This is a genomic window from Halomonas dongshanensis, from assembly GCF_024790395.1.
In the GTDB taxonomy this organism is placed as follows: Bacteria; Pseudomonadota; Gammaproteobacteria; order Pseudomonadales; family Halomonadaceae; genus Vreelandella; species Vreelandella dongshanensis.
The window spans coordinates 56,292-113,962 of sequence record NZ_JAJISC010000005.1 but is presented as its reverse complement, the minus strand read 5'-3'; the positions used below and the strand labels follow the sequence as shown (position 1 = coordinate 113,962).

The 57,671-nt window shown below is 60.7% G+C and carries 50 protein-coding genes (2 of these 50 cut by a window edge); 25 read left to right on the top strand and 25 right to left on the bottom strand.

Annotated elements, in window-relative coordinates; translation table 11 throughout:
* From pepN to orn, 14 genes are all read right to left on the bottom strand, one after another.
* A protein-coding gene (pepN, locus tag LLY24_RS11700; protein WP_259036479.1) for an aminopeptidase N crosses the window boundary here: on the bottom strand, positions 1-567 show its beginning. 2,064 nt of this gene lie to the left of the window's left edge; the window shows 567 of its 2,631 coding nt (coding positions 1-567); it begins with the start codon at positions 565-567; its stop codon lies off the left edge, out of view.
* Between the two features lie 126 nt (positions 568-693).
* Positions 694-1,179 (bottom strand): YajQ family cyclic di-GMP-binding protein, encoded by a 486-nt coding sequence (locus LLY24_RS11695; protein ID WP_259036478.1) that lies wholly within the window; start codon positions 1,177-1,179, stop codon positions 694-696.
* A gap of 149 nt (positions 1,180-1,328) precedes the next feature.
* Entirely contained in the window at positions 1,329-2,624 is a 1,296-nt protein-coding gene (locus LLY24_RS11690) for an adenylosuccinate synthase (RefSeq protein WP_259036477.1), read from the bottom strand.
* Positions 2,624-3,817, bottom strand: a complete 1,194-nt coding sequence (locus tag LLY24_RS11685) for an ATP phosphoribosyltransferase regulatory subunit (protein ID WP_259036476.1) — start codon at positions 3,815-3,817, stop codon at positions 2,624-2,626. The genes LLY24_RS11690 and LLY24_RS11685 overlap by 1 nt, the downstream gene beginning before the upstream one ends.
* A gap of 252 nt (positions 3,818-4,069) precedes the next feature.
* Complete coding sequence (hflC, locus tag LLY24_RS11680; RefSeq protein WP_259036475.1) at positions 4,070-4,969, bottom strand: protease modulator HflC; 900 nt, start codon at positions 4,967-4,969, stop codon at positions 4,070-4,072.
* Positions 4,970-6,283, bottom strand: a complete 1,314-nt coding sequence (gene hflK / locus LLY24_RS11675) for an FtsH protease activity modulator HflK (RefSeq protein WP_259036474.1) — start codon at positions 6,281-6,283, stop codon at positions 4,970-4,972.
* A gap of 155 nt (positions 6,284-6,438) precedes the next feature.
* The gene (hflX, locus tag LLY24_RS11670; RefSeq protein WP_259036473.1) at positions 6,439-7,749 is read right to left on the bottom strand and encodes a ribosome rescue GTPase HflX; all 1,311 of its coding nucleotides are present in this window, start codon (positions 7,747-7,749) and stop codon (positions 6,439-6,441) included.
* A gap of 34 nt (positions 7,750-7,783) precedes the next feature.
* Entirely contained in the window at positions 7,784-8,032 is a 249-nt protein-coding gene (gene hfq / locus LLY24_RS11665; protein ID WP_259036472.1) for an RNA chaperone Hfq, read from the bottom strand.
* 134 nt (positions 8,033-8,166) lie between these two features.
* Positions 8,167-9,105, bottom strand: coding sequence for a tRNA (adenosine(37)-N6)-dimethylallyltransferase MiaA (gene miaA, locus LLY24_RS11660; RefSeq protein ID WP_259036471.1), 939 nt, complete (start codon positions 9,103-9,105; stop codon positions 8,167-8,169).
* A gap of 139 nt (positions 9,106-9,244) precedes the next feature.
* A complete protein-coding gene (gene mutL / locus LLY24_RS11655; protein ID WP_259036470.1) occupies positions 9,245-11,200 on the bottom strand; it encodes a DNA mismatch repair endonuclease MutL in 1,956 nt (651 codons plus the stop codon).
* Between the two features lie 9 nt (positions 11,201-11,209).
* Positions 11,210-12,655 carry an N-acetylmuramoyl-L-alanine amidase gene (locus tag LLY24_RS11650; RefSeq protein ID WP_259036722.1) on the bottom strand — a complete coding sequence of 482 codons (1,446 nt, stop codon included), beginning with the start codon at positions 12,653-12,655 and terminating at the stop codon, positions 11,210-11,212.
* Between the two features lie 112 nt (positions 12,656-12,767).
* On the bottom strand, positions 12,768-13,238 hold the full coding sequence (gene tsaE / locus LLY24_RS11645; RefSeq protein ID WP_259036469.1) for a tRNA (adenosine(37)-N6)-threonylcarbamoyltransferase complex ATPase subunit type 1 TsaE: 471 nt from the start codon (positions 13,236-13,238) through the stop codon (positions 12,768-12,770).
* Positions 13,239-13,250: 12 nt separating this feature from the next.
* Positions 13,251-14,744, bottom strand: coding sequence for an NAD(P)H-hydrate dehydratase (locus tag LLY24_RS11640; protein WP_259036468.1), 1,494 nt, complete (start codon positions 14,742-14,744; stop codon positions 13,251-13,253).
* Positions 14,745-14,790: 46 nt separating this feature from the next.
* Entirely contained in the window at positions 14,791-15,360 is a 570-nt protein-coding gene (orn, locus tag LLY24_RS11635; RefSeq protein ID WP_259036467.1) for an oligoribonuclease, read from the bottom strand.
* Positions 15,361-15,545: 185 nt separating this feature from the next.
* On the opposite strand from orn, the gene rsgA reads away from it, so the two are divergent.
* Genes rsgA through asd form a run of 3 tightly spaced genes read left to right on the top strand, consistent with a single transcriptional unit; the run spans position 15,546 to position 18,337 of the window.
* Positions 15,546-16,565: a small ribosomal subunit biogenesis GTPase RsgA gene (gene rsgA / locus LLY24_RS11630; RefSeq protein WP_259036466.1), complete on the top strand. Its 1,020-nt coding sequence runs from the start codon at positions 15,546-15,548 to the stop codon at positions 16,563-16,565.
* 17 nt (positions 16,566-16,582) lie between these two features.
* Positions 16,583-17,425 (top strand): sulfurtransferase, encoded by an 843-nt coding sequence (locus tag LLY24_RS11625; protein WP_259036465.1) that lies wholly within the window; start codon positions 16,583-16,585, stop codon positions 17,423-17,425.
* A 48-nt stretch (positions 17,426-17,473) separates the two neighbouring features.
* The gene (asd, locus tag LLY24_RS11620; RefSeq protein WP_259036464.1) at positions 17,474-18,337 is read left to right on the top strand and encodes an archaetidylserine decarboxylase; all 864 of its coding nucleotides are present in this window, start codon (positions 17,474-17,476) and stop codon (positions 18,335-18,337) included.
* A 77-nt stretch (positions 18,338-18,414) separates the two neighbouring features.
* On the opposite strand, the gene LLY24_RS11615 is transcribed toward asd, so the two are convergent.
* Complete coding sequence (locus LLY24_RS11615) at positions 18,415-19,041, bottom strand: TetR/AcrR family transcriptional regulator (protein ID WP_259036463.1); 627 nt, start codon at positions 19,039-19,041, stop codon at positions 18,415-18,417.
* 177 nt (positions 19,042-19,218) lie between these two features.
* Here LLY24_RS11615 and LLY24_RS11610 point away from each other — a divergent pair, with 177 nt between their 5' ends.
* Positions 19,219-20,406 carry an HlyD family secretion protein gene (locus LLY24_RS11610; RefSeq protein ID WP_259036462.1) on the top strand — a complete coding sequence of 396 codons (1,188 nt, stop codon included), beginning with the start codon at positions 19,219-19,221 and terminating at the stop codon, positions 20,404-20,406.
* A 38-nt stretch (positions 20,407-20,444) separates the two neighbouring features.
* Positions 20,445-21,953 carry a DHA2 family efflux MFS transporter permease subunit gene (locus LLY24_RS11605; RefSeq protein WP_259036461.1) on the top strand — a complete coding sequence of 503 codons (1,509 nt, stop codon included), beginning with the start codon at positions 20,445-20,447 and terminating at the stop codon, positions 21,951-21,953.
* A 15-nt stretch (positions 21,954-21,968) separates the two neighbouring features.
* Here LLY24_RS11605 and epmA read toward each other — a convergent pair whose 3' ends face one another.
* Together epmA and efp are read right to left on the bottom strand one after the other, a co-directional pair.
* Entirely contained in the window at positions 21,969-22,949 is a 981-nt protein-coding gene (gene epmA / locus LLY24_RS11600) for an EF-P lysine aminoacylase EpmA (protein WP_259036460.1), read from the bottom strand.
* Positions 22,950-23,114: 165 nt separating this feature from the next.
* Complete coding sequence (gene efp, locus LLY24_RS11595; RefSeq protein WP_259036459.1) at positions 23,115-23,681, bottom strand: elongation factor P; 567 nt, start codon at positions 23,679-23,681, stop codon at positions 23,115-23,117.
* A gap of 100 nt (positions 23,682-23,781) precedes the next feature.
* Here efp and epmB point away from each other — a divergent pair, with 100 nt between their 5' ends.
* Complete coding sequence (gene epmB / locus LLY24_RS11590) at positions 23,782-24,801, top strand: EF-P beta-lysylation protein EpmB (RefSeq protein WP_259036721.1); 1,020 nt, start codon at positions 23,782-23,784, stop codon at positions 24,799-24,801.
* Here the strand turns inward: epmB and LLY24_RS11585 are convergent.
* Complete coding sequence (locus LLY24_RS11585) at positions 24,733-25,905, bottom strand: hypothetical protein (protein WP_259036458.1); 1,173 nt, start codon at positions 25,903-25,905, stop codon at positions 24,733-24,735. The genes epmB and LLY24_RS11585 overlap by 69 nt on opposite strands.
* A gap of 35 nt (positions 25,906-25,940) precedes the next feature.
* Positions 25,941-27,026: a LacI family DNA-binding transcriptional regulator gene (locus LLY24_RS11580; protein WP_259036457.1), complete on the bottom strand. Its 1,086-nt coding sequence runs from the start codon at positions 27,024-27,026 to the stop codon at positions 25,941-25,943.
* 124 nt (positions 27,027-27,150) lie between these two features.
* On the opposite strand from LLY24_RS11580, the gene LLY24_RS11575 reads away from it, so the two are divergent.
* From LLY24_RS11575 to LLY24_RS11535, 9 genes are all read left to right on the top strand, one after another.
* Positions 27,151-28,155 (top strand): TRAP transporter substrate-binding protein, encoded by a 1,005-nt coding sequence (locus tag LLY24_RS11575; RefSeq protein WP_259036456.1) that lies wholly within the window; start codon positions 27,151-27,153, stop codon positions 28,153-28,155.
* A gap of 3 nt (positions 28,156-28,158) precedes the next feature.
* Positions 28,159-28,653 (top strand): TRAP transporter small permease, encoded by a 495-nt coding sequence (locus tag LLY24_RS11570; RefSeq protein WP_259036455.1) that lies wholly within the window; start codon positions 28,159-28,161, stop codon positions 28,651-28,653.
* Positions 28,650-29,924 carry a TRAP transporter large permease gene (locus LLY24_RS11565; protein WP_259036454.1) on the top strand — a complete coding sequence of 425 codons (1,275 nt, stop codon included), beginning with the start codon at positions 28,650-28,652 and terminating at the stop codon, positions 29,922-29,924. The genes LLY24_RS11570 and LLY24_RS11565 overlap by 4 nt, the downstream gene beginning before the upstream one ends.
* An 8-nt stretch (positions 29,925-29,932) precedes the next feature.
* Complete coding sequence (locus LLY24_RS11560; protein WP_259036453.1) at positions 29,933-30,478, top strand: VOC family protein; 546 nt, start codon at positions 29,933-29,935, stop codon at positions 30,476-30,478.
* On the top strand, positions 30,475-31,722 hold the full coding sequence (locus LLY24_RS11555; protein WP_259036452.1) for a ribulose-bisphosphate carboxylase large subunit family protein: 1,248 nt from the start codon (positions 30,475-30,477) through the stop codon (positions 31,720-31,722). The genes LLY24_RS11560 and LLY24_RS11555 overlap by 4 nt, the downstream gene beginning before the upstream one ends.
* Before the next feature lie 2 nt (positions 31,723-31,724).
* Complete coding sequence (locus LLY24_RS11550; RefSeq protein WP_259036451.1) at positions 31,725-32,936, top strand: four-carbon acid sugar kinase family protein; 1,212 nt, start codon at positions 31,725-31,727, stop codon at positions 32,934-32,936.
* Positions 32,937-33,593: 657 nt separating this feature from the next.
* The gene (locus LLY24_RS11545) at positions 33,594-34,592 is read left to right on the top strand and encodes a TAXI family TRAP transporter solute-binding subunit (protein ID WP_259036450.1); all 999 of its coding nucleotides are present in this window, start codon (positions 33,594-33,596) and stop codon (positions 34,590-34,592) included.
* A gap of 100 nt (positions 34,593-34,692) precedes the next feature.
* A complete protein-coding gene (locus LLY24_RS11540) occupies positions 34,693-36,582 on the top strand; it encodes a TRAP transporter permease (RefSeq protein WP_259036449.1) in 1,890 nt (629 codons plus the stop codon).
* 46 nt (positions 36,583-36,628) lie between these two features.
* Positions 36,629-37,402 (top strand): HpcH/HpaI aldolase family protein, encoded by a 774-nt coding sequence (locus LLY24_RS11535; protein ID WP_259036448.1) that lies wholly within the window; start codon positions 36,629-36,631, stop codon positions 37,400-37,402.
* 118 nt (positions 37,403-37,520) lie between these two features.
* Here the strand turns inward: LLY24_RS11535 and LLY24_RS11530 are convergent, their stop codons facing one another.
* Positions 37,521-38,189 (bottom strand): SDR family oxidoreductase, encoded by a 669-nt coding sequence (locus LLY24_RS11530; RefSeq protein WP_259036447.1) that lies wholly within the window; start codon positions 38,187-38,189, stop codon positions 37,521-37,523.
* A 415-nt stretch (positions 38,190-38,604) separates the two neighbouring features.
* Between LLY24_RS11530 and LLY24_RS11525 the strand changes: the two genes are divergently transcribed.
* The 4 genes from LLY24_RS11525 (at position 38,605) to LLY24_RS11510 (ending at position 43,586) form a co-directional block, all read left to right on the top strand.
* Positions 38,605-39,549 (top strand): Bug family tripartite tricarboxylate transporter substrate binding protein, encoded by a 945-nt coding sequence (locus tag LLY24_RS11525; RefSeq protein WP_259036446.1) that lies wholly within the window; start codon positions 38,605-38,607, stop codon positions 39,547-39,549.
* Positions 39,550-39,616: 67 nt separating this feature from the next.
* Complete coding sequence (locus LLY24_RS11520) at positions 39,617-40,879, top strand: tripartite tricarboxylate transporter TctB family protein (protein WP_259036445.1); 1,263 nt, start codon at positions 39,617-39,619, stop codon at positions 40,877-40,879.
* Between the two features lie 10 nt (positions 40,880-40,889).
* The gene (locus LLY24_RS11515; RefSeq protein ID WP_259036444.1) at positions 40,890-42,404 is read left to right on the top strand and encodes a tripartite tricarboxylate transporter permease; all 1,515 of its coding nucleotides are present in this window, start codon (positions 40,890-40,892) and stop codon (positions 42,402-42,404) included.
* Positions 42,405-42,413: 9 nt separating this feature from the next.
* Positions 42,414-43,586, top strand: a complete 1,173-nt coding sequence (locus LLY24_RS11510) for a sialidase family protein (RefSeq protein WP_259036443.1) — start codon at positions 42,414-42,416, stop codon at positions 43,584-43,586.
* A 181-nt stretch (positions 43,587-43,767) separates the two neighbouring features.
* Here the strand turns inward: LLY24_RS11510 and LLY24_RS11505 are convergent, their stop codons facing one another.
* Positions 43,768-44,655 carry an ion transporter gene (locus tag LLY24_RS11505; RefSeq protein WP_259036442.1) on the bottom strand — a complete coding sequence of 296 codons (888 nt, stop codon included), beginning with the start codon at positions 44,653-44,655 and terminating at the stop codon, positions 43,768-43,770.
* Positions 44,656-44,884: 229 nt separating this feature from the next.
* On the opposite strand from LLY24_RS11505, the gene LLY24_RS11500 reads away from it, so the two are divergent.
* The 6 genes from LLY24_RS11500 to LLY24_RS11475 are packed head-to-tail and all read left to right on the top strand — an operon-like array spanning position 44,885 to position 50,770.
* Positions 44,885-47,722 (top strand): monovalent cation/H+ antiporter subunit A, encoded by a 2,838-nt coding sequence (locus tag LLY24_RS11500; RefSeq protein WP_259036441.1) that lies wholly within the window; start codon positions 44,885-44,887, stop codon positions 47,720-47,722.
* The gene (locus tag LLY24_RS11495) at positions 47,722-48,060 is read left to right on the top strand and encodes a Na+/H+ antiporter subunit C (protein WP_259036440.1); all 339 of its coding nucleotides are present in this window, start codon (positions 47,722-47,724) and stop codon (positions 48,058-48,060) included. Before LLY24_RS11500 ends, LLY24_RS11495 begins: the two co-directional genes overlap by 1 nt.
* On the top strand, positions 48,057-49,568 hold the full coding sequence (locus LLY24_RS11490; protein ID WP_259036439.1) for a monovalent cation/H+ antiporter subunit D: 1,512 nt from the start codon (positions 48,057-48,059) through the stop codon (positions 49,566-49,568). The genes LLY24_RS11495 and LLY24_RS11490 overlap by 4 nt, the downstream gene beginning before the upstream one ends.
* Positions 49,565-50,062: a Na+/H+ antiporter subunit E gene (locus LLY24_RS11485; protein WP_259036438.1), complete on the top strand. Its 498-nt coding sequence runs from the start codon at positions 49,565-49,567 to the stop codon at positions 50,060-50,062. The genes LLY24_RS11490 and LLY24_RS11485 overlap by 4 nt, the downstream gene beginning before the upstream one ends.
* Positions 50,056-50,325: a K+/H+ antiporter subunit F gene (locus LLY24_RS11480; RefSeq protein ID WP_259036437.1), complete on the top strand. Its 270-nt coding sequence runs from the start codon at positions 50,056-50,058 to the stop codon at positions 50,323-50,325. Before LLY24_RS11485 ends, LLY24_RS11480 begins: the two co-directional genes overlap by 7 nt.
* Before the next feature lie 58 nt (positions 50,326-50,383).
* Positions 50,384-50,770 carry a Na+/H+ antiporter subunit G gene (locus LLY24_RS11475; protein ID WP_259036436.1) on the top strand — a complete coding sequence of 129 codons (387 nt, stop codon included), beginning with the start codon at positions 50,384-50,386 and terminating at the stop codon, positions 50,768-50,770.
* Between the two features lie 122 nt (positions 50,771-50,892).
* Here the strand turns inward: LLY24_RS11475 and serB are convergent, their stop codons facing one another.
* The 4 genes from serB to pgi all read right to left on the bottom strand — a co-directional run.
* The gene (gene serB, locus LLY24_RS11470) at positions 50,893-51,807 is read right to left on the bottom strand and encodes a phosphoserine phosphatase SerB (RefSeq protein WP_259036435.1); all 915 of its coding nucleotides are present in this window, start codon (positions 51,805-51,807) and stop codon (positions 50,893-50,895) included.
* Positions 51,808-51,809: 2 nt separating this feature from the next.
* Positions 51,810-54,071 carry a DNA topoisomerase IV subunit A gene (parC, locus tag LLY24_RS11465; protein WP_259036434.1) on the bottom strand — a complete coding sequence of 754 codons (2,262 nt, stop codon included), beginning with the start codon at positions 54,069-54,071 and terminating at the stop codon, positions 51,810-51,812.
* A gap of 6 nt (positions 54,072-54,077) precedes the next feature.
* Positions 54,078-55,973, bottom strand: a complete 1,896-nt coding sequence (parE, locus tag LLY24_RS11460; RefSeq protein ID WP_259036433.1) for a DNA topoisomerase IV subunit B — start codon at positions 55,971-55,973, stop codon at positions 54,078-54,080.
* A gap of 142 nt (positions 55,974-56,115) precedes the next feature.
* Positions 56,116-57,671, bottom strand: partial view of a glucose-6-phosphate isomerase gene (gene pgi, locus LLY24_RS11455; RefSeq protein ID WP_259036432.1) — the 3' portion only. The gene runs 151 nt beyond the window's last position; 1,556 of the gene's 1,707 nt are visible here — the last part of the coding sequence; the start codon falls outside the window, past its right edge; its stop codon occupies positions 56,116-56,118.

Sequence of the window (57,671 nt, the reverse complement as noted above, 5' to 3'; positions counted from 1 at the left end):
CAGATAGCTCGGCTTGGGATGCGGGTCTTCCCAGGTAACGAAATGGCGGCCGCCGTCGAGCTCGCCGCGCTCGACCGGATTACCGTTGGCCAAGAGCACGGGCGATTTAGCCTTGTCGCCAATCACGGTCACCTTGAACGTTGCCATCACATCGGGGCGATCGGGGTAGTAGGTGATACGACGAAAGCCCTCGGCCTCGCACTGGGTGCAGTACATACCGCTGGACTGATAGAGCCCTTCCAGCGCGGTATTCTCGCAGGGCGCGATCTCGACCACGCTTTCGAGCACGAAGCGCTCGGGCACGCGGGCGATCTCGAGCCCGCCCTCGACCAGGCGATAGTCCCCTTCGTCCAAGACGGTACCGTCTAGCGCAAGCGAATGCAGGGTGAGGTATTCGCCGTGCAGAAAGAGCGGCGCATCGCTGGCCGCCTCGGGGTGACGCGTCATATCGAGGCGGGCAGAGACGCGGGTGGCGGCGGGGTCAAGATCGAATGTCAGCTCGGTATGGCTCACCTGGTAGGCGGGTGGCTGATACTCCTGCAAATGAACCGGCTGATGATCGGACATACGACATGACTCCTGTAAGTCGAAACGAATGGGGCGAAACGAATGGGGCGAAACAAATTAGTCGACGCGAACGGTGCGTACCGCACGCGTGACAACGCACGCTAAGAAATGACTAGCGACGCAGGCTCAATCGCGGAAGTTGTTGAACTGCAGCGGCAGCTCAGGCCCCTCCTCACCGCGCAGCAGCGCCATAACGCTCTGCAGGTCGTCGCGCTTCTTGCCGGTGACGCGCACCTTGTCGCCTTGGATCTGCGCCTGCACCTTGAGCTTGCTGGCCTTGATGCGCTTGACGATATCCTTGGCTTCGGCTTGATCGAGCCCCTGCTTGAGCACGACATCCTGACGCGCTTTTACCCCAGAAAGCACGGGATCTTTGACGTCCATGCAGCGGGCATCGATATCGCGGGCAATCAGGCGGCTGCGCAGCACGTCAAGCATCTGCTTGAGCTGAAAATCGACTTCGGCTTCGAGCTTCACGGTCTCGCCGTCGAGCTCGAAGCTGGCATCGACGCCCTTGAAGTCGAAGCGCGACTGCACTTCACGGTTGGCCTGATCCACCGCGTTGGTGGCTTCGTGCTGATCGAACTCGGAAACGATATCGAAAGAGGGCATGGCATACTTCCTGACAAGACATGACCCACCATTTTAGAGCAGCTACCCCCCTTCGGGCCAACCCTAACGCGACTTTGCTTGCCGGAAGCACCCATCAACGCAAACGGCGCCCACCAGGGGCGCCGTTTCAAGGCCTTGAAGGCGTGGCATCACTCGCCGAAAGGATTACGCAACACGATGGTCTCGTTGCGATCCGGACCGGTAGAGATGATATCGATGCTGGTGCCGACCTTCTCTTCGAGAAAGCGAATGTAGGCACGGGCATTGGCCGGAAGCGCCTCGACGCTCTTGGCGCCCAGGGTCGATTCGCTCCAACCCGGCAGATCCTCGTAGACCGGCTCGACGGCTTCGTAGCCTTCGGAATCGACCGGGTTGTCGAGCACGTCGCCATCCTTGCTGCGATAGCCCACGCAAACGCGGATGTTCTCCAGGCCATCGAGCACGTCGAGCTTGGTCAGACAGATACCCGAGACCGAGTTGATCTGCACCGCGTGGCGCAGCGCCACGGCGTCAAACCAGCCACAGCGGCGCGGACGACCGGTGGTGGCACCAAACTCATGCCCACGCTCGGCTAGGTGGCGGCCGTGGTCATCGAAGAGTTCGGTGGGGAACGGTCCAGAGCCGACGCGGGTGGTATACGCCTTGGTGATGCCCAGCACGTAGTCGAGATAGAGCGGACCGACGCCGGAACCCGTGGCGGTACCGCCAGCAGTGGTGTTGGAGCTGGTCACGAACGGATAGGTGCCGTGGTCGATATCCAGAAGCGAGCCCTGGGCACCTTCGAACAGAATGTTTTCGTCGGCTTTACGCAGATCGTGCACCAGGGTCACGGTGTCGCTGACCATCGGGCGCAGCTCTTCGGCCATCTGCATGGCGCTATCGAGCACCTCCTGGAAGTCGACAGGCTGCTCGCCGTGATAATTGACCAGCACGAAGTTGTGGTAGTCGAGCACTTCGCCGAGCTTGGAGGCAAACCGCTCACGGTGGAGCATATCGCCCAGACGCAGACCGCGGCGCGCAACCTTGTCTTCGTAGGCGGGGCCAATGCCGCGACCGGTGGTACCGATCTTGGCCACGCCACGCGCTTTCTCGCGGGCCTGATCCAGACGCACGTGGTACGGCAGGATCAAGGGGCACGCCGGTGAAAGGCGCAGACGCTCGCGCACCGGTACGCCTTTCTCCTCGAGCTCGCGGATCTCCTTGATCAGCGCTTCCGGCGACAGCACAACGCCGTTGCCGATCACGCAGGTCTTGTTAGGGCGCAGAATGCCCGACGGAATCAGGTGCAGCACCGTCTTCTCGCCGTCGATGACCAGCGTATGGCCTGCGTTATGGCCGCCCTGGAAACGAACCACCGCCGCGGCGGACTCCGTCAGCAGGTCCACGATCTTGCCCTTGCCTTCGTCACCCCACTGGGTGCCCAGGACTACGACGTTCTTACCCATTATGCACTCGTCTCTTGTGTCAAGGCCGTTGCCTGCCAACGACCGTCGATGAACTCAAGACGGCGGTCGCATGCGTGCTCCGCCGGCCCAGTACGCTGCCCCGGCAGCGCTTGAATAACGCGTTCTCCCTGCTCACGCAGCCGAGATACGGCGTGCTTGAGCGCTTCATCCTGCTCGGCGGGCGCCCAGATGCCACCCGGCGTCGCCGAGGCCGCCGCCAGCGAGGCCAACTGCTTCAGATCCATCGAGAAGCCGGTGGCCGGGCGGGCGCGGCCAAAGGCGCGACCGCTGTCGTCGTAGCGGCCGCCCTTGGCCAGCGCCTGACCATAGCCGGGCACGTAGGCGGCAAACATCATAGCGGTGTGATACTGATAGCCGCGCAGCTCGGCCAAATCGACGTAGAGCGACACGTCAAAGCGTGCCGAGACCTCGCGATAAAGCGCATCGAGCTGGTCCAGCGCCGTCATCACCGAGGCGGGCGCAGAGGCGAAGCGCTCGCGAGCCAGGCTCAGCACGCTAGCGTCGCCGTGAAGCTCGCCAAGGGCGACGAACATAGCCCTGAGCCCCGGGTCACTGACGCTCGCTTCGACCTCCAGCGCGAGTTGGCCGGGCGATTTCAACGCCAGCGCCGCAAATAGCGCGCTCTCTTGGGCAGCGCTCAGCTCGGCGGCCTCGACCAAGGCGCGGTAGATGCCGATATGGCCCAGCGCCAGGTGGATCTCCTGGGCACCGGCGGCTTCGAGGCTTGCCAGTGCAAGATGAATGATTTCGCTGTCGGCTTCGAGCCCGGCATGACCAAAGAGCTCGACGCCGACCTGCACGGGGCTGCGCCCGCCCTGATGCTGGTCGGCCTTGGCTCGCAGCACGTTGGTGCAGTAGCACAGGCGCACCGGCCCCTGCCGACGCAGGGAGTGCGCATCCATACGCGCCACCTGGGGGGTGACATCGGCGGAGGCGCCCATCATACGGCCGGTCAGCTGGTCAGTGAGTTTGAAGGTTTGCAGATCGAGATCGGTACCGGTGCCGGTGAGCAGGGAATCGAGAAACTCCACCGGGGGCGGCATGACTTGCTCGTAGCCCCAGCGGTAATAAAGGTCCAGGAGCCCACGGCGTAGTTCTTCCATGCGGCTTGCTTGAGGCGGCAGCACCTCGTCCATGCCGTCGGGCAGCAGCCAGCGGTCAGCAATGGTCATGTGAACAATCCTACGAGACGACGGTAAGGCCCGATGGAGCGAAGTGCCTAGACGCGGTATGCCCAAAGGGGCAAGAGCGCAGCCGACACAGATCGATAACGTACTGCGGCGCGCCAGGTCGTTGCAACTTCAGGCCACAAATTCAGGCCACAAAAAAACCGGGCGAACGCCCGGTTCAACTTAGTCTACCACGTTTGCACGGAGGGTGAACCCTGAACGCTGAGATTCAGGGCAATTCATCCTCAGTGCGTGTCACTCGCCGCTAGGCTGGCCTGCCGAATTAGGCAGCGCGCCACGCAGATAGCGGAAGAAGTCGCTATCGGGCTCCAGCACCAGCAGATTATCGTCACCGGCAAAGCTTGCACGGTAGGCGTTCAGGCTACGCCAGAAGGAGAAGAACTCCTGATCCTGGTCGTACGCTGCCGAGTAGATCGCCGCGGCCTGGGCATCGCCCTCACCGCGCAGCGTCTCGGAGCGCTCGTTGGCCTGAGCCAGCAGTACTTGGCGGCGACGGTCGGCGTTGGCGCGAATACGTTCGGCCTCTTCCTGCCCCTGGGCCCGCCACTCGCGCGCTTCGCGCTCACGCTCGGAGCGCATACGCTCGAATACCGCCGTCGAGACGTCATCGGGCAGGTCGATACGCTTGATGCGTACATCACGAATCGCCACGCCAAGCTCGTCCTGCAGCAGGGCGTCGAGCTCCTGGGTCGGGCCGGTCATTAGATCGTCGCGACGCTCGGCGATAATCTCTTGCAGATTCAAGCGACCGAACTCGTTACGCAGGCTCTCGTCGACACGCGGCTGAATCAGGCGTGCCGCCATCATCTCATCGCCCGATGTCGCCTCGTAGTAGCGCGTCGGATCGATGACCTGCCATTTGACGTAGGAGTCGACGATCACCGCTTTCTGCTCGAGGGTGAGATAGCGGCTCGTTTCGGTATCCAGCGTCAGCAGGCGTGCGTCGAACTTACGCACGGTCTGAGCGATCGGCATCTTGACGTGCAGGCCGGGCGGAATGTCGTCTTCGATGACCTCACCAAAGCGCAGTTTTACCGCGCGCTCGGTTTCATCGACGACGTACAGGCTGTTGCTGGCAATCCAGGCGATGACCGCCAGGACGATGATGATCAGCAGGGATCGATTATTGAACACTTAGCGGCCCTCCCTGCGGATGGAGCTGTTGTTGCTGGATGAGGAAGAGCTGGACGCCCCCTGGGTCGCGCGTAAGCGGTCGATGACCTGTGGGTCGAGCTCTTCGCCCGAGTTGCTATCGCTACCGCTAGCCGACTGACCGGCACTCTGGCGATTACCATTTGAACCAGAGCGCAGCTGATCGAGCGGCAAATACATCAGCGGCGCGTTGTCGCTAACGTCGAGAAGCACCTTAGGCGTATTGCCAAAGACCTCTTCGATGGCGTCTAGGTACATGCGCTCACGCATGACCAGCGGTGAGTTCTGGTACTCGCCCAGCAACGCATTGAAGCGGTTGGCCTGGCCCTGCGCTTCGGCGACGACCGACTCGCGGTAGCCCTGGCCCTGCTCGACGATACGCTGTGCCTGACCCTGGGCCGCCGGAATGATGGCGTTGGCGTAGGCCATGCCTTCGTTGATGGTCCGCTGGCGATCTTCACGCGCGCGGATAACGTCATCGAAGGCATCGATGACCGGTGCCGGTGCCGAAGTAGACTCGATGTTGATGGTTTGCAGACGAATACCGGCGCCGTAGGCGTCGAGGTAGGTCTGCAAGCGGCTTGCGACCGAGCTACCGAGAATCTCACGACCCGAGGTCAGAATGTCGATCATGTCGGTACCGCCGACCACGTGGCGCAAAGAGGAGTCTAGAGCATTTTCGATCGAGAGCCCCGGGTCACGCACGTTGAGGACGAAATCTCGCGGGTTGGCTACTTGATACTGGGCCGAAATCTCGACTTCGACGATGTTCTCGTCGCGGGTCAGCATCGATTGAGTCTGGGTCAGAGAACGTACGCGGGTAACGTTGACCATGCGCACGTCGTCGATCAGCGGCGGGTTCCAGTGCAGGCCCGGGTTTACGGTATCCTGATATTCACCAAAGCGCAGCACCACGCCCCGCTCGGACTGATCGACTAGATAGAAACCGGTGGCTGCCCAGATCGCTAATGCCACGACCACGACAAGCCCCGGAAGCGCCAGCGCGTTACGCGGCTTTCCGCCGCCGCTGCGACCACCGCCACCGCGCTTGCCGCCACCGTTGCGACGACCGCCGCCACCCAGCATGTTATTGAGCTTGTCCTGAAATTTCTTCAGCGCTTCATCAAGATCTGGAGGGCCCTGGTTGTTACCGTTCTGGTTATTACCGCTTGGGTTCTTATTCCCGTTACCACCGTCGTTACCACTGTTGCGGTTGCCGCCGTCATTGTTGCCACGTCGCCCCCCGCTGCTCCATGGGTCGTGCTGGTTGCCACCACCGGGCTCATTCCAGGCCATACATCGTCTCCACTAAGGTATTCGCCTACGCCCGGCCCCTGCTACATGGTTCCCGTTGGGTGGCCCCGGAGGCACCGAGCGTCAATATTGTCGCTATCGCTATTTTTCAGTTATATGCCGCTTTATTCCGTTATACGCAGCGCAAGGCGAGCTGGCTACCACTCCTCGCGCTCGTAAAGCGCCTTGGGCAAGTAATTCTCGGCGCGCTCGCCCAGCTGTGCCATGAGCTGATTGAAGTCACGCCGCGGCAGGCGCACATCTAGCACCGAATGCCCCTGCTCGTCGAAGGACTCTGCGCGCACGGCGTTCAAGTCATGAAGCCCTGCCCGGAGCCTACCCTGTTCGGGCGCAAGCGTCAGCGAAAACCCGATGACATCCTCGGCCAAGCGCTCGGAAATAGCCTGATTGAGCAACTCGAGCCCCTGCCTCGTTTGGGCAGAGAGCCATACTACCTGAGGCTCACCGCTGCCGTTGCGCTCGATGCGTGGGGCGCTGTCGAGCTTATCGATCTTGTTCATGACCTTGAGCACCGGCACCTCATCGGCACCGATCTCTTCGAGCACGCGCTCGACCTGCTCGACGTTGAGCTCACGATCAGGGTCGGCGGCATCTATCACGTGGACGAGCAGCGTGGCTTCGGCAGCCTCCTGCAGCGTGGCCCGAAACGCTTCGACCAGCTTGTGCGGCAGGTGGCGAATGAAGCCTACCGTGTCGGCGAGCACCACCGGGCCTACGTCTTCGATCTCCAAGCGCCTGAGCGTGGGGTCGAGCGTAGCAAAAAGCTGGTCGGCGGCGTAGACCTCGGCGTTGGTCAAGGCGTTGAATAACGTGGATTTACCTGCGTTGGTATAGCCCACCAGCGATACGCTGTGAATTTCGGCCCGTGCACGTGCGCGACGGTTCTGTTCGCGCTGGCTGCGAACCTTTTCCAAACGCTTTTGGATCGACTTGATACGCGCACGTAAAAGGCGCCGGTCGGTTTCGAGCTGGGTTTCACCCGGCCCGCGTAAACCGATACCGCCCTTTTGGCGCTCTAGGTGGGTCCACCCGCGAATGAGGCGCGTGGACATGTATTCGAGCTGAGCGAGCTCGACTTGGAGCTTGCCCTCGTGCGTCCTTGCGCGCTGAGCGAAGATATCGAGAATCAAACCGGTACGATCAAGCACCCGGCAAGATAGCTCGCGTTCGAGGTTGCGCTGTTGGGAAGGACTAAGAGAGTGATTAAAAATCACCAGTTCGGCTTGGTGAGCCGCGAGCATGGCTCGCAGCTCCTCCAGCTTGCCGGACCCGATGAAACTACGCGGATCGGGGCGGCTGCGGCTGGCGGTGAGCAGCGTCGCGGGCTCGGCACCAGCCGAGCGCACGAGCTCGAGAAACTCACCTGGATCTTCACGCGCCTGTTCATCATGAAAGTCGACGTGAACGAGAACTGCCGTCTCACCGGCATCTGGGCGTTCAAAAAACAATCAATACCTCGTGGAATCAGTGCTCCAAGGGGTGTCAGGCGTCGGCGTCTTGCCCTGCCGCGTCCTGGGCCGGCAAACGCACGTTGCGCGACGGCACCACAGTGGAGATCGCATGTTTGTAAACCATCTGACTGACGGTGTTGCGCAGCAGGATCACGAACTGGTCAAACGACTCGATCTGGCCCTGCAGCTTGATGCCGTTGACCAAGAAGATGGAGACCGGAATGCGCTCCTTGCGCAGAATGTTCAGGTACGGGTCTTGGAGGGACTGCCCTTTGGACATTGTTGCTCTCCCTAAACTGTCTAGAGGGTTGGTATCAAATGGCGCGACGTCTTACGTCTTGCCCTAATCTTGTTGCCCGAAAGGCCTGGTCACCCGGCCGCTCGAAAACATACACATGGAACCACTATCTTACGCTAAGGACCGCTTTCGCGCACGAGTTTCAGTAGCTTATCCCATGCATCGCTGCGCTGCGTATCGATCCACTCAAGTCCTGTCCAGCTCCTGAGCCAAGTTAACTGGCGTTTGGCGAGCTGACGCGAGGCAATGATGCCGCGTTCGACCATCTGATCGCGGTCATAATCACCGTCGAGATACTCCCATACTTGGCGATAACCTACGCTCTTGAGCGCGGGCAGGTCACGATGAAGCTCGCTACGCTTTCTGAGGGCGACGACCTCATCAATCAACCCCTGATCGAGCATCATATGGAAACGCTTGGCGATACGCGCGTGCAGCACGGCGCGGTCGGCGGGTGCCAGGGCTATCGACACCACGCGCCAGGGAAAGTTTTCCGGCGCCTGCTCGGCCCAGAGCGCGCTCATGGGCCGCTTAGTGAGTCGATAGACCTCGAGCGCTCGCATCAGCCGTTGCGGGTCGTTGGGATGAATGCGCGCCGCCGACACCGGATCGACCTCGGCAAGCTCGCGATGCAGCGCGCCAAGGCCCTGCTCGCGCCAGAGCGCTTCGAGCTCGGCGCGCACGTTCGCATCAGCAGCGGGCAGATTGGCCACGCCCTCGACCAAACGTTTGTAGTAGAGCATGGTGCCGCCCACCAGCAGCGGCACCTTGCCCGTCGCGCTGATGCGGCGCATCTCGGCCATCGCATCGGCGCGAAAATCCGCCGCCGAATAGGGCTCAGAAGGGTCACGAATGTCGATCAGCCGGTGCGGCGCACGGGCAAGCTCGTCGGCGCTGGGTTTGGCACTGCCGATATCCATGCCGCGATAGACCATTGCCGAATCGACGCTGATCAACTCGCAGCCCAGGCGCTCGTGCAGAGCGATCGCCATGTCGGTTTTACCGGCCGCCGTGGGCCCCATCAAAAAGATCGCCCGGGGGCGTATATCCGCCATGCGCGGCCTAGCTCCTACTGCGAGAAATATGCTGGGAATAACTATGTTGAGAGTAGCTATGTTGGGAGTAACGATGCTGAGATTAACTATGCTGAGAGCAACGATGCTGGGATATAGAACAGTGCAAAAACCCCGAGCCCTACTGACCACGCAGAAAGAGCTTATCCAACGCTTTCATGCTCATCTGGGTCCAGGTTGGCCGCCCGTGGTTGCACTGGTCACTGCGCTCGGTGCGCTCCATGTCACGCAGCAGCGCGTTCATTTCATCGAGGGTCAAACGCCGGTTGGCACGCACGCTGCCATGGCAGGCCATGGTGGAGAGCAGCGCGTGAATACGCGTCTCGACCTGATAACTGCGCCCAAAGCGCGCAAGCTCCTCAAGTAGCTCGCGCACCAGCGCTTCGGGATCGGCATGGGCGAGAAGCGCGGGCAGTTGACGCACCAGCAGCGTCTCCGGCCCGGCTACGTCGAGCTCGAGCCCAAGCTGGGTGATCGCCTCCTGCTCGCTTTCGACCGTAGCCACCTCGGCCCGGCTAGCTGCCAGCGACACCGGCACCAGCAGCGGCTGGGCCGCCACCCCCGTAGCACCGCTCCACTGCGTTTTCATGCGCTCGTAGACGATACGCTCGTGGGCCGCGTGCATATCCACCAGCACGAGGCCCTCGGCGTTTTGCGCCAAAATGTAGATGCCGTGGAGCTGGCCCAGCGCATAGCCCAGCGGCGGCGCCTGGGTGGCATCCTCGGCGGCCATACGCGGTGCAAAGGCGGCCGGCGCCTCGCTAACGCCGCTTGCAGCGTTTGGTATCGCCGTGGCCGCCACGCCTCCCGCAGATGCCGCGGGCTGTGGCGTTAGCAGCGTGGCCTCGTGATCCGGATGTAGCGCCTGATACCCCTGCATGAAGCGTCGCACGCGCTCGGCGCCGGGGTGCCTGGGGGCGCTATCATGCAGCGCCATGCCCTGCTGCTGCCAGCGTGGCTGCTCGGCGGCCATTGAGGTAGCATCGGGCGCGGCGATATCTCTCCCTTCGCCTGCTCCTGGCTCATCGGCGCTCTCAGACGCCGCATTGGGGCGCGAGGTCGCCAGGCAGTGGTGCAGGCTCGAATAGAGGAAGTCGTGCACGGTGCGGCCGTCGCGAAAGCGCACTTCGTGCTTGGTTGGGTGCACGTTGACGTCGACGACGTCCGGATCGAGGGATAAATAGAGCACGAAAACCGGATGGCGACCGTTATATAGCACGTCCTTATAGGCCTGGCGCACCGCATGAGCTACCAAGCGGTCGCGTACCACGCGGCCGTTGACGAAAAAGTACTGCTGGTCGGCCTGGGCGCGCGAGTGCGTAGGCAGCCCCACCCAGCCGCTCAGGCGCAGCGGCCCCACTTCACGCTCGATATAGCGGGCGTGCTCGATGAAATTTTTGCCCAGAAGCGAGGCAATGCGCCGTTCGCGAGCGCTGGGCGAGTCACCCGGCGGTAGCTGATGAACCACTTTCTGGTTGTGCTTGAGCACCCAGGCGATGTCGTAGCGCGACAGCGCTTGGCGTCGAAAGGTCTCTTCGAGATGGGCGAACTCGGTCTTCTCGGTGCGTAAGAACTTACGCCGCGCCGGGGTATTGAAGAATAAATCGCGCACCGAAACGCTGGTACCACGGGGATGCGGCGCGGGCGATACGCGCGCCTCCATGCCCCGACCTTCGGCAACTACGCGCCAGCCTTCGCGCGGGTCGCTCTCGGCGTTGGAAACGAGCTCGAGACGCGAAACCGAACTGACCGAGGCCAGCGCCTCGCCGCGAAAGCCCAAGGAGCTTACGCCTTCGAGATCCTCGAGCGAGGCGATCTTACTGGTGGCGTGACGCGCCAGCGCTAGCGGCAAGTCCTCCTTGCCGATGCCAATCCCGTCGTCGCGTACCTTGATTAGCCTCGTACCGCCCTGCTCGACCTCCACCTCGATGCGTGCTCCTCCGGCATCGATGGCGTTTTCGATCAGCTCCTTGGCTACCGAGGCCGGGCGCTCGACCACCTCGCCAGCGGCAATCTGGTTGGCTAGGCGCGGGTCGAGTACCTGAATACGGCTCGGCGAAAGAAGGGTCTGGGTCACGCACTCACCTCATGAACTCGGGATCCGCAGCACCTGACCGACGCGAATGACGTCACCACTCAGGTCGTTCGCCTGACGCAAGCGGCCTACCGGCACACCGTGGCGCGCCGCGATGGTCGAGAGCGTATCGCCGGTCTGGATGCGGTATTCGTTGCTGTTGGGACTGCGGTTGTTGTCGCGCTGCCAAGCAAGCAGGCTGGCAGGCGGCGGATGGCGCTGGAAGTGCGAGCGCACCCCACTGAAGATTGCATCGGCCAGCCCCTGCTGATGGGAGGCATCACGCAGGCGGCGCTCCTCGTCGGGGTTGGAGATGAATCCGGTCTCCACCAAGAGCGAAGGAATATCCGGTGATTTCAACACCATGAACCCGGCTTGCTCGACCTGCGACTTGTGCAGACGGTTGATACGCCCGAGCTGATCGAGCACCTGACCGCCGATCGACAGCGAGTCGTTGAGCGTGGCGGTCATGGTCAAATCCAACAGTACACCGCGCAAAACCTGATCCTTGTCGCGCAGCGATAGCGCACCGTCCACCCCGCCGATGAGATCGGCGCGGTTTTCGCTATCGGCAAGCCACTGCGCCGTCTCCGATGTCGCCCCGCGCTGGGAAAGCGCATAGACCGAACTGCCCTGAGGCCGGGGGCTGTTAAAGGCGTCGGCGTGAATCGAGACGAAGAAATCTGCCTTCTGCTCCCGCGCAAGCTCGGTGCGCTGACGCAGGCCGACATAGTAGTCGCCATCGCGAATCATCACCGCGCGGAAGCCTTCGGTGGCATTGACCAACCGCTCCAGGCGCCGCCCGATCTCCAACACCACATCCTTCTCGCGCGTGCCGGTGGGGCCGATGGCACCGGGGTCCTCGCCGCCGTGACCGGGGTCGATGGCAATGATGATGTCGCGACGCGGGTGCGGCTGGGCCTCCTCGACCTCGCTCACCGCGCTCTCGGCGGCGGCTTCGGCGGAGGGATCGCCGGTGGCGCGGGCTTCGGCCACGGCGCGCTGGGCCTGAATCTCCTGCTCGCGAATCATCGCCTCGATGGGATCGATGGGGTTCTCCACCGCGCTCTCACCAGGATACTCCAAGTCTACCACCAAGCGGTGGCCGTACTGATCGTTGGGCGCCAGAGTGAAGTGGCGTGGCTCGACCGCGCGGTCGAGTTCGAGGACCACGCGCAGGCCGCCGCCGTCGCGTACGCCGGTACGCACCGACGTGATGGCGCTGCCTTCGAGCGGCAGCGTACTGGGGTCGGTCTCCATCTCGCTCTCATCGAGATCGATGACCAAGCGCGAGGGGTTATCCAGCGAAAAGACGTTGGCGGTGGTCGCCGCTTCGAGATCGAACACCAGCCGGGCGTGATCGGGCGCAGCCCACAGCCGCATACCCTCGACGTTCGCCGCCTGCGCCGTTGAAGCGACGCTTAAAAGCCCCACCACTCCGGTGCAGAGCACTGCCATGAGCGCTACGCGCAAGCCGCGCACTGATGATCGAACACTGCTTGCGGTGCCTGTCGTCCTGCTGGGGGTCGTCATATCCATCGGCGTATTCATCGAATCGTGATCACCTTTCTTACTCATCCTTGATGTTTTCGGCGCCAAGACGCTCGAGCACTGCCCTGCCCCAGTCGCTTTCAGCGTTTAGCCGCACCTGCCGTCCTGGCAGTACGACCGAGAGCGTCACGCGCACGTCAGGCGGCGGCAGCCAGCCTTCACCACGGCTAGGCCACTCGATCAGGCAAAGAGCGTCGTCGGCAAGAATGTCACGCCCGCCGATGAATTCGAGTTCCTCGGGGTCTGCCAAACGGTAGAGATCGAGATGATAAAGGCGCTGACCGTCGAGCTCGTACGGCTCGACGAGGGTGTAGGTCGGGCTTTTCACGGCCCCCTGGTGCCCATAGGCGCGCAGTATGCCGCGGGTCATGGTGGTCTTGCCCGCGCCCAAATCGCCTTCGAGGTAGACTCGGCCCCGCCCTTGCAGCGCGCGGCCGAGCGCTTCGCCGAACGCGACCTGAGCGATGTCGTTGTCTAGTTGCAGCTGCATGTGGCCTTGCCTTCAGGGGTTGATCAATTCGCGCGCATAGAATGCCAGATCGCTTGCCAACAGACCACGTTCGCCCCGCGCTTTTGCCCCTCGATCGGCGGCCAGCGCATGGGTCAGCGTCCCCAGCCAGGTGGCCTGTTCGATGTCGTGGCGCTGAGCGATCAAGGCACCGAGCATACCGCTAAGCACGTCCCCCATGCCGCCGCTGGCCATGCCAGGATTACCAAAGGGGCAGACCATCAACCCCTGCGGCCCGGCGATCAACGTGCCCGACCCCTTGAGCACGACGATGCCGCCACGCTGCTGCTGTAGCGCGCGCGCCGCCGCCGGGCGATCTGCCTGCACGGCGTGAGTCGAGCAGCCAAGAAGCCTTGCGGCCTCGCCGGGGTGCGGGGTCAGCACCCAGTCGTCGCGGCGCAGGTTAGGCCACCGGCTTGCCAGCAGGTTCAATCCATCGGCATCCACGACCAGCGGCGCTTTGGCGGCGAGAGCACTTTGCATCATCGCCTGCCCCCAGGCGTCCTGGCCGATTCCCGGCCCTACCACCAGAACGTCGGCCTGGGCGATTAGCGCCTCGACATCGGCCGCGCCACGCACGCCCCGGGCCATGGTTTCGGGGCAGCGTACCAGCGCTGGGGCCACATGCTCGGCGGCCGTGGCCAGGCTCACCTTCCCCGCCCCCAGACGCAGCGCCGCCTCGCTGGCTAAAAGCCCGGCACCGCCGAAGCCCGGCGCACCGGCCATCACCAGCACATGCCCCATATCGCCCTTGTGCGCGGTGCGCCGCCGGGGAGGCAGTGCCTCTGGTAGCAGCGCCTCCTCCAAACGCCAGGCACTGGGAATGATATCGGTGTAGCCCAACGCCTTGACGCCGAGCGGGCGAAAATCGATCTCACCGGTGTAGGCCGGTGCCTCGCCGGTGTAAAGCCCCAGCTTGTCGCCAATGAAGGTCACCGTGCAGTCGGCATGGACCGCAAGGCCCAGTACCGCACCGCTGTCGGCGGCGAGCCCCGACGGAATGTCGATAGAGAGCACTGGCTGCGACCCGGCGTTGATGCACTCGATGGCGCCAACATAATCGCCCCGCACCGCGTCGCGAAGCCCGGTACCCAAGAGCGCATCGACGATGACGTCACCTTCGAGCACGCTCTCAGGCATCCATGTCGTGCAGCCCACCCCTGCCGCCGTGGCCAGTTCTGCGGCGCGCGCGGCGTCGCCGGTTAGCGCGTCGAGCGGCTTGAGCGAGATGCGCTGCACCTTCATGCCCGACTGCATCGCCAGCGCCGCAAGGACGTGGCCGTCACCGCCGTTGTTGCCGCTGCCGCAGAGCACGGTCATGCTGCGCGCCTGCGGCCAGTGGGCACGGAAGCTGTGCCAGGCGCTGGACGCGGCGCGCTGCATCAGGGCAAAGCCCTCCATGCCAGCGGCGATGGTGCGCTGGTCCAGCTCGCGAACTTGGGCAGCGGTATAAAGCGGGCGCAGAGCGGCCGAAGTGGGCGTGATCACGTTCTCTCCTCGCGCATTGGCTAAGCGGATTTTTCCAGGCAGACGTTTACTGCTCGTCGGGCAGTTTCAAAAAGGTCTTACGGTAGTGGGCAAGCTCGGCGATCGACTCTTTGATGTCATCCAGCGCAAGATGAACGTTACGTTTGGAGAAGCCCTCAAGCGCCTTGGGATTCCAGCGCTTGGCCAACTCCTTGATGCTCGACACATCGAGGTTGCGATAGTGAAAAAACTCCCATAGAAAAGGCATTTCGCGCTCGAGAAAGCGGCGATCCTGGTGAATGCTGTTGCCACACATGGGCGAGGTGCCGGGCACCACGTAGCGGCTAAGAAAGTCGAGCGTCTCACGCTCGGCCGTTTTGGTATCGGTAGTGCTCGCTTTCACCCGTGCGACCAAGCCCGATTCGCCATGGGTCTTCTGATTCCAGTCATCCATCTGCTCGAGCTGAGCGTCCGGCTGTTTGACCGCAATCACCGGCCCTTGGGCGACGATATTCAAATCGGCATCGGTGATGAGCGTTGCCACTTCGATGATGCGCTCTTTGACCGGGTCCAGGCCGGTCATTTCCAGGTCGATCCAAACCAGCAGGTCGTTTCTGGGTTCGACGTTCTCGCTCATGCGGCCCTCCCAAGGCGTGACGGGTAAAACGGTTTCAAAAAGCGCTGCTAGAAAGCGCGCTTAACGTTAGACGCTAGTTTAAAACGCCTTGGCGCCGCGCGCGAAGTGAAGTTGCGCTTGCGCGGTTAACCGTTAGCCGCGTTTAGCGGGTACAATCGCGCCATTGTACCGATCATCGGGTGGTCATGAGCAAACGTAAACTGAGTCGACAGCAGCGCTGGCGCATCGAAAAGATCCAGGCCGAACGCGCCCAGCGCGCGGAGAAGCGCGACGCCCAGGATACCGAGAAGCTTGCCGCAGGCGAGTACGGCGCCGAGCAGCCCGGCCGGGTGGTCGCTCATTTTGGGCGCACGCTCGAAGTTCGCGACGCCGCCCATCAGGCGGTACGCTGCCATTTGCGCGCCAACCTCGACGGCCTGGTCACCGGCGACCGAGTGATCTGGCGGGCAGGCCAGGAGGGCTCGGGGGTAGTGGTCGCGCGTGAAGAGCGTGACAGCGTACTCACGCGCCCCGACGCCCGTGGCCAGCTCAAGCCGGTGGCCGCCAACATCGACCAGATCCTGATCGTCTTCGCCGTCGAACCGGCGCCTTACGCCAACCTCATCGACCGCTATCTGGTAGCCGCCGAAGCCACCGGCATTACGCCAGTGCTGGTGCTCAACAAGACCGACCTTCTGCCCGAAGACGGCGGTGAGTTAGGCGCGCTGCTGGAGCGCTATCGCGCCATTGGCTACGACGTGGTGCGTACCACCACGGCAAACGAGGCTGGCCTCGTGGCGCTGCGCCAGCAGCTTGCCGGGCGCACCTCGGTCTTCGTGGGTCAAAGTGGGGTGGGCAAGTCGTCGCTGATCGATCTGCTGCTGCCCGATGAGAACCTGCGCATCGGCGCGCTCTCCGAGGATTCGCGCAAGGGCACCCATACCACGACGACGGCACGGCTATACGCCATGCGCCAGCAGGAGGTCGCGGATGGCGAGCTGATCGACTCGCCCGGCATCCGCGAATTCGGCCTTACCCACTTGAGCGAGGCCGAGGTCACCGAGGGCTTCGTCGAATTTCGTCCTTATTTGGGTCGCTGCCGCTTTCGCGACTGCCGCCACCGCGCCGAACCCGGTTGCGCTTTACTCGATGCGGTAGAGGCAGGCAAGATCCATCCAGACCGTTTTGCCAGCTATCGCCGTATTCTGGATAGCCTGGAGAGCTAACCTTCAAGGAGGGCGCCATGCCTACCGCCGCACCCAGTTCGGAAACCAACCAGCTACCGCTGATCGTCGAACCCGACGCGCTGCAGGCGCACTTAGGTGCTCCGGAGCTTTTGATCGTCGACGTGCCGGTCAACCCCGATAGCTACCGCCAGGGCCATGTGCCAGGCGCTATCTTCCTCGACTTTCGCTATCTGTTGGGGGGCACCGCGCCCGTGCCAAACGAGGTACCCAGCGTCGAGGCGCTGTCGCGCCTTTTCAGCGCCCTGGGCCTGACCCGAGACACTCACGTGGTGGCCTACGATGACGAAGGTGGCGGCTGGGCAGCGAGGCTTCTATGGACGCTCGATTTAATCGGCCATACCCGCTACTCCTACCTCAACGGCGGCATTCACGCCTGGCGCGCAGCGGGCCTTGAGGAAAGCACCGAGGTCACGCACCCCACGCCGAGCGACTATCGCGCCGAGATCCTCAATCCGCAGGCGCGCATCACCTGCGACGAGATCAAAGAGCGCCTGGGCGATCGCGACTTTGCCATATGGGATGCCCGCTCGGCGGGCGAGTACCGCGGCGAAAAAGGCAACAACAAGCACCTAGGCCACATTCCCGGCGCGGTGAACATGGACTGGCTCGACGCCATGGATCGCCGCCGCGATCTGCGCATTCGCGACTATGCCGAACTGGTCACCGAGCTCGGTGCACTTGGCATCACGCCGGAAATGGAGGTCGCCACTCACTGCCAGAGCCACCACCGCAGCAGCTTCACCTGGCTCGTGGGCAAGGCCCTGGGCTTCAACATGCGCGGCTATTCGGGCTCGTGGAGTGAGTGGGGAAATCGCGACGATACCCCCATCGAGCGCTAGGGTTTAATGCTTCGCAACGCCGAACATCACTGCTGAAAAGTAACCAACGTGACGCTATCTCAAAAAGCTTTTTCACTGCTGCAGTATCCGCTGCCGCACCACGCGCTCTCGCGGCTGACCGGCTTTGCCGCGCGCAGCGAAGTACCGTGGCTCAAAAATGCCCTGATCAAGGCGTTCATCAAGCGCTTTAACGTCGACATGAGCCAAGCCCAGGAGCCTGATCCTACGGCGTACCCGTGTTTCAACGCCTTCTTTACTCGCGCCCTCACCGCCGATGCGCGGCCGCTTGGCGAGGGGCTGCTCTGTCCCGCGGACGGCACGCTATCGCAGCATGGACGGCTGCAGGCGGGCGAGCTTGTTCAGGCTAAAGGCCACCGCTACTCGGCCAATGCGCTGCTAGGCGGCGACGCGGCCCTGGCCGACGAGTTTCGCGACGGCAGCTTCGCTACGGTCTACTTGTCGCCGCGCGACTACCACCGCGTGCACATGCCCCTCGACGGTACCCTGCGCGAGATGATTTACGTGCCTGGGCGCATCTTTTCAGTCAACCAGGCCACCGCCAACTACGTGCCGGGATTATTTGCCCGCAACGAGCGTTTGGTGTGCATCTTCGATACGCCGCAAGGGGCGATGGCGATGGTGCTGGTCGGGGCGATGATCGTTGCCGCCATCGAGACGGTATGGTCAGGCCAGGTAACGCCGCTGGCGCATACGCCCCAGCGTACCCGCTTCCCCACCGCCGTTACGCTTGCGCGCGGTGCCGAAATGGGCCGCTTCAAGCTCGGCTCCACCGTGGTGATGTGTTTTGCCAACCCGGTCGAGTTCGCCGAACTCGCGCCAGGCAGCACGGTGCGCATGGGCCAGAGCCTGGGCCGATACGCCGGAGAAGCCGCGCAGCTACCGCTTGCCTAACGGTTTGATTGCTAACGACCTACTTGCATAACCACCTGCTGGGCGCTGGCGCACGTTTAGACGTGATGGCTTGACGCCTAGGTCTTGGCCACCACGCCATCGAGAAAGATCGCGACACAGCGTCGCGCCCGTGCGTTGCAGCGGGCGTCGTCAATGGCTTGCGCGCGCCCGAGCAGGGCGTTGATGTGCCACTCGCCCAGCAGCATGCCCATGAAGATACCCGCCGCCTCGCGCGGGTTCTCAAGCGCGAGCCCTCCGCTTTTAACTTGATCTTCGAGATAACCCGCCAGCGCTTGGCGAGCGTGGTCGGGCCCGCGGGAGAGAAAGAGTTCTCCCAACGCGGGCGCGCGTTCGGCTTCGAAGGCCAAGCCCCGCACCAAACGAATCACGCCAGGGTCGAAGACCAAGCGCAACATTCGTCGCCCGAGCTCAAAGAGCACGTACTCGGGCGCCTGACGCAAAAGCCTGCCCTCCTCGATCACTGCCCACGCCGTACCGATATGATGCTGCATCGCAGCCGTGAACAACCCCTCCTTGTTACCGAACTGCTTGTAGAGTGTGGCCAGCGAGCCACCGGCCCGCGCGACCACTTCGTTGACGCTCGCCCCGGCGTAGCCCTGTTCGAGAAAGACATCGCGGGCAGCGTCGAGCAGGCGCTCGCGACGTATTCGCCCGCGCGGGGTTAGCGCTGCTTCATGGGACATGCGTTCTCCTCGTATACCGGCAGGCACTTGGCATCACGTAAGCGCATCGGCTTACGTAGCGGTAATGAACTGTATGGCTAGAAATGTAGTGTAGCATTCATTACACTTGCGCTATTCTTTTAGCAAGCTAACAAGTGATACGACCTAGCGGCCTCCCGTTAGGCGCGGAGGCCCCCGATGTCTGCCAATCCATCCCACGACGCCAAGCCCGCTCAAACGCCGGATGCTGCGCCACCCAAACGGCGCAGCCCAGTACGCCGTATCATCTTTCTGCTCGCCGCTGCAGCAGCCTTGGGGCTACTTGCCGTATGGGCGTTCAATTGGTGGCAGGTGGGTCGCTTCATGGCTTCGACCGATAACGCCTACGTGCGCACCGACAGCGTGGCCGTTCGCGCCGAGCTCTCCGCCCGCGTCGTCGAAGTCGCCGTCGACGATAACCAGTGGGTACGCCGCGGCGATGTGCTGCTGCGTCTCGACGATGCCAGCTATCGCGATCAGGTCACCCAGGCCGAGGCTCAGCAAGCCGTGGCCGCAGCGGCCATCGTTCAGGCGCGCCGTCAGGTAGCGCTGCAAGAGGCCGCCATCGACCAAGCCATGACCCAGGTCGATGCTGCCCAAGCCGATTTGGATCGTGCGCGCCAGCATCTCGACCGTTCGTCGTCGCTGGCGGCCAATAACTACGGCTCGCAGCAGCAGCGCGAAGATGATCAAAGCGCGCTGCGCGTCGCCCAGGCCAACCTTGCCAATAGCGAAGCGGCGGTGGTATCGGCACAGCGTCAGTTGGCCGTGGCAGAGAGCGACGTGACCCGCGCCGAAGCCAATCTGGACGCCGCCAACGCCAATCGCGACTACGCCCTTCACCAGCTCGACAAGACCCTTATTACTGCCCCGCGCGATGGAGTGATTGGTAATCTACGCGTCGAAGTGGGTACGCTGGCTCAGCCGTCGCTGACGCTGCTGCAGCTGGTGCCCATCGACTCGGCCTATGTGGCCGCCAACTACAAGGAGACCCAGCTCGAGCGTATTCGCATCGGCCAGCCGGTGACGGTACATCTCGATGCCTATCCGCATACGCCCTTCGATGGCGTCGTGGATAGCGTCTCCCCCGCGACCGGCACCGAATTCAGCCTACTGCCGCAAGACAACGCCACTGGCAACTTCAACAAGATCGTCCAGCGCGTGCCGGTCAAGATTCGTATCACCGGGCCTGTCGAGTCCCTTGGCCTACTGCGCGCGGGACTCTCGGCGGTTCCCGAGATCGACACCCGCGAGCTAGCGCCCACGGATGCGCCACGAACGGATGCGCCTAGCCCCGCTGAAGGTCACGTTCAAAGCGCCACTCGCACACAGCCGCCGCACTCATGAGCCAGGCAGCCGCAAGTCCTGCCTTGGGCGTCAGTGACATGCCACCCTGGCCGCAGCGCATCGGGTTCATTGCGGCGGTCTTTGGCATGTTCATGGCGATTCTGGACATCCAGATCGTAGCGAGTTCACTCAACGAGATTCAGTCGGGCCTCTCCGCCAGCGAAGACCAAATCTCCTGGGTACAAACCTCCTACCTGATCGCGGAGATCGTGATGATTCCGCTTTCGGGCATGCTCATGCGCATCTTTTCGACCCGCGTGGCCTTCACCCTTTCCTGCGCCGGATTCACGCTGGCGAGTCTTGGCTGCGCGCTGGCAACGTCCATCGAGCAACTCATCGTGCTACGCGCCATCCAGGGCTTTATGGGCGGCGCCATGATTCCGATCACCCAGGCGGTCAGCTTTTCGATCTTCCCCCGCCGGGTGATGGGCAGCGTGCAGGCCGTGATCGGCATGGTGGTGACCATGGCGCCTTCGGTCGGCCCCACCGTGGGCGGCTACATCACCGAAACTCTGAGCTGGCACTGGCTGTTTCTGGCCAACGTGATCCCCGGCGTCTTGGTGTGTTGGGCGGCGTGGACCTTCCTCAACATCGACAAGCCCAACCACGCGCTGGCGCGCAGGCTGGATTTGGTCGGCCTGGCATTGATGGCGCTCTTTTTGGGTTCGCTCGAGTTCGTGCTCGAAGAGGGGCCGGGGGATGACTGGTTCGCCAGCCATCATATCGTGGCCTTCAGCCTACTTTGCGTTGTTGCGGGGGTGTGTTTTTTCATCCGCACGCTGCGTAACCCCCACCCTATCGTCGATCTGCGCGCCTTCGCCAACCGCAACTTCGCCATCGGCGCGGGCATGGGCTTCATCATCGGTATAGCGCTTTACGGGCTGGTCTACATCATGCCGCTCTTTTTTGGCTACGTGCGTGGCTATTCGAGCCTGCAGATTGGGCAGGTGATGTTCGTCACTGGGGCAACGATGTTCTGCTGTGCGCCGATCGTGGGTCAGGCCTCCAACCGCGTCGATCTGCGCGCTCTGCTCTTTTTTGGCCTCCTGCTCGTCGGTATCGGCACCATGATGAACGCCAACCTCACCGTGGAGTCAGGCTTTTGGCAATTCTGCCTACCCCAGATCGTGCGCGGCATGGGCATGATCATGTGCATCATCCCCGCCTCGCGCATCGCCTTGGGCACTCTGCCGAATAGCGAAGTGGGCAACGCCAGCGGGCTGTTCAACGTCATGCGTAACCTGGGCGGCGCGTTGGGCTTGGCGCTGCTCGATACCGTGCGCGACAGCCGCGAGGACTTCCACTGGAACCAGCTTATTCCGGCTATCGACAGCGGCCGTGACGTGGTGGTCGCCGAGATCGCCCAGTACGAGGCGATGCTCAGCGGCTCGGTTCCTGACGCCTACCACGCCGCCGTTGGGCTTCTGACTCAGCGAATCTCCCAACAGGCCCAGGTACTCGCCTTCAACGACATCTTCACCTGGCTGGGGCTGATCTACGTGGTAAGCGTACCGCTGGTCTTCCTGCTCAAGCGTATCCGCGCCTGAGCCTTGGTGCAGGCATCAGCAATGGGGTGTGGCGAAGGCCAATACCTCTTCCAGCCGCGCCTTGCCCAGCGCGAGCTGGATCAAACGATCCATCCCCAGCGCCACTCCCGCGCCTTCCGGCATGCCGTGCTCTAGCGCGGCAATCAGTGCTTGATCGGCATCCACTTCGCTCAGCCCCAGGCGGCGCCGCTCCTCATTGTCCTCGTCGAAGCGCTCGCGCTGTTCGCGGGCATCAGTCAACTCGTGGTAGCCGTTGGCGAGTTCGATGCCGTCCACGTAGAGCTCAAAGCGTGAAGCCACCCAATCGCCCTCGCCATCCAGGTGGCGGCGCGCCAGGGCTGCCTGGCGGGCGGGATAGTCGACCACCACGGAGAGCTCGCCTTGGCCAAGCTGCGGCTCGATGACCAGGCTCATGAGTAAATCGAGACAGGTCTCGCGACTCTCGACCTCAAGGGTACTAAGGGGCATCTGACCACGCTCGGCGGCCAGGGCGCGCAGCCCATCGAGCGAGGCATTAAAGGGGTCGATGTGCAAATGGGTATGGAACAGCTCGCGGTAGCGATGGCGCACCACCGGCCCCGGCGCGCGAGGAAGCAACGCAGTCACCAGCTGAGTGGTTTCCTCGATCAGCGCGTCTAAGTCAAAGCCAGGGCGATACCATTCGAGCATGGTGAATTCGATGTTATGACGTGCGCCCACTTCACCGTCGCGAAAGCTGCGCGCCAGCTGAAAGATTGGCCCTGAGCCTGCCGCCAACAGCCGCTTCATGTGAAATTCTGGCGAGGTTTGCAGCCATAATCGGCGCTGCCCCCGTTCGGTGCGCGCCTGGGTCGATAGCGACACCAGGTGAACGTCGGTGCTGCCGCCACGGCCGAGGACCGGCGTTTCCACCTCCAGCACGTCCCGCGCATGAAAGAAGGCGCGTGCCTTGGCGAGCAGACGCGCGCGCTGGCGCAGCGTCTCGATGCTGGCCGTTGGCTGCCAATTGGTCGTCATACGTGATCCCTTGAATACCTACGTTTTTATCCCATGCAAAAAGCCACGCGGAGCAAGCGTGGCTTTTTATACATCTTATACGTTTTATACGTCGTTTAGATCGACGCGCACTAGCACGCGCTATGGCGTTTAACAGCGGCGCGTTTGAGTGCGCGAAACGGCGCCTTAGGCGCGCGAAACGTATTCGCCGCTGCGGGTATCGATCTTCAACACTTCACCCTGGTTGATGAACAAAGGTACGCGTACCACCGCACCAGAGGAGAGCGTTGCAGGCTTGGAGCCGCCCTGAGCGGTGTCACCCTTGAGGCCCGGGTCGGTCTCGACCACTTCGAGCTCGATGAAGTTCGGCGCCGATACGGAGATGGCGTTGTCGTTCCACAGCGTGACGGTGTAGGGCACCTGCTCTTTTAGCCACTTCTCGGTGTCGCCGAGAGCCTTTTTCTCCACCGCGTACTGCTCGAAGGAGCCATCGGTCTTCATGAAGTGCCACATTTCGCCGTCGGTGTAGAGGTACTCCATCTCCAAATCCATGACGTCAGCGCCTTCAAGCGACTCACCAGACTTGAAGGTACGCTCCCAGACGCGGCCGGTCATCAGGTTACGCAGTTTAACGCGGTTGAACGCCTGACCCTTGCCGGGTTTGACGTACTCGTTTTCGACGATGGCACAAGGGTCGCCATCGAGCATTACCTTTAAACCGCCCTTGAATTCGTTGGTAGAATAGTTAGCCATGTTGCCTCTCTCATGATGCGTTTTACAAAGCGTGCGCTTCGCCTACCGCTGGGTGCGGCGAATGATAACCCGAAGGAGCACTTTTTTGCAGGAGAACATGATGGACACCGTCGAGCAACCAACGCCCCTGCGCTGGGCCGCGCCCGACGTCGCTTGGCAGCGCCAGCTCTCTCAGGCAATCCGTGATCCTGATACCCTAATCAAGCGCCTGGGGCTACCCGCCCAGGCGCTACGCGGCGCGCGCGACGGTCATGCGCTGTTTAGCATCTGCGTGCCGGAAGCCTACCTTGCGCGCATGGCCCCAGGCGAGCCCAACGACCCGCTTTTGCGCCAAGTGCTGCCGCAGGGTGCCGAAACCGACGTCACCCCGGGCTACGTCAACGACCCCTTGGAGGAGGCCGAGCATCGCCCGGCACCAGGGCTGATTCATAAATACGCCGGACGCGTACTGCTCATCGCAAGCCCCAACTGCGCCATCAACTGCCGCTACTGCTTTCGCCGCCACTTCCCCTATGGCGATAACTCACCCTCGCGCGCCCAGTGGCAGCAGGCACTCGATTACCTGCGCAATGACACAAGCCTGATTGAAGCAATCCTCTCTGGTGGCGACCCGCTGGCCGCCAATGATCGTCAGCTCGCTTGGCTCGTCGAGCAGCTTGGCGCCATTCCACACCTCAAGCGCCTGCGCATCCACACCCGCTTGCCGGTGGTGATCCCCGACCGCATCGATGCCAATCTGCTCGCCTGGCTTGGCGCAACGCGGTTGCAGAAGGTGATGGTGCTTCACATCAACCACGCCAACGAAATCGACGACGCCGTCATTAACGCCTGCGCGCGGCTCAAACAAGCCGGCGTGACGCTACTCAACCAGAGCGTGCTGCTGCGCGACGTGAACGACGACGCCGCAACGCTTGCCACCCTCTCCGAGCGGCTCTTCGAGGCGGGCGTGCTGCCCTACTACCTCCACGTGCTCGACCCGGTCCAGGGGGCTGCCCACTTCGACGTTCCCGATAGTGAAGCACGCACGCTGATCGCCACGCTGCGCCAACACCTACCCGGCTTTTTGATGCCCCGACTGGTCAGAGAGATCCCGGGCGAAGCGAGCAAGACGCCGCTGTGAAGTAAGGCGATACAGGCGCTTGACCGGCAGTAGCCGTAGTAATAGCCATAACAACGGTGTCACGACCCAGCGCCAGATAAACCGCACGGCGACCAACAGCGGCAGCAGAACGATCAGCCAGACGGCGAACTGCCCCACCCACGTGGGCAGCCCAAGCCACTTGGCCACGTTGACGCCCAAGGCGCTGATCAACGATGGATGACGAACGATGACGTAAGCGGTGGCGGTGAGAGCGGCGAACTTGGCGGCACGCGGGAGTGTTGCAAACCGCGTACCTGCGGCCAGCAGGCCTTGGCGCACCCCGGTGCGTGCGCCTTGGGCTTCGACGCTGCCCACTCGTGCCCCACGCGCCAGCCGTCCGGCGCGCAGCACCTTGACGCTACTGGCTACGAGCAGCAAATCGACCCCAGCCCAGCCGACATCCGCCGCTCCAATGGCCTCATCGCGGCGCCACTGACTCTCGAGGTTGCGCACGCCGCTAGTAAAGAAGTCGCCCACGCCCGCCACCACACGCTCGCTCTGCAGCCAGTGGATATCGCCGTCGGCATCGCGCACGAACTGATGGAGCAGCGCATGCCCCTCCTCAGCAACCAGCGCAATGCCCATGAGCCCGCGCTGATCCGGCCCCCAGGCGCTGATATCGCTATTTTGTCCCTCGTCGCCTTCGTGGCTTTCGGCTGGGGTATCGCGCCACCAGCGGCTGGCCTCTTGGTAGCGCTCGCTCAGCCAATGCCGGGCGCGCAGCGTCGCCACATCGTGTGCGCGGTAGTAGGCAATGGGCAGCATGACGTCGGGGCCGAACCGGGCCAAAATCTCCTGAAACTCGGGCAGGTAGCCGTAGGCGAGTAGCACCTCGCGTGCAGCCTCGCCATAGCGCGAGAGCGCTAAGTGCGCACTCATCCACAGCGCAGGCTCATCGGCGTAATGCAGAAAGAGCCCGTTGATAGCCACGCTCTCGCTATGCAGCGACGCCTCGATGGCGGGCAGCACGCGCTGGCCTTCCAAGCGCACCACACGCGTCTCGAACGCCTCACTCGACGCCAGCGCCGCTAAAGTGCCCGCCATCGCCACGGCGAGCACCACGATGATTTGACCTAGTCGCATATAAGTTCTCAAGCGGATAAAGGTGGACATTCACACTAAGGTAACCACGGGCTTGCAGCGGGCAGATTCTCGGCGAAGTAGAGCTCCATCGCGATAGCGCTGCTCTCGTAACGCTCATCGCTTGCCAGCTGCAGTGCCTGAGCATAAATGGCGCTAGGGCTTTGCGTAATCACCAAATCCATTATCCCTTCGATGAGCATGGTACGCGTATCGGGCGTCAACCCATGACCAATGAAACAGATGTCGTCGCTGCGCTTTAACTCGCGTAGCGCGCGGCCAATGCCATCCGATGATCCACCAACGTTATAGATACCCACCAGATCGTCGTGCTGTTCGAGCAGCCGACAGGTATTGACGTAGTTTTCATCGCGATTGTCGTGCCCTTCTTGAGGGCCAATGACCGTTAGGTGAGGAAAGCTCTCTTCGATCAAGGCCAAAAACCCCATCTCTCTTTCCATATGGGCGCGGTAAGCGCGACTAGCGGCCACCAGTGCAAGCTTGCCTCTAGGGGCGCGGTAAGCGCGACTAGCGGCCACCAGTGCAAGCTTGCCTCTAGGGGCGCGGCAAAAACGCCCCATCACTTTGGCTGCCGTTCGTCCTGCAGCAAAGTTATCGATACCGATATAGGCGTGCCGATTCGATGTCGGAAGATCGGAGATCACGGTGATCACCCGTTTTCCAGCATGGACCAGCTCATCGATGACCTGACGCACTTTGGGGTGTTCGATCGCCATGAAGACGATGACATCCGACGTTTTTCCATAGCGTCGCAGTGCGCGCACGAGCGCATCGGGGTTAAAGCTTTCAATGAAGTGGCTACGCACTTTGATGGGCTCTACCGACTGCTCGGCTAACGCCCTGACATAGACATTGAGTCCCGTCAGATAGGGATTCGTCCCTTGGGGAAGTAAAAAAACCACTTTGGAAAAGGCCGGGCCCAGGCGTCTATTCACTTCTGATTCGTCTAAATAGCCTATCTGAAGGGCCGCCTGTAGTACCCGATGCAGCGTGACCCTGCGCACGCCAGCTCGCCTATTCAAGACGCGATCGACGGTCGCCGTGGAGACGCCTGCAGCAGAGGCAATATCAGGAATCAATGGGCGCTTTACATCAAAAACCATCACGAATTCCTCATTGCTGAAAAGAGTGCTTCTGCCCTAGCCTTTCTACTCGTGGCAACGCTGCTAGTGGCTAAAGCCGCCTGCTGCAAAACAATAAAAAACAATCAACGTCAGGAGCACAACAATGCTAGTTAAACTAGTCCGCAATAGCCATCTCGCCTTAGTGGCGACTACCTTCGCCCTATGCGTAGGCCAAGCCACCGCTCAAGAAGTCACGCTTCGCTATGGGCATATGCACACACCAAACTCGATTGCCGGTATGCAGGCCGAATGGCTAGCTGAGGCCATCGAAGAGAAAACCAATGGCGCCGTGGCCGTTGAGATCTATCCCAACTCCCAATTAGGTCGTCTACAAGAACTCGCCGAGGCCGTATCGACAGGTTCCGTCGCCCTTTCGCACAATACGGCAGGCGCCATCGGCTCGCTCTATGCCCCCTTCGCCGCTTTCGATACGCCTTATCTCTATCGCGATGTCGACCATCTCATGGCCGTCATGGATGTCGACTCTCCCGTCATGGCGCCTCTGAACGAGGAGCTGGCCGCTGCCTCTGGCGTGCGGCTGCTTTATGCCTTCTATTTCGGCACCCGGCACCTGACGGCCAATCAGGCAATCCATTCGCCCGATGATCTCTCAGGCGTCAAGATCCGCTCGATCCCCTTCCCCATCTATATGGCGACGGTAGAGGGCATGGGCGCCATTCCGGTTCCCGTCGATTGGTCCGAAGTGCCAACGGCGCTGGCAACTGGCGTGGTCGAAGGCCAGGAGAATCCCGTCAACGTCGTGGTCAGCGCCAAACTTAGCGACGTGCAGAGCCACTTGATGCTGACGGGCCACATCAGTGCTGCTCAGGTCATCGTCATCAATGACGATACATGGCAGTCCTTGTCGCCTGAGAATCAAGCAGCGATTGCGGAGGCGGCCTTGGAAGTTCGTCAGCGTGCAACCGACGCCATGCTGGAGGCCGAAGCGAGCGATTTGGCTCAGCTAGCAGAGGCAGGCATGCAGATCGTTGGGCCGGAAGAGGGATTGGACGTCGAGGCTTTTCGCACCCGGGTACAAGCGCGCATCCAAGAAGAGTTCGATGATCAATACGGTGAGCTCTACCAACTGATCGCAGAAACAGATTAAGCCATGTCTGCTCAACACTTCTCGCTAGGTCGGCGGCTAGGTCAGCTGACGGAGCTTTGTGTCGGTGTGGCGATGTGCTTACTGATCGCCATTACCGTCCTGGTCGTTGCCCAAGTAGTCGCCCGCAACCTCTTTAGCATCGGTCTGCCCTGGGCAGACGAGGCGTCGCGCTTCACGGGTATCGCCATGGTGTATCTCGCAACGCCCTACCTGCTCTTTCATGGCCAGCACGTCGCGGTCACGATGTTAAGTGACGCCATGACGGGTATGAAACGAAGTTGCTGCCTCGTTCTCGCTGAACTGGCAACGCTTGGGTTTTGCGCGCTGACGCTTTACGGCTTTTATCGCTTCCTACTGCGGGCAGGGCGCTTTGCCTCGCCTGCTCTGGGGCTTCCCAACCTGTGGATCTACATGCCAGCACTCGTAAGCATTGCCTTGCTCGCGCTGGTATCGCTTTATCGACTAGGACGACTGGCACAGCGGAGGGCCTTGGCATGACCCTGACGCTACTGTTGATCTTTGCTGCAGGCTTACTATTAGGCGCGCCCGTCGCGGTCAGTCTTGGCCTATCAGCAGGGGCGGTGATATTTCTCTATGACCTGCCCTTCACGGTCATGGCACAGCGCGCCATCAACACGCTCGATAGTACGCCGCTGCTAGCGGTACCGCTGTTCATTTTGGCAGCGTCGTTACTCGGGGCTACCGGCGTCACCACGCATCTATTCGAGCTGATGCGAATGGTCGTTGGCCGTATCCGCGGCGGTATGGCGCATGTGAATGTGCTCACCAGCCTGATTTTTTCGGGTATGTCCGGCGCCGCCCTGGCGGATATAGGGGCGTTGGGCGGCATTCAAATTCGTCAAATGGCGCAGCAGGGGTATACCCAGCGGTTTGCGGCGGGCCTCACCATTGCCGCGGCGACCATAGGGCCGATTTTTCCACCCTCGATCCCGTTGATCATCTTTGCCACGGCAGCTGAAGTCTCCACCATTCGTGCGCTGCTGGCAGGTGTCGTTCCTGCCATCGTGATCGCTGTGGCGTTGATGGTTCAAATCGCCGTCATGGCCAAGTACTACCAACTACCCCGCGACGACGTACAGCCCAGTGCACGCGCGCTGGGTCGAAAGACGCTGATCTCGTTGCCTGCGCTACTTGCCCCGGTGCTTCTGGTCGGCGGCATGGTCAGCGGCTATTTCGGGCCGACGGAAGCAGCAGGCATGACCACAGCCTATGCCGTTCTCATTGGTATCGTCATCTATCGCTCATTGACGCTGAGAGCGTTTTTGAGCTGTACCCGCGAGACCGTACTGTCGACGGCCAACGTACTGTTCGTGGTCGCCTCGGCTGCGTTATTTGCTTGGGTGCTCACCATGGACAGGATTCCTGCGCACGCTGGCGAGTGGCTTCTCGGCATCTCGGATAACCCTCTCGTCCTTCTGCTGCTGTTGAATCTGCTCCTTTTGGTCGTCGGCATGTTCTTGGAGGCGATCGTCGCCATCCTGATCATCGCGCCCATCGTGACGCCAGCACTACTGCAAGCGGGCGTTCCTCCCGAACAGCTGGGCGTGGTGTTCGTACTCAACTTGATGCTCGGGCTTTTGACACCGCCGGTCGGCATGAGTCTCTACATGGTATCGATCATCACCAAAATGCCGCTCTCTTCGATCATTCGCGGCGTCGCACCTTTCTACCTCTCACTCTTTGCAGCCTTGGCACTGGTAACGCTGGTACCGGCCTTATCCACTTGGCTGCCAAACCTCGTCATGTAGGAAACGTCATGAGCCAATATCTTGGAGCTATTCGTCAGTTGGGCTACGTGGTCACCGATATCGAAGAGGCCATGGCCTACTGGACCGATGTCATGGGGGTGGGACCTTTTTTCTACAATCCGCGTGTCCCCATAGAAAACTATACCTACGAGGGCGAACACTACGAGGTACATAACTCGGTGGCGCTGGCCAACTCAGGGTTCATCCAAGTGGAGCTGATCCAAACACGTAACGATGCGCCCTCCATGTACCGCGATTTTCTCCGGGCAGGTAATACGGGGCTGCAGCACGTTGCCTTTTGGACCAACGACTACGATAGCGACCTTGCCGCCATGCAGGCGCGCGGTTATCGCGTGAAGATGAGCGGCGAAGTCGGGGTCAACGGTCGGTTCGCCTATTTCGATCGTGAATACCATCCCGGAACCGTGATCGAGCTTTCCGAGGTGCTGGGCCCTAAAGGCCAGATGTTTCGTACGATTCGCGAAGCATCCGAAAATTGGGATGGCCGTGATCCCGTACGGCCTTTCCCGAGTTTGAGCGAGACCGCCCTATGATTCACGCCACCTATCGAATCGAAACCCCGCTCGATCCCGCTCGGGTTGCCGCCATGATGGCGGGTGAGCAGAGCTCGGGCACCTTCGTCAAAGTCCAGGGAGAGACCGACGCCATTAATGCACGCTTCGGCGCTCGGGTGGTCGGTGTGGAAGTACTAGAGGAGGCGGATACGCCAAGCCTTTCAAGCGCTTATTTGGAGCGCAAAGGCGCCAAGGGCCCCTGGCGACGCGCGAGCGTCGAGATCGCTTATCCCGAGGACAACGTGGGCGTCAATCTGCCTAACTTGGCTGCGGTCGTGGCGGGCAATCTGTTCGACCTCGGCGAACTGACGGGCCTGCGCTTGATGTCGCTTGAACTGCGCCCCGAGTATCGAGATCGCTACTTGCGACCGGCACACGGCATCGAAGGGACACGCAAGGCCGTAGGTGTCTTCGAACGGCCGCTCTTCGGCACCATCTTGAAGCCGAACATCGGCATGAGCCCCAATGAAACGGCCGATCTCGTCGAAAAGCTGTGCGAGGCAGGCGTCGATTTCATCAAGGATGACGAAATTGCGGGTAATCACCCCTACGCGCCTGTCGAAGCGCGCGTCAGCGCAGTCATGCAGCGCGTTAGAGCGTTTCGCGAGCGCAGCGGGCGTAACGTCATGGTCGCCTTCAACATAACCGACGAGCTGGATGCCATGCGCCGCCATGCCGATCACGTTCAAGCCGAGGGTGGCAGCTGCGTCATGGCAAGCCTCAACTGGTGTGGGCTCTCGGCCTTGCAGAGCCTTCGCGCCTCTACTCCGCTGGTCATTCACGGCCATCGAAACGGCTTTGGGGCTTTCGCCCGCCACCCAGCGTTGGGTATCGATTTTGCTGCGTATCAAACGCTGTATCGTCTGGCAGGAATCGATCACCTGCACGTGCATGGCATGGGGGGAAAGTTCGCTGACGCAACCGAGGAGGTGGTTGAAGCAGCAAAATTGTCGCTCACCACACTGGGTAGCCAGGACGATCGCGTCATGCCCGTATTCTCCTCGGGCCAGTGGGCAGGCACCCTGCCGCTTACCTACGATAAGCTACAGCGCCATGACTTCATGTTTCTGGCGGGCGGCGGCATTCTCGCCCACCCAGATGGCCCAGCTGCGGGCGTCGCCAGTCTCAAGGAGGCGTGGCAAAGCATCGAAGCGGGAACACCCCTTGCGCGTTCGAATCGCCCGGCACTCGCCTCGGCCCTCGACTTTTTCGGCGGGCGCTAGGCATGCGCTACGTCTTCATCGCCGATGACTTCACCGGTGCCTCCGACTGCTTGGCCACACTACGCTGCGCGGGCGTAAAAACGCGCCTGTACCTGGAGGTGCCGTCACCAGAAGAGGTGGCAGACCTCGATGCCTTTGGCATCGCCACTGCCGCACGTAGCATGAACCGGCCTGCCTTGATCGAAGAAATGCAGCGTATCGCGCAGCAGTTGGTGCACCACAAGCCCAAGATCGTGCACCTAAAGGTATGCTCGACGTTCGACAGTAGCGTCGAGGTCGGCAACATCGCGACCGCCATGCAGGCGCTTACCGAGATACTCGAGCCTGCCACTACGTGTATCGTGGGCGGCCAACCTAGCCTTGGGCGTTACTGCATCTTCGGCAATCTGTTTGCCAAAGGGAGCGATGGCTCAACCTATCGCATCGACCGTCACCCGGTCATGCGTAGACACCCCGTCACCCCCATGAGTGAAGCCGACCTGCGCCGCCACTTCGAGGCCATGGGCCTTGCCGATGTAGCGCTACTCGACAGACCCTCGCTTTACGCAAGTGATGGCCTGCCTACTACACCGCTACTGTGCGATGTACTCGAAGAGAGTGATCTCGCGCGTATTGGCGAGCGCTTTCGTCAGGCACCGCTGCCGCAGCTGTGGGTGGGCGCCAGTAGCGTTGCCCAGGCCCTTCATCCCCACCGACAGACCATCGACCGCCCCCGGCACCTACCCGGCCCACTGCTGATCTTTGCCGGAAGCCGATCAGCGGTAACGGCAACGCAGGTGGCCGCCTCACGCCATATGACCAAGATAGCGATGGGCGTAAAGGAGCTCACGGCGCAGCCACGCGCCCTGTATGATCGCATTCTATCGCCACTGGAGCAGGGTAAAGCCGTGCTTGCCGTGCTCGATGACGATGCCACCCACGGCTTCACCCCTCTGGACGTAGCCCAGCACTGCGCCCAGCTCATTGCCTCATTCGTCGGTTCAGGGCGTATCGGTACGCTACTGATCGCGGGAGGCGACACCTCGAGCCTAGCTCTTGACGAACTGCGCCCACAAAGCATCGACTACCTCGGGCCGTTCCAGCCCGGCGTACCGATTTGTATCGCCAACGTTGCCAATCTCGCCCCACTCCCCATCATCATGAAGGGAGGGCAAATGGGGACAACTCATCTCTTTGATGAAGTGCTGGCCCTGACCCACGCCCCCCCTTCTTAGCCCTGCGTATCGTGGTCTATACATGGCCCTTATGGTTTACGGTGTCTTACCTACAAACGTCCCCCCGCTCGTGCGGCGGGCCACATGACGCTGGCGTGGATGTTTAATCGTCATAGCACACTCTACTCAGCACGTTGAACCCACCCTCCTCGGCGCCAGCGTTAAGAGGCTCCTCTTGGGCAGTAACATGATTTTTCTTCGTGCCATCGTGCCATGCCAAGGCAGTCATAAGAAGGTAGATATCTGCATAAGTATTGATCAAAACAGTCAATATACTGATCTTTTATTTGAATAAAAAAATCAATAAAAGAGAATACACTTATTCCATTTTAACAAGGATCCAACAAACTACTGTTAAATATAGGATAAAAACAAAAAAAACGTTAAACTTTAGTATTATAACCAAAAGTACAAATGCGCGTTTCGATCATTTAAGCCACATTACATCGGCCAGCAAGCCGTCCTATGGGCAGCGCTGCATACAACAAAAATGGAGAAAACCATGAACGACATAACGTTCGGCGCGAAGCCCATCTTGTTTTTTGTCCTGCATAGCGGCGATCGATATTCAAACGCCGACGTACACGTTACGTCAGCGTGATCAGACCTGCGCGCCACACACGTTTTGATGCCCCATCGAAGGGCACGGGAGGTAACATGAAACAGTTCAAGAACGCCGCTCTGGCTGCCATTCTCGCAGCCGCCCCCATGGCCGCCTGGGCGCAAGATTCCACGGTGCGCATCATTTCGCAGGACCCCGGCACGGGCTGGTACGCCTACGGCTCTGCCGTGGGCGAGATCATCAATAAGTCGGAAGGCGAGATCAATCTAAGCGCCGACGTGCTGCCGCGCGGTGGCGGCATGATGAACCCTCTAGCCGTTGGTCAAGGCTCGGCCGATATGGGTTTCGCGACCGCCAGCGCCGCCCTTTGGGCGCGTGACGGCATTGGCGAAGAGTTCGAAGGCCGCGCGGCGGAAAATCTGCGTGCCCTAGTGGGTGGTCTTCAGGCCACCTATACCACCGTCGTTGCCCGCCGCGCCTACGTCGAGCGTTCAGGCCTTACCACGTTCGATGACATGGTCAACGCCGACAATCCTCCTCGCTTCGTGCTCAAGCCGACAGGGTCACAGGTGCCGATTCTTGCCGATCATATGTTTGAAGCCCTCGGCACTAGCCTGGACGAGATGCGCGAGCGCGGTGCGATCAACCAGATCAGTACCGCCCAAATCGCTCAGATGATGCGCGACGGCACCGCCGACGTCTATATCGAGAACGCGCCGTTGGGCCAGGCGACCATGCAAGAGCTTGCTCTAACTGCCGACTTGGCTTTCGTGCCGATGTCCGATGCCGTGCTCGATCACATGACAGAGGTGGGCGTGCCGCGCATCACCCTGCCCGAGGGTAGCTATCCTGGCATGGAGGGTGATTATGCCTCATCGAACACGCCCACCATCTTGATCGCCACCACCGACATGGACGATGACGTCGCCTACCAGATCACCAAAGCGCTGGTCGAAGCCCGCGACGAACTGGCCGAGGCCTTCCCGCCGCTGGCCGACTGGGACCCTGAAGCAGGGGCGCAGGCCGATCAAGCCGTTCTCGAACTCCACCCAGGCGCTGCCCGCTACTACCGCGAACGCGGCTGGATCGAGTAAATCAACCTACGTTTTCTAGCAACACACGTCATTGCGCCGCCGCAGATTACTACGGCGGCGTAAAGCCATCATTACGGCGATCAATCCCGAGGTACGCGTCTTGAAACCGTCCAATCTGCTCACCTTCCCCATGCTGCTTCGCGTCATTCAGATAGGACTCTCCTTTACTTACGTCGTCTATCTACTTCGCCACTTCTTCAACCCATCGTCACCGCTGGCCTCGGTGACGTTTCACGTGTACATGTCCGTGGCGTTGGTGTTTGCCTTCAACCCGCTAGCCTGGCAGGGCGTAAAGCGCTGGTTGGGGCACGCCATCGATCTAGGCGGCATTGCGCTGTCGCTCTCGTTCGTGTGGATCTATCACAACGAGATACGCCGCTTAGAGCGTCATCTCGAAATGATCGATCCGGTGCTTACCGTGGATATGTTTTTACACGTCGCCGGGCTGATCCTGATCTTCGAAGCCGTGCGACGCGCCGTCGGCTGGTCACTTTTGGCCGTCGTGCTGGCTTTTCTCGGCTACGCCTACTTCGGCGGCTATTTCCCCGGCTGGATGGCCTTCCCCGGTTTTTCGCTCGCAACGATGACCGAGCTCATCAGCATGAAGACCGATGGCATCTTCGGCGTCACTGCCACGGCGGCCATTAACTTCGTGTTCTATTTCGTGCTTTTCGGCACGGTGTTCACCTTCACCGGCGGCGGGGCGCTGTTCATCGATCTCGCCATGCGAATGACGGCGCGCCTCAAAGGTGGTGCTGCCAAAATGTCACTGGTCGGTTCGGCACTTTTCGGCATGGTATCGGGCTCGGCCATCGCCAACACCACTTCCACCGGCGTGCTGACCATCCCAATCATGAACCGCGCGGGATATTCCAAAGACCAAGCCGCTGCCACCGAAGCCATCGCCTCGACGGGCGGACAGCTCATGCCGCCCATCATGGGGGTGGCCGCCTTCGTCATGGCGGATCTATTGGGCATTCCTTACGGCACTATCGCTGCGGCCGCGCTGATTCCCTCGGCGGCCTTCTACTTCGCCCTCTACGTCATCGTCGATCTACGCGCCCGCCGCTTCGGTATCGGCAACGTTCCGCCAGAGCTTCTTGATATCGACCCGGTCATGCCGCGTGCGCATCTTCTGGTCTCGCCCATCGCCATGATCGTGTGCTTGATCATCGGCTACTCGGCGCCCTATGCGGCACTCGTGGGCACCGTTACAGCGCTGATCATGCCGCTTCTGCGCAAATCGACCCGCTATGACCTGCGCCAGCTGTTCGATGCGGTACTGGATACGGCCAAGCAGATGGCCTGGATTTCGGCACCGCTAGCGGCCGTGGGCGTGGTAATGGTCGTGGCGACCCAGTCGAACCTGGCGCTGAAGTTCGTCAGCCTGCTCTCGGATGCCGGCACGGGACAGCTTTATCTTTCACTGCTGTTGGTCATCGTGGGCTGCATCATCATGGGCATGGGACTACCGACGGTGGCGGCCTACATCATCGGCTCGCTGGTGTTCGTACCTGCGCTTGTGGACTTGGGCGTAGATCGCTTGGCAGCCAACCTCTTCGTGCTCTACTACTGCGTTCTATCGATGGTCACGCCACCGGTGGCGCTGTGCTCCTACGCCGCAGCCGGGATCGCCAACTCCGATGCCAACAAGACCGGGCTTCTCGCCTTTGCCTATTCGTTGGTGATCTTCATCGTTCCCTTCGGCTTCATCAACGACCCCCACGTACTGTGGCAAGGCACCGCTATGCAAATCGCTGTGGGTGCAGCAGGTATGCTGCTGGCGACCTTCTCTTGGGCGGTGTTCTTGATGGGATGGATGAACGGCAAGCTCTCGTGGCTAGAACGCGGCGTCTTCCTGGTCATTAGCCTCGCCCTGATTCTATCGCCGACGCTCTCCACGGTATGGGACATCAGCGTAATCGCCGCCGTGGGGCTACTGCTCTGGTGCTTCACTCTACGCCCGCGCCTGGTGCCGGTGCGAGCCTGACGAGGCCGCCCGAGGGCCTCTTAAAACCGTATTTAGAGGAAAGAAGATGAAGCGAGATTTTGCTCAACGCCTGCGTAATCGAGAGCGCATCCTGGGCTATTGGACGCAGCTGCCGGTACCCGCCGTTCAAGAGCGCGTGGCCCGCCACGGCTGGGACTATGTCTGTTTCGATGCCCAACACGGCTTTCACGATCCGCATGCTCTGCTCAATGGGTTGATCGCCATCGATGCAGGCGCGGCACTCGGGGGCAATCGCTGTGCGGGGCTAGTGCGCGTCGCCTCGAACGATGGCCACTTGATCGGCATGGCGCTGGACGCGGGAGCGCAAGGTGTGATCGTACCGATGATCGAATCGGTCGACGATGCCCGCCGTGCAGTAGCGTTCTGCCGTTACGCGCCCGCAGGCAATCGCAGCTATGGCCCCATGCGCGCGGGGCTGCGTTCGGGCCCGCGCAGCGCCGATATGAACGATGAAATCGCCTGCATCATCATGATCGAAACCGTAAGCGCGCTCGAGTGCATCGATGAGATCGCAGCGCTCGACGGCGTCGACGGTATCTATGTCGGCCCCGCCGATCTGATGCTGGCACTGGGCGGTGAAACCGCCGCCGATCCGGCTAAGAAAGAGGTGTTCGAGCGCGCTCTGGCCCGTGTTCATAAGGCCTGTGCTAGCGCCGGTATCGCAGCTGGCATTCATACCATGGCAGGCGATATCGCCAACGCCCGCTTGGCCGAAGGGTTCACCTTCGCCACCGTCTCCTCTGACCTGAACCACCTAGACGCCGCCGCTGCCGCACATTTGAAGGCAGCGCAGCGATAAACAAATTGGCGGAGCCCCTAACGGCCCCGCTCAATGCGGGGCTTTTGGTTTCAATTAGCTCGCTAGCAGGAGGCTTTGGTGCGCGTCAAAGTAAGCAATATAAGGCTCTTCGTTTTTCTCAAAGCGACGCCCCTGCACAGACCGTTAGCGTCTGTCCGGTAATAGAACGAGCATTATCACTGAGCAAAAAGCCTACGCTAGCAGCGATCTCCTCAGGCTCGATAAAGCGCCCCATTGGAGGAAGCTTCGGTGCCACGCCAGCCCTATTGGGGTCTTCCAGCATTGGGGTGCGCGTTGCGCCCGGCGCTATCAAATTAACGGTGATTTGTTGAGACACAAGCTCCATAGCCCAAGAGCGCACTAACCCTTGCTGTGCAGCTTTTGAGGCAGCGTAGGCGCATTTACCCAGTGCTCCCTGCTGGGTCCGGCTACCTATGAGTATGATTCGTTTCAATGGAGCGTCGTCACCCAAAAGCTTCTTTAAAAGCAATGCAGGTGCATCGACGTGAAGCCGCCACATCTGTTCGGTGAGCGCATGTTCGTAAGCATTGATATCGCCCGTGTGCATAACGCCAGCAGCATGCACAAAGGCATCAAAGTCACTCGCCTCAAGATCAAGAGGCGTCGTTGCCAGCGCCCCTAGGTCAACGCTCATCCAGTGGAACCACTCACTTTTAATCGGTGGTTCACGACGTGATAACCCAGTAACTTCGAAACCTTGCTCCAAAAGATAACGGCATATCTCTAAGCCGATGCCAGAACTGCACCCCGTCACTAATGCATGCATTGACCATCCTCCTTCTTGATTTCTTAGCATGGCGCCAGACACCGCTAGCACAACGTTATTGCGCCAAGTCAGCATTGACTTTAAGTACTGCATCAAACAACAAAGACTGATTTGATCAAAAATAATGATCGATGCAAATAATATTTTATTTAATGAGCATGCTAATTTACTTATAGAGAACCTAACAATGGTAGCAAGAAAAAACACACAAGACATAAAAAAACATAAAATCAATAATTTAATAAAAAAACATAGCCTTTTGTATCATCTACTTTGGTATATCGTACAAAAGTGCAAATGCACCGACTGATCATTTCGATCATTTTATAGTTAGCATAAGCACCCATGAACAGAGATTCATAAACGGCTATCACGCTTTCACCCCTCACCGATAACAAGAAAATCGGAGACTCACATGACAGCACTACACAGCTCCTTTGGAATACTTGTCGCCACGGCGTTGATTGCACCGGCAGCGGCTATGGCCGATTACCCAGACAGAGCCATAGAACTGATCATTCCCTTTGGCCAGGGTGGTGGTAACGACTTAGTAGGACGCGCTTTTTCCCAGTCACTATCAGAATATGCAGGCGTGGACGTACTTCCGGTGAACCGAACCGGCGGCAGCGGAGCGGTAGGCTTTCACGCAGCCTCTTCGGCACGTCCGGATGGCTATAACATCGCCATGATCAATAGCTCACTAGTGGGTAATCCACATATCATCAACGGCTTTCCCGCCAGCATCGACGACTTCACGCCCATCTGCCTGCTGTCCGCCGAACCGGTAGGTATCGTGGTCAGCGCCGATAGCGAAATCGAGACCCTGGCAGACTGGGTGGCTATCGCCCAAGAGGATCCAGACCGGCTTGCGCTTGGCTATACCTCCATTGGCGAGCTAATCGCGCTTTCGGCTGGAAATGTCACCGACACCGACCCAACGCTCATTCCCTACTCAGGCTCGGGTGATGCGATCACCGCCGTCATCGGTGGGCATGTGGATGGTGCCGTGGTATCGGATGCAGAAGCTTATTCGCAGGTTCAGGCAGATCAGATTCGCATGCTGGCCTTCTTCAGCGAGGAACGCTCCCAGAGCCTGCCAAATGTACCCACCTCTGCCGAAGAGGGTTATCCGCTTGATATTGGGCTATTCCGCGCTATTGGCGCACCAGCAAATCTACCCGAAGAAGTTGAAAACTATTTGGTCGATGCCTGCACACATATCGCAGAGGACGAAACATTCAACGAGCGAATGAACCGTATTGGCTTCAACGTTCAATTGCGAACCGGCGACGACTTCAAGCAATGGCTGGCTCGACAAAACGACGCATTTGCTGCCGCTGCCGATCTACTAAAGCAATAAATCAAGACCCAGGGGGAGCGCTCGACAACGACTCGAATGCTCCCTCACTTTATAGGGATAGCGCTCAATGAAGTACCAAACCCTTAGATACCGGCTAAAAACCATCGAATTCTGGACTCTGGTCCTGCTGCTACTGGCGGGTAGCTTCTTTCTGATTCAAGCACTCAGCATGCCTTTAGAGATGCGTCGGACCATTGGTCCGGGGTTTATACCCACCATCGTATTAGTGGTTTTACTCACCTGCACACTGGTGGCACTAACCAAGCTCTTGTTTGATCAGCGACACAAGGTCTTTGCTAATTTTTCCGAAGGCTCCGAAGATGACACGACATTCAAAGTACTAATACAAGCCCTCGACGCGCAGCCAGGTCCGCGGATGACACTATCGAGCCATACCGGGCTCGGTCACTTCTCTGCTTTGAGCGTCACCAAGCGTAGCCATCCAGATACCTCACTGCTAGCCGCTTCCTCGCGAGCAACCCAAACCAATGCAGAGCTCGCCGCTCAAGAACATTTACAGGGTTTTGCACCGCTGAGCCTGCTCTACTTCGATGCTTTCATTCTAGCAGTGCGCAGCGAGGCGGCTAACACCCCTCGAGAAACGCTTTCGATCGGTTACGACGAACTACTCGAAGATACCGTCTTTCTGGAAAAGTTACGCGGCACCAACGGTTGTATTCCGGAAGCCAAACACTGGCAAGCCATGAACATGAAGGCCTTGCACAGCGCCCTGACCGAGGGCCGCGTGGACGCCGCACTTGCAGCCCGCTCTGAGCTCGAGGAGTTTTTACAGACGGGCGTTATCACGGTAGAAAAAACCTTCGATGGCAACGACGCCGAAGATGGCGGACTAATCTATGGCGAGTGGGCGGCCCTGTTCACGCCCATGCACCAGGGAGAAGGTGTTCGTCAAGCGCACGCCGGGCGGTTACGGGATGCCGCTCAAGCCTCGACCTTCACGGCGCAGCTAAAGCATGTACAGGTTCCCTGGCTCAACACCGACGGTGAAGAAGCACAAAAACTACTACAAGCACTCGCAACACAAGGCAGACAAGGTGTAACGGTTAAGGCAAGGCCAGCCCACGGACGTGCCTATGCAATTCCTATCACGTTGGCAGCAATCGCACTATTCCCCTTTTTAATGAACATCGTAGGCTTCATTACCACCTCTATTCTGGTCTCCTCGTTGATCATGGCGCTGCTGCGCGCTGAACTAAGCCTGGCTGGGCTTTTAAGAGTCGTCGCGATCAACGCAGCCATTGCAGTGAGCACTTATATGCTTTTTTACCACGTGTTCAGTATTCCTCTCCCCTTAGGATCGGTCTGGTAAGGAGCCCGGTATGTTCGAGCTATTGCTACAGGGGTTTGCATCCCTTCTGGATCCACTACTACTGTTACTGTTGGTCGGCGCGGTCGCTATCGGTATCGTGGTGGGCGCCATGCCAGGCATTTCGCCTTCACTGGGTGTGGCCATCGCCAGCCCGTTAACGTTTGTGTTCGATCCTTTCACCGGTATCAGCTGCTTGCTGGGTATCTATATCGGTGCCGTCTTTGGCGGCTCAATTCCAGCTACGGTAATCGGTATTCCCGGTTCGGCCATGGCTGTCACTACGGTGTTCGACGGCTATCCAATGGGGCGTAAGGGCCAAGCGGGACTGGCACTCGGTCTGAGCACCATATCGTCCTTCATCGGCGGAGTGCTGGCGTCACTCCTGCTGATATTGCTCGCCTATCCAATTTCTCAATTCGCGCTTTCACTCGGCCCTCGCGAATACTGCGCCATCGCGGTGCTTGCACTAATGGCCGTCGCCTCACTCTCCGGCGGATCATTTCTTAAGGGGGCGATTGCCTGCCTGATTGGACTCTTTCTCGCAACAGTTGGTCTGGACGAGATCAATGGCCAGCCACGCTTTACACAGGACATTCCCTATCTGATGGGAGGCATTCCGTTCATTGCAGTGATTATCGGCCTATTTGCTATTCCCGAGATCATGCAACGTTTCGAACGCATCTCTCACCGAAGCCAACCCATCGTTCAGGTTTCAAAGGTCATGCCGTCTTGGCCGCTATTACGCCGCCTAATCCCGGCCCAATTGCGCTCAACCGGTATCGGCACCATTGTAGGCGCAATCCCCGGTGCCGGCGCGGACGTTGCTTCGCTGATTTCTTATAGCCAGGGACGTAATATATCCAAATACCGTGAGCGCTTCGGGTCAGGAGAACCCGAAGGCATTGCCTGCTCGGAAACCGCCAACAGCGCCTCCGGTGTGGGCGCGCTCATCCCGCTTCTAACGCTAGGGCTTCCGGGTGGGGCAGTTACCGCAGTGATCATCGGCAGCTTCATGATTCACGGATTGCAGCCGGGACCACTGCTGATGCGTGACCATGCACCACTGGTTTATCAGTTCTTCGCTACAACCGTCATTGTTAATTTTATTGTGTTACTGATTGGCCTGCCTGGCGCAAAGCTTTTCTCGCGAGCCCTTCAGGTCAAGGAGAGCATTCTACTGCCGATCATTCTTCTGATCTGCATCATCGGAGCCTATGCGCTACGCAACAACCCTTGGGATATTTTGGTGATGCTCGGTGTTGGCGTATTTGGCTACTACCTTGCCAAAGCTGGCGTACCTCGAGCACCCATCGTCATCGGCATGACGCTTGGACCAATCATCGAAAACGAGATCGCTCGAGGCCTCTTGATCACCCGCGGCAACTACCTCGATTTTATCACGCCCATCAGCGCCATCATCTGGGCTATCGCCCTACTGCCACTTTACTGGCCGCTGCTGCGCTATGGCTTTCGCCGCTTTCGCCGTCGGCCAGACTCCACAACCAGTACTGCTGAACAACATTAAGGACACACTATGAGCGAAGTTATTGACAGGCCCAAGGTAGGTCAACTGCACACCGCCGTAATCGACGGCAGCCGTCAGGAAGCGTACCTGCCGACACCCTGCCTACAAAATCACGCCGCTTTTCTCCACGAAATCGACAATGGTGACCTGCTATGCGCCTGGTTCGGCGGCACTCAAGAGGGGGTACCGGATATATCGATTCACGTCGCTCGGTTAAAAAAAGGCGGCACACAATGGAGTAATCCGGTCAAGCTGTCTGATGACACCACCCGCTCGGAGCAAAATCCCGTTCTGTTTACTGCGCCCGATGGTGCACTCTGGCTTCTCTATACCGCTCAATTATCCGGTCATCAAAATACTGCCATCATTCGCCACCGTATCTCCCATGACGGCGGCGAAACCTGGAGCAAAACGAAAGATCTATTCGAAATGCCAGGGATTTTCATCCGCCAGCCGCCCGTTTTCACGCCCGACGGCAACTGGGTATTGCCGATATTTTTATGCCGCGTAGCCGAGGGCGAACGCTGGACAGGCAACGACGACATCAGCGCGGTGATGGTTTCGAAGGATGCCGGCCGTAGCTGGCATCAGCACGATGTGCCCAAAAGCGTTGGCTGTGTGCACATGAACATCCAGGCCCTCAAGGACGGATCTTTTATCGCGCTCTATCGTAGTCGCTGGGCAGACAACATTTATTTGAGCCGCTCAAAAGATGCAATTCACTGGAGTGAGCCGGAGCCAACCGAGCTTCCTAACAACAACTCATCTATCCAGTTCACCTGCCTGGACAACGGGCATTTGGCGTTAGTCTACAATCATCGGCGAGCCGACCCGAACGCTGAGCGACGCACATCGCTTTATGACGATATCGAGGACTCTGAAGATCACGGTGAGTTGGTCGATCAAACGAGCAAAGCTGATAAATCAGCCTTCTGGGGCGCACCGCGCGCTCCCATGACACTAGCCATCTCGACCGACGGTGGTCGAAGTTGGCCCATCCGGCGCGACCTCGAAATCGGCGATGGCTACTGCATGACCAATAACTCCGTTGACAAGAAAAATCGAGAATACTCCTATCCCACCATCATTCAGGGTCAGGATGGGAAGCTGCACATCGCTTTTACCTACTTTCGCCAACGCATCAAGTACGTTCGCGTAAGAGAAACATGGGCATACAACTAGCCGCTTCTTCCTCAAGCTTCTGCCCCGTCTAATGCGGGGCTTTTTTGTGAAGGTGATACCGCTAAGGGTTCCCCACAAGAAAAACGCCCTCTGCCGTAAAGAGCAGAGGGCGTGTTGCATGTTGCATCAACTAACGTTCGATATCAGTAACTAGAAGCGCTTCTCGTTCTCACAAATAAGATCATTTTGGTGCAGGCTTGTCAACGCTCGCCTCAGCCTGATGCGCTGAAGGCGGCTCAGCGTTGGCGCGTCCTGTGAGCACTTTCTCCATGCGATCGAGCTGCGCTTTGAGCTCACCGACGTCGTGGCGTAACGCTTGAAGTTCGACCTCCTCACCTTCGCCATGCTCACGTTCGAGTGCGGCACTCTCCTTTTGCATGACGTCCAGCACGATGCCGATCATCATGTTCAAAAACACGAAGGCGTTGAGGAAGATGAAAGTGAGAAAGTATATCCAGGCGTAGGGGAACTGCTCCATGGTGGGATACAGCACTGCCGTAGCCCAGCTCTCGAACGTGGCTACCTGAAAAAGCGTAAGCATGGCGAGGGCGATATTGCCCCATAGCTGTTCATCGACGGTATGGAATAAAAAGCTTCCGATGGCCGCGTAGATGTAGAAGATGATGAACATCAAAAGCGCCACGTAGCCCATGCGGGGGATCGATTTCACTAACGCGGCGAGCAGCATTTGCAGCTCGGGAATCATCGATACCAGGCGCAGCACCCGGAAGATGCGCAGAAGCCGCGCCAACAGCACCATTTCCGACTCATCCATGGGGATGAGGCTCGCCGTGACGATCAGAAAGTCGAAGACATTCCAGCCCTTCTTGAAGAAATCAATGAACTTGCGTTCTGCCGCCATGCGAATCAGTATTTCGACGAGGAAGAACAGCGTCACGCCGATATCCAGATAGCCAAGCCACTGCTCGAAGCGGCTGACCTCATCGTAGGTGCGCGCGCCGATGACCAGCGCCGACACCACGATGATGGCGATGACGATCATCTCGAAAATCTTGTTGCTACGCAGACGTTCGAATCGCGCCTGCCAGGTGTTGAAGGGCTCAGTCATGCACGCAGGGATCTCTAACAAGTGAGGTCGGGAGTATGGCGCTCTTTATACCAAAACTACACACCTGCCCGACAGGTGGTATCCTACTGTTTCGCTTGAAATAGACTTTCTTAGCATTGACTTCGCCCCGGCCACGTGACGGCATGCGGCCGGGCGTCGTCTGGATGACACTTTTTGGATGAAACCGTTCGTATGACACTGTTCGTATGACACCGCGCTGGATGAGCCTATGATACTGCCTTGGATAGCCCTACTGCCGTTGCTTGGGGTGTTGGCACCGCTGTTGACCGCCCAACGTAGACGCGCCCTGTGCTCGTTTGCCACGGCGGTGATTCCTGCGGCCGCCCTACTGCTGACACTGATGCAGGTGCCGGACCTGCTCGATGGCGCCACGCTGCGTTTTGCCGCCGCCTGGATGCCCGAACTAGGGCTCGAGCTCGCTTTTCGCCTGGACGGCCTGACGCTGCTGTTCAACCTGCTGATTCTCGGCATTGGGTTACTGGTGCTTCTCTATGCACACTTCTACCTTGCCGAAGAGGAGCCTGTGGGCCGCTTCTACGCCTACCTGATGCTGTTCATGGCATCGATGGTGGGCATCGCCATGTCCGACAACCTGATTCTGTTGTGGCTATTCTGGGAGTTGACCAGTCTATCGTCGTTTCTGCTGATCGGCTTCTGGTCGCACCGCAACGACGCCCGTAAAGGCGCGCGAATGGCGCTGACCGTGACAGGCGCGGGAGGGCTTGCACTGCTGGCGGGCCTGCTGCTGCTGGGCGACATGGCGGGCAGCTTCCGTATGGACGACGTGCTCGCGCGCGGTAGTCAGATCGTGGCCGACCCGCGCTATCCGATCATGCTGGTACTGGTGCTACTGGGTGCGTTCACCAAGTCGGCACAGTTCCCTTTCCACTTCTGGCTGCCCCACGCCATGGCCGCGCCTACGCCGGTATCGGCGTATCTGCACTCCGCCACCATGGTCAAGGCAGGTATCTTTCTCATGGCGCGGCTGCACCCGGCCATCGCCGGTAGCGAGCTGTGGAGCGTGGTGGTCTCGCTGATCGGTACGGTGACGCTGCTTTACGGTGCCTGGTTCGCCCTCTTCAAGACCGATCTCAAAGGCATTCTGGCCTTCTCTACGGTGAGTCATCTGGGCTTGATTACCGTACTGCTGGGTATCGGCAGCCCCATGGCCGTACTGGCCGCGCTATTCCATATTCTCAACCACGCCACCTTCAAGGCGGCGCTGTTCATGAGCGCGGGGATCATCGACCACGAAACGGGCACGCGCGAGCTCAAGCAGCTCGGCGCACTGCGCAAAACCATGCCGGTTACCGCCGTACTGAGCACGTTGGCAGCGGCCGCCATGGCGGGCGTGCCGCTGTTCAACGGCTTTCTCTCCAAGGAGATGTTCTTTACCGAAACGCTGGCCACTCCGGTGCTCGGTGGCATGAGCGCACTGCTGCCGATCTTGGCGGCGGTGGGCGGTATTCTCTCGGTGGCCTACTCGGTGCGCTTGGTGCACGCGGTCTTCTTCAAGCCCGCTCGCGAGGCACCGCCCAAAACGCCCCACGAGCCGCCGCACCTGATGCGCTTTCCGGTCGAGCTGCTGGTGGCGCTGTGTATCGTCGTCGGTCTTTTTCCGGGGCTTGTGGCAAGCGGCCTGCTCGATCTCGCCACCCAGGCGGTGCTTGGCGCCCCGCTCGATTTCCATTTGGCCCTATGGCATGGCTTCAACCTGCCGCTGGTGATGAGTATCGTGGCGTTCGTGGTGGGTATCGCGCTCTACTGGCGCCATGCCGAGCTGCGCCGTTTTACCCAAACGTTTGGCAGCGTCGACGCCATTCGTGGCTTTGATCGCCTGCTTGCCAAGCTCGGCTACGGCGCCGAAACGTTGATGGCCGCGTGGGACGGTAACTCGCTACAACGCTATGTTGGCTGGCTGCTTCTAGCCACGCTGCTGATGGGCGGCATAGGGCTTGCCCAAATCAGCGAACTGACAGGATCACTGGGTAACCAGCCCATCGATGGCGTAGTGCTCTTGGGGGCTGCCATGCTGATCTTTGGCGGCGTCGGCACCGCCGTCACTCACCGCTTTCGTTTGATTTCGCTGTTGATGCTGTCGGTGGTGGGGCTTTTCGTGGCCCTGACCTTCGCCCGCTTCTCGGCGCCCGATCTTGCCTTGACCCAGCTCTCGGTCGAGGTCGTCACCATGATTTTGCTGATGCTGGCGCTGTTCTTTTTGCCGCAGAAGACACCGCCGGAGTCGAGCCCCAAGCGCAACGTGCGTGATGTGTTCCTGGCCAGTGCGCTGGGGGCGGTGATCGCCAGCCTCAACTACGCCGTGCTCACGCGGGATACGGCGTCGATCTCGAGCTTCTTCATGGCCAACAGCATTCCGGGCGGTGGTGGCCATAACGTGGTCAACGTCATCCTGGTCGACTTCCGTGGCTTCGATACCCTAGGCGAGATCACCGTGCTGGCGCTGGCAGGGCTTGCCATCTTCAAGCTCTTGAATCGCCTACGTCTATTCATGCCGCACAGCGACGGCGAGGGCCGCGTTTGGTCGCCCGACCGTTACCCGGCGATTCTCACCTCCATTTCGCTGGCACTGCTGCCGTTGGCGCTGCTGGTGTCGGTGTTCATCTTCCTGCGCGGTCACAACGAACCGGGCGGCGGCTTCATCGCAGGCTTGATCACGGCGGTGGCGCTGATCCTGCTGTATATGTCACGCGGGGTCGAGTGGGCCCAACAGCGGCTCAACTTCCCCTTCCAGCCGGTGGCCGTCGTGGGAGTCGCCGTGGCCACGCTCACCGGCCTTGGCAGTTGGCTGTTTGGCTACCCCTTCCTGACCTCGGCGTTTAGCTACTTTAGCCTCCCGATAGTGGGCAAATTCGAGCTCGCCACGGCGCTGCTGTTCGATCTCGGCGTTTATCTTGCCGTGGTGGGCGCCACGCTGATGATCCTTGCCAACCTGGGCAAGGTGACCACGCCGCACCGGCCGGTCAGCGACGAGAAGAACGACGAAGACGAGGACGACACCACTTCGGCGACCAAGGAGCCCAGCTAATGGAAATGCTCTACTCGATCACCACCGGCGTGCTCAGCACCTGTGGTCTCTATCTCATCCTACGTGGGCGCACCTTCCCGGTCGTCGTGGGACTCACGCTGCTCTCCTACGCGGTGAACCTGTTTTTGTTCTCCATGGGCGGGCTCACCACCGACGGCGCAACCGTGGTGCATGGCAACGGTGAGGGCCACTACGCCGATCCACTTCCTCAGGCGCTGGTACTCACCGCCATCGTGATTGGCTTTGCCATGACCGCCTTCGTGGTCATTCTGGCCATGCGCGCACGCAGCGAAGTAGGCAACGACCACGTCGACGGTAAGAAGGAAGACCGCGAATGATGCAACACCTGATCATCTTCCCCATCGTCTTGCCGCTGGTGGCGGGCATTTTGTTGCTCTACCAGCGCCAGGGCCTAATTGGCTTCAAGCGCGCTTTAGGCGTTGCCGCCACGGCGCTTCTGGTCGTGGTCGCCGTTTTGCTGGTGCGCCAAGCCAGCAGCGGCGACGTGCTCTACTACGCCCTGGGCGACTGGCAGCCGCCCTTTGGGATCGTTTTGGTGCTCGATCGTCTTTCGGCGCTGATGCTTCTGATCACCTCATTGCTCGCCCTCGGCGCGGTGGTGTTTGCCTGCGCCGGTGACGACGAAAAAGGCAGCAACTTCCACGGGCTTTTTCAGTGGCAGCTTTTAGGCATCAACGGCGCCTTTTTGACCGGTGACCTGTTCAACCTTTTCGTCTTCTTCGAGGTGCTGCTGCTCGCCTCCTACGCCCTGCTGCTGCACGGCGGCGGCAAGGCGCGCATTCAAGCGGGCGTACACTACGTGGTGCTTAACCTGGCGGGTTCATCGCTATTTCTGATCGCGGTGGGCATTTTGTATGGCGCCACCGGTACGCTGAACATGGCCGATATGGCGCTGCGCGTTGCCGAGCTTCCCGCCGAGCGCCAAGGACTGGTGACTGCCGGTGGCCTCATGCTGCTGGTGGTCTTTGGCTTGAAGGCGGCCATTTTGCCGCTCTATTTCTGGCTACCGCGCGCCTACTCTGCCGCCCCGGCGCCCGTGGCCGCTCTCTTTGCGATCATGACCAAGGTGGGCATCTACGCCATTTTGCGCGTTTACCTGCTGATCTTCGGCGACGGCGCCGGGCCGTTGGCGGCGCTGGAGCAGGGCTGGGTCTGGTGGCTCGGGCTCGCCACTCTCGTGGCTTCCGGTGTGGGGATTCTCGCCGCGCGCGACCTGCGCCTGCTGATTGCCTATCTGGTGCTGCTCTCGGTGGGAACGCTGCTGGTCGGCGTGGGTATGCGCAGCGCGCAGGCAACGTCCGCACTGCTCTACTATCTCATTCACACCACGCTGATCACCGGTGGGCTTTTCCTTCTGGCCGACATGATTGGCGCGCAGCGCGGCAAGGCGGGCACTCGCCTGGTCAAGGGGCGCCCCTTGGTGCAGGGCAAGGCGCTCTCGCTTGCGCTGTTCGTGGGTGCCATTGCCGTGGCCGGTGTGCCGCCGTTCTCGGGTGCGTTGGGTAAGGCGCTGGTACTCAACGCCGCCGAAGGCGCCGAGCGGCTATGGCTATGGCCGATTTTGCTGCTGGCGAGCCTGGCTTCACTGATTGCCCTCTCCCGCGCGGGTACGACGATGTTCTGGCGTAGCCATCGCGGCAGCATCAGCGGTAAGGTGCTGCCCAAACGCCAGTGGTTCGGCGTGGTATGGCTACTCAGCGCCGCCCCCCTGATGGTGATCTTTGCCGGGCCCATCAGTAGCTACACCCAAGCTACGGCAGCGCAGCTCAGCGCCCCCCAGGACTTGATCCAAACGCTACTGCCCGACGCAGGAGAGGCCCCATGATTGCGCCGCGTTCCTGGCTCCCCACCCCCGTTCTTTCACTGCTGCTGCTCGCGGTTTGGCTGTTGATGTCGCGCAGCTACGCGCCGGGGCAGTTCTTGCTCGGCGGCGTGCTGGCCATTGCCATTCCACTGTTGACCTACCGCTTCTGGGATACGCGCCTGCGGATCAAGAAGCCGCTGGTGCTGCTGCGCTTCATTCTGCGCGTACTCAAGGACATCTTCGTCGCCAACTTCGAGGTCGCCTACCTCGTCATCAATCCCTGGCGGAAGATGTCACCGCACTTCATCGAGTACCCGCTGATGCTGGAGGAGCGTTTCACCATCACGCTGCTTGCCAGCACCATCAGCCTTACGCCCGGCACGGTGTCGGCAAACCTGCGCTTGGACGGCAAGACGCTGTTGATCCACGCCCTGGACGTCGACGACGAGCAGGCGCTGATCGAGCAGATCCGCGAGCGCTACGAGCGTCCCATCAAGGAGATCTACGAATGCTAAGCGTCGCTCTCGTCATCACCCTGGCGCTGGTGGTCATGGCGCTATTGATGAACCTGTTCCGCCTCACCGTAGGGCCTGACTTGCCCGACCGCGTGCTGGCGCTGGATACCATGTACGTCAACTCCATCGCCTTGATCGTGCTGCTGGGGCTGTGGCTCAACAGCAAAACCTACTTCGAGTCGGCGCTACTCATCGCCATGCTTGGCTTCATCAGCACGGTGGCCGTGTGCAAGTACATTCTGCGGGGGGACATCATCGAATGAGCCGTTATCGTTGTTTGCTGTTTCTCAATCCTGCCCTCTCACCTCAGGAGGTCGCTGCATGCCTTTGATCGTAGAAGCTTTAGTCTCGCTGCTGCTGGTCACCGGCGGCGTTTTCGTTTTCATCGGCTCACTGGGGATGGCCCACCTGCGCGATTTCTACATGCGCCTGCACGGCCCTACCAAGGCTTCGACCCTGGGCATCGGCTGTATGCTGGTCGCCTCCATGGGCTACTTCTGGGGTGTCGAGGGCCATATCGACATCCAGGAGCTGCTGATTACGCTGTTTCTCTTCATTACCGCGCCTGTCAGCGCCCACCTCTTGGCCAAGACCGGTTTGCACTTGCGCTTGAAGCACGTACAGAAAACCCAAGGCCAGCCCGTGGAGTTGCGCGACGAGGAGGTTGGCCAAAAACCCGTCGCTCACCCCGACAAGGGCCACGGCTAGCTAGATGATAGAGGGATAGATAGCTAGATAGACATCAGCGGTATAAACGCAAAAGCGGCGCATCGAGCGCCGCTTTTGCATTGGGGTATCGTTTGTTGATCAGGGACATTGGCCCCCGAAGATCAATCGAGATCGGCCTCACTGTGACCAAGCAAGTAGAGAAGCCCATCGAGCCCTACGCTTGAGAGCGCTTGGCGCGCTTCGGCCCGTACCAGCGGCTTGGCTCGAAACGCCACGCCCATTCCCGCCTGAGCAAGCATTTTTAGATCGTTGGCGCCATCGCCTACGGCGACGGTTTGCGCAAGCGCGAAGCCTTCGCGACGAGCGATCTCGGCGAGCAGCGCGGCCTTGCGCTCGGCATCGACGATAGGGGCGCGCGTATCGCCGGTCACCTTACCTTCGCTGATCACGAGCTCGTTGGCATGCACTTCATCGAAGCCGAGCTTGCGCTGGAGGAAGTCAGCAAAATAGGTGAAGCCGCCGGAGAGAATTACGGTGCGGTAGCCCAAGCGCTTCAGGTTCTTCAGCAGCCGCTCGGCGCCCTCCATTAGCGGAAGCTCGACAGCAATGCTTTCGAGTACCGCTTCATCGAGCCCGGCGAGCTTGCCCATCCGCTCGCGAAAGCTTGCCTTGAAATCGAGCTCGCCGCGCATGGCGCGCTCGGTGACCTCGGCGACCGCCTCGCCCACGCCGTGGCGCTTGGCCAACTCGTCGATCACCTCGGCCTGAATCAGGGTCGAATCCATATCGAAGCAGACGAGCTTGAACGGCTGCGAAGGTGCTGGGTGCACGACGATATCCACCGCGTGGCTTTCACCGACCACGAGTGCGGCGTGACGCAGCGCTTCCCACTGTGTGTCGTCACCCTCGACGATGTACCTCACGACGTCGAAAGCAGCGCCCTTTGCCGTTTCGGCAAGCGGGGTGGCGCCGCGCTCGACAAGCGCGAAGCGCGCCTTGAGCGCGGCCAGTTCGGATTCGATCGTCGGCGTCAAACGTGGCGCCAGTACGGTCAGGCGTTTCTCGCTACGTGCCATGCCTACTCCCCTGCTTCTAAACGGTCTACTTTTTGGAAACCGCGCGGCAGCTTGCTACCCCGCCGCCCGCGCTCGCCGCGATAATACGCTAGATCGTCGGCCTTGAGGGTGAGTTTGCGCTTGCCCGAGTGAACGATGAGCGTGCCTTCAGCGCTGACGATGGCCATGTCGCGCATGAACTCCTCGCGCCTGGCCGCCCGCGCGCCGGGAATATCGAGCATCTTGTTGCCTTTGCCCTTGGACATTTCCGGCAGCTGCGCCAGGGCAAAGAGCAGAAGCCGCCCCTCGTTGGAGACCGTCGCCACCCAGAGCGCGTCGCTTTGGGCGCCATCGGGCACTTCCAGCGGCGCCATGACGTTGCAGCCTTTGGGCACCGAAAGCACCGCTTTGCCCGCCTTGTTCTTGCCGGTCAGCGCCTCCAGCGTGGCAACGAAACCGTAGCCGCCGTCGGAGGCCAGAAGATAACGTCGGCTGGGGGGCGCCAGCAGCAGCCCGGCCATTTGCGCCCCGGCGGTGACATTGACGCGCCCGGTGACCGGCTCGCCCTGGCCACGGGCGCTGGGCAGGTTATGCGCCGCGAGCGTATAGGCGCGTCCGGTATCGTCGAGCAGTACCAGCGGCTGGTTGGTCTTACCGCGCGTAGCCAGCTGGAAACGGTCGCCTGCCTTGTAGGAGAGCCCTTCAGGGTCGATATCGTGGCCCTTGGCGGCGCGAATCCACCCCTTCTCGGAGAGCACCACGGTGATTGGGTCGGCGCCTAAGAGCTCGACTTCGGAGAGCGCACGCGCCTCTTCGCGCTCGACGATGGGCGAGCGGCGCCCGTCGCCATGCTCCTTACCTGCCGCGCGAATATCTTTCTCGATCAGCGTGGTCAGCTTGGCTTCGCTGCCAAGTAGCCCTTGTAGGCGCTTGCGCTCGGCTTCGAGCTCGTCCTGCTCGCCGCGAATCTTCATCTCTTCGAGCTTGGCGAGATGGCGCAGGCGCAGCTCTAAAATTGCATCGGCCTGGCGCTCGGTGAGGCCAAACGCGTTCATCAACGCAGGTTTGGGCTCGTCCTCCTCGCGGATGATGCGGATCACCTCGTCGATGTTGAGGTAGGCGGCCAGCAGCCCTTCGAGGATATGCAGGCGATCTTCGACCTTGCCCAAACGGTGCTCGAGGCGCCGTCGTACGGTGGCGCGACGAAACGCGAGCCACTCGCCGAGAAGCTCGGGCAGCGGCATCACCCGTGGGCGACCATCGAGGCCGATCACATTCATATTGACGCGAACGTTCTTTTCCAAATCGGTGGTGGCAAACAGATGCGCCATGAGCGATTCGACGTCCACCCGGCTCGAGCGCGGCTCGATGACCAGGCGCGTTGGCTCTTCGTGGGTCGACTCGTCGCGCAGATCGGCCACCATGGGCAGCTTCTTGGCCTGCATTTGCGCGGCAATCTGCTCCAACACCTTGGCACCGCTGACCTGATAAGGCAGCGCGGTGATGACGATATTGGCGTCTTCGCGCTCGAAGCGTGCGCGCAGCTTCACCGAGCCGCGCCCGGCCTCGTAGAGCTTTTTGAGATCGCTGCGCGGGGTGATGATTTCGGCCGCCGTGGGAAAATCCGGCCCTGGCAAGAACTCAAGCAGATCCGTCGTCGTCGCCTTGGGGTTGCGCAGCAGATGACAGGTCGCCTCGACCACCTCGGTCACGTTATGCGGCGGAATGTCGGTAGCCATGCCCACGGCGATGCCGGTACCGCCGTTGAGCAGTACGTGAGGCAAGCGCGCGGGCAGCACCACGGGCTCTTGCATGGTGCCATCGAAGTTCGGCGTCCAGTCCACCGTACCTTGACCAAGCTCGGCCAGCAGCACCTCGGCAAAGCGCGAGAGTTTGGATTCGGTATAGCGCATGGCAGCGAAGGATTTGGGATCGTCAGGGCTACCCCAGTTACCCTGGCCATCCACTAGCGGATAGCGGTAGCTGAACGGCTGGGCCATCAGTACCATGGCTTCGTAGCAGGCGCTATCGCCGTGAGGGTGGAACTTACCCAGCACGTCACCGACGGTACGCGCCGATTTCTTGTATTTGGCGTTGGCGTGCAGCGCAAGCTCGCGCATGGCGTAGACGATGCGCCGCTGTACCGGCTTCATGCCGTCGCCAATGTGCGGCAGCGCGCGGTCGAGAATGACGTACATCGAGTAGTCGAGGTAGGCCTTTTCGGTATAGTCGCGCAGGGAGAGACGTTCGACGTCGCCCTCCGCCACCTTGATATCCATGGTCATGGGAAATTACACCTCAATATCCGCGAGATTGCCGTAGTCTTCGAGCCACTTCTTGCGGTCTCCCGCACGCTTTTTCGCCAGCAGCATGTCCATCATCTCGAGCGTGCCATCGCCCTCTTCGAGGGTCAGCTGCACTAGGCGCCGGGTCTCCACCGCCATGGTGGTTTCGCGCAGCTGCAGCGGGCTCATCTCTCCCAGGCCCTTGAAGCGCTGAACGTTAGGCGTGCCACGTTTACCCGCCAACTGCTTCAAGATCGCCGCTTTCTCACTCTCGTCGAGGGCGTAGTGCACCTCTTTGCCGAGATCGATGCGATAAAGCGGCGGCATGGCAACGAAGACGTGGCCAGCGTCGACCAGGGCGGGAAAGTGGCGGGTGAACAGCGCACACAAAAGCGTGGCGATATGCAGGCCGTCGGAGTCGGCGTCGGCAAGAATGCAGATCTTGTGGTAGCGCAGCTTGTCGAGGTCGGCGCTGCCGGGGTCGGCACCGATCGCCACGGCGATGTCGTGCACTTCCTGAGAGCCGTAGATATCGTGGGTCTCGACCTCCCAGGTGTTGAGAATCTTACCGCGCAGCGGCAGGATCGCCTGGGTTTCGCGGTTGCGCGCCTGCTTGGCGCTGCCACCGGCCGAGTCCCCCTCGACCAAGAACAGCTCGCTCTGCGCCGGATCCTGGCCCGAGCAGTCGGCAAGCTTGCCGGGAAGCGCGGGGCCTGCGGTGACCTTCTTGCGCGCCACCTTCTTGGCTTTCTTTTGACGCCGTTGGGCGGCGCTGATGACCAGCTCTGCCAGCTGTTCGGCTTGATCCACGTGGTGGTTGAGCCACAGCGAAAAGGCGTCCTTGACCACGTTGGAGACGAAACCAGCGATGGTGCGCGAGGAGAGGCGCTCTTTGGTTTGCCCGGCAAACTGCGGGTCGAGCATCTTCACCGAGAGGACGAAGGAGGCGCGCTCCCAGAGATCTTCGGCGGTGAGTTTGATGCCGCGCGGCAAGAGGCTACGAAACTCGCAGAATTCGCGCAGCGCCTCCAAAAGCCCCGAGCGAAAGCCGTTGACGTGCGTACCGCCCTGAGGCGTGGGAATCAAGTTGACGTAGCTCTCCAACAGCGCCTCGCCGCCTTCGGGCAACCACTGGATCGCCCAGTCGACGCCGTGTTCGTCGTCGTTGAAATGACCAACGAAAGGAGCGCTTGGCAGCACTTCGTAGCCGTCGGTGGCCTCGGCCAGATAGTCGCGCAGGCCATCGGCGTAGGCCCAGGTGGTCGTCGTGCCGTCGGTCTCGACCAGGGTAACGGCAAGGCCGGGGCAGAGAACCGCCTTGGCGCGCAGCAGATGCTTCAACCGCCCGATGGCGATGCGCGGGCTGTCGAAGTAGCTCTCATCGGGCCAGAAGCGCACCAAGGTGCCGGTAGCGCGCTTGGCGGCTTTGCCGATCTCGGTAAGCTCTTGCGCCTTTTCGCCGTGCTCGAAAGCAATGGCGTGGCGAGCGCCGTCGCGGGTGACCTCGACCTCTAGCCGCCGGGAGAGCGCGTTGACCACCGAAACGCCCACCCCGTGCAAACCGCCCGAGAAGCGGTAGCTCGACGACGAGAACTTACCCCCGGCGTGCAGCTTGGTAAGGATCAGTTCGACCCCGGAGACGCCATGCTCGGGGTGGATATCGATGGGCATGCCTCGACCGTTGTCCTCGACCTCGACCGCGCCATCGGCGTTGAGCACCACCTTGATCGCCGTAGCGTGCCCAGCCAGCGCCTCGTCGACACTGTTATCGATGACCTCTTGGGCCAAGTGGTTGGGTCGGGTGGTATCGGTGTACATGCCGGGACGCTTGCGCACCGGCTCAAGCCCGGAGAGGACTTCAATGGAACTCGCGCCGTAATGAGAGGCATCGAACTGGGTCATGTCGCGTCGGATTCCTGAAGAATGAAACGCACCGCCGGGCGGCCATAAGGCTCCCCGGCAGCGCTTGAAAAGGGAACAGGATAGCGAAAAGCTGTATATCCAGCCAGACCTTTTCGCCTATCTCCTTGTCGCCATGGCGATGTTAGACGTCCCTGCTTGGCGCCTCGGCCTCGCGTTCGGCAGCTTGAAAGGCCTCGATCAGCCCGCGGGTGGAGGCATCGACGCGGTCGAGCTCGCCTTCGCCTTCGAGCAGGCGCTGGGTTTGGGTGGCGATCTGCTTGCCGAGTTCAACGCCCCACTGGTCGAAGGGGTTGATGTCCCAAATCACTGCCTGGACATACACCTTGTGCTCGTAAAGCGCCACCAGCGCGCCGAGGGTTTCCGGCGTGAGCTTGTCCAGCAGCAGCGTGGTCGAGGGCTGGTTACCGCGATAGCGTTTGTGCTCGGGGCGCGGGCCGTCGTCGTCGATGGCGTCGTCGCCCAGCATCAGCACCCGCGACTGAGCAAAGCAGTTGGCCAGCGTCAAGCGGTGCTGGGCCTTGAGGTGGCGCCGGGTATCGCGCTCCTCGACCTCGTCGTAGCGCGTAAGCGGCGCTATGAAGTCGCACACCACCGGCTGAGTGCCTTGGTGCAAAAGCTGGTAGAACGCGTGCTGGGCATTGGGGCCCAGCTGCCCCCAGAGTACAGGGCAGGTGGAGTAGTTCACCGCTTGGCCCTGGCGTGTCACCGACTTGCCGTTGGACTCCATCTCCAGCTGTTCGAGATAGGCGGCGAAGTACTCGAGCCGTCCATCGTAGGGCAGAATCGAGTGGGCGCGGATATCAAGAAAGTTGACGTTCCAGATGCCCGCCAGCGCCAGCAGGGTCGGCAAGTTTTGCTCTAGCGGCGCCTCGGCGAAGTGGCGATCCATGGCGTGGGCGCCTTGCAGCAGCGCGCGAAAGTGCGTCATACCCACCACCAGCGCAATCGGCAAACCAATGGTGCCCCACATCGAGTAGCGCCCGCCGACCCACTCCCAAAAGCGCAACTGGTGTTCGGGGGCGATGCCCCACTCGCTCATTTTTTCGGGGCAAGCCGACACGCCGATGAAGTGCTGACGCTCGATCAGCGCCTTGCTTACCGGCGCACTGGCATGACCGGCCAAGCGGGAGAGCAGCCACTCGCGGGCGGTCTCGGCGTTGGAGAGCGTGTCGATGGTGGTAAAGGACTTCGACGACAGCACGAAGAGGGTAACTTCGGGGTTGAAGCGGGCCAGATAGTCCGCCAGCTGCGAGCCATCCATGGTGGAGGCAAAGTGGACCTCGACCGGGTGAATGTTACGCGGACGGTAGTCGGCAAGGGCATGGGTGACCATCAAGGGCCCCAGGTCGGAGCCGCCAACGCCTAGGTTGACCACGTGCTGGATCGGCTTGCCGGTGGCACCCCGCCACTGCCCAGCGTGCAGCCGCTCGACCAATACCTGCATTTGCGCCAGGCTTTCGTGCACCGCGCCGACCACCTCTTCGCCCTCGACGTGAAGCTCGGCAGAGGGCGGCAAACGTAGCGCGGTGTGCAGCGCCGGGCGGTTCTCGCTGGTGTTGACCCGCTTGCCGCTCATCAGCGCCTCGATCGCCTCGGGCACTTTGGCCTCGAATGCCAGCGCCAGCAGGTGCTCAAGGGTATCGTCGTCCCAGCGCTGCTTGGAAAGGTCCAGCGTAA

Bases quoted from the DNA above. Each gene is read 5' to 3' on its own strand.
- tsaE (WP_259036469.1), bottom strand. From the start codon at position 13,238: ATGCAGCTGCAACTAGACAACGACATCGCTCAGGTCGCGTTCGGCGAA.
- LLY24_RS11520 (WP_259036445.1), top strand. From the start codon at position 39,617: ATGAAGTACCAAACCCTTAGATACCGGCTAAAAACCATCGAATTCTGG.
- LLY24_RS11575 (WP_259036456.1), top strand. From the start codon at position 27,151: ATGCTAGTTAAACTAGTCCGCAATAGCCATCTCGCCTTAGTGGCGACT.
- parE (WP_259036433.1), bottom strand. From the start codon at position 55,973: ATGACCCAGTTCGATGCCTCTCATTACGGCGCGAGTTCCATTGAAGTC.
- parC (WP_259036434.1), bottom strand. From the start codon at position 54,071: ATGACCATGGATATCAAGGTGGCGGAGGGCGACGTCGAACGTCTCTCC.
- LLY24_RS11535 (WP_259036448.1), top strand. From the start codon at position 36,629: ATGAAGCGAGATTTTGCTCAACGCCTGCGTAATCGAGAGCGCATCCTG.
- LLY24_RS11605 (WP_259036461.1), top strand. From the start codon at position 20,445: ATGCCACCCTGGCCGCAGCGCATCGGGTTCATTGCGGCGGTCTTTGGC.
- LLY24_RS11690 (WP_259036477.1), bottom strand. From the start codon at position 2,624: ATGGGTAAGAACGTCGTAGTCCTGGGCACCCAGTGGGGTGACGAAGGC.
- epmB (WP_259036721.1), top strand. From the start codon at position 23,782: ATGGACACCGTCGAGCAACCAACGCCCCTGCGCTGGGCCGCGCCCGAC.
- efp (WP_259036459.1), bottom strand. From the start codon at position 23,681: ATGGCTAACTATTCTACCAACGAATTCAAGGGCGGTTTAAAGGTAATG.
- LLY24_RS11475 (WP_259036436.1), top strand. From the start codon at position 50,384: ATGCCTTTGATCGTAGAAGCTTTAGTCTCGCTGCTGCTGGTCACCGGC.
- LLY24_RS11505 (WP_259036442.1), bottom strand. From the start codon at position 44,655: ATGACTGAGCCCTTCAACACCTGGCAGGCGCGATTCGAACGTCTGCGT.
- LLY24_RS11560 (WP_259036453.1), top strand. From the start codon at position 29,933: ATGAGCCAATATCTTGGAGCTATTCGTCAGTTGGGCTACGTGGTCACC.
- LLY24_RS11480 (WP_259036437.1), top strand. From the start codon at position 50,056: ATGCTAAGCGTCGCTCTCGTCATCACCCTGGCGCTGGTGGTCATGGCG.
- LLY24_RS11685 (WP_259036476.1), bottom strand. From the start codon at position 3,817: ATGACCATTGCTGACCGCTGGCTGCTGCCCGACGGCATGGACGAGGTG.
- LLY24_RS11485 (WP_259036438.1), top strand. From the start codon at position 49,565: ATGATTGCGCCGCGTTCCTGGCTCCCCACCCCCGTTCTTTCACTGCTG.
- LLY24_RS11625 (WP_259036465.1), top strand. From the start codon at position 16,583: ATGCCTACCGCCGCACCCAGTTCGGAAACCAACCAGCTACCGCTGATC.
- serB (WP_259036435.1), bottom strand. From the start codon at position 51,807: ATGGCACGTAGCGAGAAACGCCTGACCGTACTGGCGCCACGTTTGACG.
- LLY24_RS11550 (WP_259036451.1), top strand. From the start codon at position 31,725: ATGCGCTACGTCTTCATCGCCGATGACTTCACCGGTGCCTCCGACTGC.
- LLY24_RS11515 (WP_259036444.1), top strand. From the start codon at position 40,890: ATGTTCGAGCTATTGCTACAGGGGTTTGCATCCCTTCTGGATCCACTA.
- LLY24_RS11510 (WP_259036443.1), top strand. From the start codon at position 42,414: ATGAGCGAAGTTATTGACAGGCCCAAGGTAGGTCAACTGCACACCGCC.
- LLY24_RS11695 (WP_259036478.1), bottom strand. From the start codon at position 1,179: ATGCCCTCTTTCGATATCGTTTCCGAGTTCGATCAGCACGAAGCCACC.
- orn (WP_259036467.1), bottom strand. From the start codon at position 15,360: ATGAGCGAGAACGTCGAACCCAGAAACGACCTGCTGGTTTGGATCGAC.
- LLY24_RS11495 (WP_259036440.1), top strand. From the start codon at position 47,722: ATGGAAATGCTCTACTCGATCACCACCGGCGTGCTCAGCACCTGTGGT.
- LLY24_RS11555 (WP_259036452.1), top strand. From the start codon at position 30,475: ATGATTCACGCCACCTATCGAATCGAAACCCCGCTCGATCCCGCTCGG.
- LLY24_RS11615 (WP_259036463.1), bottom strand. From the start codon at position 19,041: ATGTCCCATGAAGCAGCGCTAACCCCGCGCGGGCGAATACGTCGCGAG.
- LLY24_RS11530 (WP_259036447.1), bottom strand. From the start codon at position 38,189: ATGCATGCATTAGTGACGGGGTGCAGTTCTGGCATCGGCTTAGAGATA.
- LLY24_RS11545 (WP_259036450.1), top strand. From the start codon at position 33,594: ATGAAACAGTTCAAGAACGCCGCTCTGGCTGCCATTCTCGCAGCCGCC.
- epmA (WP_259036460.1), bottom strand. From the start codon at position 22,949: ATGACGACCAATTGGCAGCCAACGGCCAGCATCGAGACGCTGCGCCAG.
- LLY24_RS11500 (WP_259036441.1), top strand. From the start codon at position 44,885: ATGATACTGCCTTGGATAGCCCTACTGCCGTTGCTTGGGGTGTTGGCA.
- LLY24_RS11585 (WP_259036458.1), bottom strand. From the start codon at position 25,905: ATGCGACTAGGTCAAATCATCGTGGTGCTCGCCGTGGCGATGGCGGGC.
- LLY24_RS11525 (WP_259036446.1), top strand. From the start codon at position 38,605: ATGACAGCACTACACAGCTCCTTTGGAATACTTGTCGCCACGGCGTTG.
- hflK (WP_259036474.1), bottom strand. From the start codon at position 6,283: ATGGCCTGGAATGAGCCCGGTGGTGGCAACCAGCACGACCCATGGAGC.
- LLY24_RS11580 (WP_259036457.1), bottom strand. From the start codon at position 27,026: ATGGTTTTTGATGTAAAGCGCCCATTGATTCCTGATATTGCCTCTGCT.
- LLY24_RS11490 (WP_259036439.1), top strand. From the start codon at position 48,057: ATGATGCAACACCTGATCATCTTCCCCATCGTCTTGCCGCTGGTGGCG.
- LLY24_RS11565 (WP_259036454.1), top strand. From the start codon at position 28,650: ATGACCCTGACGCTACTGTTGATCTTTGCTGCAGGCTTACTATTAGGC.
- rsgA (WP_259036466.1), top strand. From the start codon at position 15,546: ATGAGCAAACGTAAACTGAGTCGACAGCAGCGCTGGCGCATCGAAAAG.
- miaA (WP_259036471.1), bottom strand. From the start codon at position 9,105: ATGGCGGATATACGCCCCCGGGCGATCTTTTTGATGGGGCCCACGGCG.
- LLY24_RS11570 (WP_259036455.1), top strand. From the start codon at position 28,159: ATGTCTGCTCAACACTTCTCGCTAGGTCGGCGGCTAGGTCAGCTGACG.
- LLY24_RS11650 (WP_259036722.1), bottom strand. From the start codon at position 12,655: ATGGCAGTGCTCTGCACCGGAGTGGTGGGGCTTTTAAGCGTCGCTTCA.
- LLY24_RS11610 (WP_259036462.1), top strand. From the start codon at position 19,219: ATGTCTGCCAATCCATCCCACGACGCCAAGCCCGCTCAAACGCCGGAT.
- hfq (WP_259036472.1), bottom strand. From the start codon at position 8,032: ATGTCCAAAGGGCAGTCCCTCCAAGACCCGTACCTGAACATTCTGCGC.